57 protein-coding genes, 2 tRNA genes and 1 pseudogene (2 of these 60 cut by a window edge) are annotated in these 53,783 nt (G+C 59.0%); 32 read left to right on the plus strand and 28 right to left on the minus strand.

The window, feature by feature from the left end; genetic code table 11:
- A protein-coding gene (gene thiL, locus SYN8016DRAFT_RS13530; RefSeq protein ID WP_006854985.1) for a thiamine-phosphate kinase crosses the window boundary here: on the minus strand, nucleotides 1-490 show its 5' portion. The gene continues 491 nt to the left of window position 1, outside the view; the window shows 490 of its 981 coding nt (coding positions 1-490); it begins with the start codon at nucleotides 488-490; the stop codon falls past the left edge of the window.
- A 7-nt stretch (nucleotides 491-497) separates the two neighbouring features.
- A complete protein-coding gene (locus tag SYN8016DRAFT_RS13535; protein ID WP_006854986.1) occupies nucleotides 498-1,571 on the minus strand; it encodes a peptidylprolyl isomerase in 1,074 nt (357 codons plus the stop codon).
- A 65-nt stretch (nucleotides 1,572-1,636) separates the two neighbouring features.
- Here SYN8016DRAFT_RS13535 and efp point away from each other — a divergent pair, with 65 nt between their 5' ends.
- Together efp and accB are read left to right on the plus strand one after the other, a co-directional pair.
- Nucleotides 1,637-2,200 (plus strand): elongation factor P, encoded by a 564-nt coding sequence (gene efp, locus SYN8016DRAFT_RS13540; RefSeq protein WP_006854987.1) that lies wholly within the window; start codon nucleotides 1,637-1,639, stop codon nucleotides 2,198-2,200.
- A gap of 2 nt (nucleotides 2,201-2,202) precedes the next feature.
- A complete protein-coding gene (gene accB / locus SYN8016DRAFT_RS13545; protein WP_006854988.1) occupies nucleotides 2,203-2,682 on the plus strand; it encodes an acetyl-CoA carboxylase biotin carboxyl carrier protein in 480 nt (159 codons plus the stop codon).
- Here accB and pdxA read toward each other — a convergent pair.
- Nucleotides 2,669-3,697, minus strand: coding sequence for a 4-hydroxythreonine-4-phosphate dehydrogenase PdxA (gene pdxA / locus SYN8016DRAFT_RS13550; RefSeq protein ID WP_006854989.1), 1,029 nt, complete (start codon nucleotides 3,695-3,697; stop codon nucleotides 2,669-2,671). The genes accB and pdxA overlap by 14 nt on opposite strands.
- On the opposite strand from pdxA, the gene SYN8016DRAFT_RS13555 reads away from it, so the two are divergent.
- Nucleotides 3,696-3,890: a hypothetical protein gene (locus SYN8016DRAFT_RS13555; RefSeq protein ID WP_038014960.1), complete on the plus strand. Its 195-nt coding sequence runs from the start codon at nucleotides 3,696-3,698 to the stop codon at nucleotides 3,888-3,890. The two genes, pdxA and SYN8016DRAFT_RS13555, sit on opposite strands and share 2 nt — an antisense overlap.
- Here SYN8016DRAFT_RS13555 and SYN8016DRAFT_RS13560 read toward each other — a convergent pair.
- Nucleotides 3,853-4,782 (minus strand): SDR family oxidoreductase, encoded by a 930-nt coding sequence (locus SYN8016DRAFT_RS13560; protein ID WP_006854990.1) that lies wholly within the window; start codon nucleotides 4,780-4,782, stop codon nucleotides 3,853-3,855. The two genes, SYN8016DRAFT_RS13555 and SYN8016DRAFT_RS13560, sit on opposite strands and share 38 nt — an antisense overlap.
- 72 nt (nucleotides 4,783-4,854) lie before the next feature.
- Between SYN8016DRAFT_RS13560 and SYN8016DRAFT_RS13565 the strand changes: the two genes are divergently transcribed.
- Nucleotides 4,855-5,046, plus strand: a complete 192-nt coding sequence (locus tag SYN8016DRAFT_RS13565; protein ID WP_038014963.1) for a hypothetical protein — start codon at nucleotides 4,855-4,857, stop codon at nucleotides 5,044-5,046.
- Here the strand turns inward: SYN8016DRAFT_RS13565 and SYN8016DRAFT_RS13570 are convergent, their stop codons facing one another.
- Entirely contained in the window at nucleotides 5,047-5,478 is a 432-nt protein-coding gene (locus tag SYN8016DRAFT_RS13570; RefSeq protein WP_006854991.1) for an HNH endonuclease, read from the minus strand.
- Nucleotides 5,479-5,759: 281 nt separating this feature from the next.
- On the opposite strand from SYN8016DRAFT_RS13570, the gene SYN8016DRAFT_RS13575 reads away from it, so the two are divergent.
- A complete protein-coding gene (locus SYN8016DRAFT_RS13575; RefSeq protein ID WP_038014986.1) occupies nucleotides 5,760-7,268 on the plus strand; it encodes a DEAD/DEAH box helicase in 1,509 nt (502 codons plus the stop codon).
- Here the strand turns inward: SYN8016DRAFT_RS13575 and SYN8016DRAFT_RS13580 are convergent.
- The 3 genes from SYN8016DRAFT_RS13580 to SYN8016DRAFT_RS13590 form a co-directional block, all read right to left on the minus strand.
- Complete coding sequence (locus SYN8016DRAFT_RS13580; protein ID WP_006854993.1) at nucleotides 7,223-7,609, minus strand: hypothetical protein; 387 nt, start codon at nucleotides 7,607-7,609, stop codon at nucleotides 7,223-7,225. The two genes, SYN8016DRAFT_RS13575 and SYN8016DRAFT_RS13580, sit on opposite strands and share 46 nt — an antisense overlap.
- An 11-nt stretch (nucleotides 7,610-7,620) precedes the next feature.
- On the minus strand, nucleotides 7,621-8,076 hold the full coding sequence (locus SYN8016DRAFT_RS13585; RefSeq protein ID WP_006854994.1) for a DUF6554 family protein: 456 nt from the start codon (nucleotides 8,074-8,076) through the stop codon (nucleotides 7,621-7,623).
- A gap of 62 nt (nucleotides 8,077-8,138) precedes the next feature.
- Nucleotides 8,139-8,654, minus strand: coding sequence for an AbrB family transcriptional regulator (locus SYN8016DRAFT_RS13590; protein ID WP_006854995.1), 516 nt, complete (start codon nucleotides 8,652-8,654; stop codon nucleotides 8,139-8,141).
- 84 nt (nucleotides 8,655-8,738) lie between these two features.
- Between SYN8016DRAFT_RS13590 and SYN8016DRAFT_RS13595 the strand changes: the two genes are divergently transcribed.
- From SYN8016DRAFT_RS13595 to SYN8016DRAFT_RS13605, 3 genes are all read left to right on the plus strand, one after another.
- Nucleotides 8,739-9,029, plus strand: coding sequence for a hypothetical protein (locus SYN8016DRAFT_RS13595; RefSeq protein WP_006854996.1), 291 nt, complete (start codon nucleotides 8,739-8,741; stop codon nucleotides 9,027-9,029).
- A gap of 38 nt (nucleotides 9,030-9,067) precedes the next feature.
- A complete protein-coding gene (locus SYN8016DRAFT_RS15885) occupies nucleotides 9,068-9,271 on the plus strand; it encodes a hypothetical protein (protein ID WP_006854997.1) in 204 nt (67 codons plus the stop codon).
- An 87-nt stretch (nucleotides 9,272-9,358) separates the two neighbouring features.
- Nucleotides 9,359-9,553: a hypothetical protein gene (locus tag SYN8016DRAFT_RS13605; protein ID WP_006854998.1), complete on the plus strand. Its 195-nt coding sequence runs from the start codon at nucleotides 9,359-9,361 to the stop codon at nucleotides 9,551-9,553.
- Nucleotides 9,554-9,556: 3 nt separating this feature from the next.
- Here the strand turns inward: SYN8016DRAFT_RS13605 and SYN8016DRAFT_RS13610 are convergent.
- Nucleotides 9,557-9,628 (minus strand) — tRNA-Gly (locus SYN8016DRAFT_RS13610).
- A gap of 51 nt (nucleotides 9,629-9,679) precedes the next feature.
- Complete coding sequence (locus SYN8016DRAFT_RS13615) at nucleotides 9,680-10,834, minus strand: alanine--glyoxylate aminotransferase family protein (protein ID WP_038014988.1); 1,155 nt, start codon at nucleotides 10,832-10,834, stop codon at nucleotides 9,680-9,682.
- Nucleotides 10,835-10,888: 54 nt separating this feature from the next.
- Between SYN8016DRAFT_RS13615 and cbiD the strand changes: the two genes are divergently transcribed.
- The 5 genes from cbiD to mrdA all read left to right on the plus strand — a co-directional run bounded on the left by cbiD (nucleotide 10,889) and on the right by mrdA (nucleotide 16,611).
- Nucleotides 10,889-12,079: a cobalt-precorrin-5B (C(1))-methyltransferase CbiD gene (gene cbiD / locus SYN8016DRAFT_RS13620; RefSeq protein ID WP_050802764.1), complete on the plus strand. Its 1,191-nt coding sequence runs from the start codon at nucleotides 10,889-10,891 to the stop codon at nucleotides 12,077-12,079.
- A 48-nt stretch (nucleotides 12,080-12,127) separates the two neighbouring features.
- Nucleotides 12,128-13,714, plus strand: coding sequence for a glutamine-hydrolyzing GMP synthase (guaA, locus tag SYN8016DRAFT_RS13625; protein ID WP_006855001.1), 1,587 nt, complete (start codon nucleotides 12,128-12,130; stop codon nucleotides 13,712-13,714).
- 64 nt (nucleotides 13,715-13,778) lie between these two features.
- Nucleotides 13,779-14,390 (plus strand): hypothetical protein, encoded by a 612-nt coding sequence (locus tag SYN8016DRAFT_RS13630; RefSeq protein WP_038014995.1) that lies wholly within the window; start codon nucleotides 13,779-13,781, stop codon nucleotides 14,388-14,390.
- 14 nt (nucleotides 14,391-14,404) lie between these two features.
- Nucleotides 14,405-14,800: a hypothetical protein gene (locus tag SYN8016DRAFT_RS13635; RefSeq protein WP_006855003.1), complete on the plus strand. Its 396-nt coding sequence runs from the start codon at nucleotides 14,405-14,407 to the stop codon at nucleotides 14,798-14,800.
- Nucleotides 14,801-14,805: 5 nt separating this feature from the next.
- On the plus strand, nucleotides 14,806-16,611 hold the full coding sequence (gene mrdA, locus SYN8016DRAFT_RS13640) for a penicillin-binding protein 2 (protein WP_006855004.1): 1,806 nt from the start codon (nucleotides 14,806-14,808) through the stop codon (nucleotides 16,609-16,611).
- Nucleotide 16,612: 1 nt separating this feature from the next.
- Here the strand turns inward: mrdA and SYN8016DRAFT_RS13645 are convergent, their stop codons facing one another.
- From SYN8016DRAFT_RS13645 to SYN8016DRAFT_RS13660, 4 genes are all read right to left on the minus strand, one after another.
- The gene (locus tag SYN8016DRAFT_RS13645) at nucleotides 16,613-17,758 is read right to left on the minus strand and encodes a glycosyltransferase family 1 protein (RefSeq protein WP_038014997.1); all 1,146 of its coding nucleotides are present in this window, start codon (nucleotides 17,756-17,758) and stop codon (nucleotides 16,613-16,615) included.
- A 13-nt stretch (nucleotides 17,759-17,771) separates the two neighbouring features.
- Nucleotides 17,772-18,968 (minus strand): NAD-dependent epimerase/dehydratase family protein, encoded by a 1,197-nt coding sequence (locus tag SYN8016DRAFT_RS13650; RefSeq protein WP_006855006.1) that lies wholly within the window; start codon nucleotides 18,966-18,968, stop codon nucleotides 17,772-17,774.
- 58 nt (nucleotides 18,969-19,026) lie between these two features.
- The gene (gene psb34 / locus SYN8016DRAFT_RS13655; protein WP_006855007.1) at nucleotides 19,027-19,194 is read right to left on the minus strand and encodes a photosystem II assembly protein Psb34; all 168 of its coding nucleotides are present in this window, start codon (nucleotides 19,192-19,194) and stop codon (nucleotides 19,027-19,029) included.
- A 157-nt stretch (nucleotides 19,195-19,351) separates the two neighbouring features.
- Nucleotides 19,352-20,164 carry a thiazole synthase gene (locus SYN8016DRAFT_RS13660; RefSeq protein ID WP_006855008.1) on the minus strand — a complete coding sequence of 271 codons (813 nt, stop codon included), beginning with the start codon at nucleotides 20,162-20,164 and terminating at the stop codon, nucleotides 19,352-19,354.
- A 93-nt stretch (nucleotides 20,165-20,257) separates the two neighbouring features.
- Between SYN8016DRAFT_RS13660 and SYN8016DRAFT_RS13665 the strand changes: the two genes are divergently transcribed.
- Complete coding sequence (locus tag SYN8016DRAFT_RS13665; protein ID WP_006855009.1) at nucleotides 20,258-20,779, plus strand: hypothetical protein; 522 nt, start codon at nucleotides 20,258-20,260, stop codon at nucleotides 20,777-20,779.
- Here the strand turns inward: SYN8016DRAFT_RS13665 and SYN8016DRAFT_RS13670 are convergent.
- From SYN8016DRAFT_RS13670 to rpmI, 3 genes are all read right to left on the minus strand, one after another.
- Entirely contained in the window at nucleotides 20,747-21,322 is a 576-nt protein-coding gene (locus SYN8016DRAFT_RS13670) for a tetratricopeptide repeat protein (RefSeq protein WP_006855010.1), read from the minus strand. The genes SYN8016DRAFT_RS13665 and SYN8016DRAFT_RS13670 overlap by 33 nt on opposite strands.
- Before the next feature lie 36 nt (nucleotides 21,323-21,358).
- Nucleotides 21,359-21,706 (minus strand): 50S ribosomal protein L20, encoded by a 348-nt coding sequence (rplT, locus tag SYN8016DRAFT_RS13675; RefSeq protein WP_006855011.1) that lies wholly within the window; start codon nucleotides 21,704-21,706, stop codon nucleotides 21,359-21,361.
- Nucleotides 21,707-21,778: 72 nt separating this feature from the next.
- On the minus strand, nucleotides 21,779-21,976 hold the full coding sequence (gene rpmI, locus SYN8016DRAFT_RS13680) for a 50S ribosomal protein L35 (RefSeq protein WP_006855012.1): 198 nt from the start codon (nucleotides 21,974-21,976) through the stop codon (nucleotides 21,779-21,781).
- 76 nt (nucleotides 21,977-22,052) lie between these two features.
- Here rpmI and SYN8016DRAFT_RS13685 point away from each other — a divergent pair, with 76 nt between their 5' ends.
- Both SYN8016DRAFT_RS13685 and SYN8016DRAFT_RS13690 read left to right on the plus strand, forming a co-directional pair.
- A complete protein-coding gene (locus tag SYN8016DRAFT_RS13685) occupies nucleotides 22,053-23,666 on the plus strand; it encodes a SpoIID/LytB domain-containing protein (protein WP_006855013.1) in 1,614 nt (537 codons plus the stop codon).
- Nucleotides 23,667-23,672: 6 nt separating this feature from the next.
- Nucleotides 23,673-25,103, plus strand: a complete 1,431-nt coding sequence (locus SYN8016DRAFT_RS13690; protein WP_006855014.1) for a glycosyltransferase family 2 protein — start codon at nucleotides 23,673-23,675, stop codon at nucleotides 25,101-25,103.
- A gap of 11 nt (nucleotides 25,104-25,114) precedes the next feature.
- On the opposite strand, the gene SYN8016DRAFT_RS13695 is transcribed toward SYN8016DRAFT_RS13690, so the two are convergent.
- The 5 genes from SYN8016DRAFT_RS13695 to tig form a co-directional block, all read right to left on the minus strand.
- A complete protein-coding gene (locus SYN8016DRAFT_RS13695; RefSeq protein WP_006855015.1) occupies nucleotides 25,115-27,073 on the minus strand; it encodes a DNA polymerase III subunit gamma/tau in 1,959 nt (652 codons plus the stop codon).
- A gap of 23 nt (nucleotides 27,074-27,096) precedes the next feature.
- A complete protein-coding gene (locus SYN8016DRAFT_RS13700) occupies nucleotides 27,097-27,792 on the minus strand; it encodes a lecithin retinol acyltransferase family protein (RefSeq protein WP_006855016.1) in 696 nt (231 codons plus the stop codon).
- Between the two features lie 12 nt (nucleotides 27,793-27,804).
- Nucleotides 27,805-29,160, minus strand: coding sequence for an ATP-dependent protease ATP-binding subunit ClpX (clpX, locus tag SYN8016DRAFT_RS13705; protein WP_006855017.1), 1,356 nt, complete (start codon nucleotides 29,158-29,160; stop codon nucleotides 27,805-27,807).
- Nucleotides 29,161-29,248: 88 nt separating this feature from the next.
- Nucleotides 29,249-29,938 (minus strand): ATP-dependent Clp endopeptidase proteolytic subunit ClpP, encoded by a 690-nt coding sequence (clpP, locus tag SYN8016DRAFT_RS13710; RefSeq protein WP_006855018.1) that lies wholly within the window; start codon nucleotides 29,936-29,938, stop codon nucleotides 29,249-29,251.
- Nucleotides 29,939-29,984: 46 nt separating this feature from the next.
- Nucleotides 29,985-31,334 (minus strand): trigger factor, encoded by a 1,350-nt coding sequence (gene tig / locus SYN8016DRAFT_RS13715; protein ID WP_006855019.1) that lies wholly within the window; start codon nucleotides 31,332-31,334, stop codon nucleotides 29,985-29,987.
- 185 nt (nucleotides 31,335-31,519) lie between these two features.
- Between tig and SYN8016DRAFT_RS13720 the strand changes: the two genes are divergently transcribed.
- From SYN8016DRAFT_RS13720 to SYN8016DRAFT_RS13730, 3 genes are read left to right on the plus strand one after another with little or no spacing between them, the layout of a single operon-like run.
- Nucleotides 31,520-32,551: an aspartate-semialdehyde dehydrogenase gene (locus SYN8016DRAFT_RS13720; protein WP_038014966.1), complete on the plus strand. Its 1,032-nt coding sequence runs from the start codon at nucleotides 31,520-31,522 to the stop codon at nucleotides 32,549-32,551.
- 5 nt (nucleotides 32,552-32,556) lie between these two features.
- On the plus strand, nucleotides 32,557-33,465 hold the full coding sequence (gene dapA / locus SYN8016DRAFT_RS13725; protein WP_006855021.1) for a 4-hydroxy-tetrahydrodipicolinate synthase: 909 nt from the start codon (nucleotides 32,557-32,559) through the stop codon (nucleotides 33,463-33,465).
- A gap of 58 nt (nucleotides 33,466-33,523) precedes the next feature.
- Nucleotides 33,524-35,572, plus strand: coding sequence for a ribonuclease J (locus SYN8016DRAFT_RS13730; RefSeq protein ID WP_006855022.1), 2,049 nt, complete (start codon nucleotides 33,524-33,526; stop codon nucleotides 35,570-35,572).
- On the opposite strand, the gene SYN8016DRAFT_RS13735 is transcribed toward SYN8016DRAFT_RS13730, so the two are convergent.
- Together SYN8016DRAFT_RS13735 and tilS are read right to left on the minus strand one after the other, a co-directional pair.
- Complete coding sequence (locus tag SYN8016DRAFT_RS13735; protein WP_006855023.1) at nucleotides 35,558-36,397, minus strand: hypothetical protein; 840 nt, start codon at nucleotides 36,395-36,397, stop codon at nucleotides 35,558-35,560. The two genes, SYN8016DRAFT_RS13730 and SYN8016DRAFT_RS13735, sit on opposite strands and share 15 nt — an antisense overlap.
- 9 nt (nucleotides 36,398-36,406) lie before the next feature.
- Nucleotides 36,407-37,402, minus strand: coding sequence for a tRNA lysidine(34) synthetase TilS (gene tilS / locus SYN8016DRAFT_RS13740; RefSeq protein WP_006855024.1), 996 nt, complete (start codon nucleotides 37,400-37,402; stop codon nucleotides 36,407-36,409).
- Nucleotides 37,403-37,501: 99 nt separating this feature from the next.
- Between tilS and SYN8016DRAFT_RS13745 the strand changes: the two genes are divergently transcribed.
- The 3 genes from SYN8016DRAFT_RS13745 to uvrB all read left to right on the plus strand — a co-directional run bounded on the left by SYN8016DRAFT_RS13745 (nucleotide 37,502) and on the right by uvrB (nucleotide 40,998).
- Nucleotides 37,502-38,275 (plus strand): DUF561 domain-containing protein, encoded by a 774-nt coding sequence (locus SYN8016DRAFT_RS13745; RefSeq protein WP_038015002.1) that lies wholly within the window; start codon nucleotides 37,502-37,504, stop codon nucleotides 38,273-38,275.
- 147 nt (nucleotides 38,276-38,422) lie between these two features.
- Nucleotides 38,423-38,845, plus strand: coding sequence for a phage holin family protein (locus SYN8016DRAFT_RS13750; protein WP_006855026.1), 423 nt, complete (start codon nucleotides 38,423-38,425; stop codon nucleotides 38,843-38,845).
- A 113-nt stretch (nucleotides 38,846-38,958) separates the two neighbouring features.
- Complete coding sequence (gene uvrB / locus SYN8016DRAFT_RS13755; RefSeq protein ID WP_006855027.1) at nucleotides 38,959-40,998, plus strand: excinuclease ABC subunit UvrB; 2,040 nt, start codon at nucleotides 38,959-38,961, stop codon at nucleotides 40,996-40,998.
- Here uvrB and SYN8016DRAFT_RS13760 read toward each other — a convergent pair whose 3' ends face one another.
- A complete protein-coding gene (locus SYN8016DRAFT_RS13760; protein ID WP_006855028.1) occupies nucleotides 40,999-42,801 on the minus strand; it encodes an aspartate kinase in 1,803 nt (600 codons plus the stop codon).
- 49 nt (nucleotides 42,802-42,850) lie between these two features.
- Entirely contained in the window at nucleotides 42,851-43,831 is a 981-nt protein-coding gene (gene holA / locus SYN8016DRAFT_RS13765; protein WP_006855029.1) for a DNA polymerase III subunit delta, read from the minus strand.
- Between the two features lie 96 nt (nucleotides 43,832-43,927).
- On the opposite strand from holA, the gene SYN8016DRAFT_RS13770 reads away from it, so the two are divergent.
- Nucleotides 43,928-44,527 (plus strand): precorrin-8X methylmutase, encoded by a 600-nt coding sequence (locus SYN8016DRAFT_RS13770; protein ID WP_050802762.1) that lies wholly within the window; start codon nucleotides 43,928-43,930, stop codon nucleotides 44,525-44,527.
- On the opposite strand, the pseudogene mutS reads toward SYN8016DRAFT_RS13770, so the two are convergent.
- A pseudogene (gene mutS / locus SYN8016DRAFT_RS13775) lies at nucleotides 44,512-47,231 on the minus strand (DNA mismatch repair protein MutS). The gene SYN8016DRAFT_RS13770 and the pseudogene mutS overlap by 16 nt on opposite strands.
- A gap of 168 nt (nucleotides 47,232-47,399) precedes the next feature.
- Here mutS and psbZ point away from each other — a divergent pair.
- The 4 genes from psbZ to SYN8016DRAFT_RS13795 all read left to right on the plus strand — a co-directional run bounded on the left by psbZ (nucleotide 47,400) and on the right by SYN8016DRAFT_RS13795 (nucleotide 48,932).
- Entirely contained in the window at nucleotides 47,400-47,588 is a 189-nt protein-coding gene (gene psbZ, locus SYN8016DRAFT_RS13780) for a photosystem II reaction center protein PsbZ (protein WP_006855033.1), read from the plus strand.
- 62 nt (nucleotides 47,589-47,650) lie between these two features.
- The gene (gene ribH, locus SYN8016DRAFT_RS13785) at nucleotides 47,651-48,133 is read left to right on the plus strand and encodes a 6,7-dimethyl-8-ribityllumazine synthase (protein ID WP_006855034.1); all 483 of its coding nucleotides are present in this window, start codon (nucleotides 47,651-47,653) and stop codon (nucleotides 48,131-48,133) included.
- A gap of 63 nt (nucleotides 48,134-48,196) precedes the next feature.
- Nucleotides 48,197-48,268, plus strand: a tRNA-Gly gene (locus SYN8016DRAFT_RS13790).
- 115 nt (nucleotides 48,269-48,383) lie between these two features.
- Nucleotides 48,384-48,932 carry a VOC family protein gene (locus tag SYN8016DRAFT_RS13795; RefSeq protein WP_006855035.1) on the plus strand — a complete coding sequence of 183 codons (549 nt, stop codon included), beginning with the start codon at nucleotides 48,384-48,386 and terminating at the stop codon, nucleotides 48,930-48,932.
- Nucleotides 48,933-49,123: 191 nt separating this feature from the next.
- Here the strand turns inward: SYN8016DRAFT_RS13795 and SYN8016DRAFT_RS13800 are convergent, their stop codons facing one another.
- The gene (locus SYN8016DRAFT_RS13800; RefSeq protein WP_006855036.1) at nucleotides 49,124-49,579 is read right to left on the minus strand and encodes a GNAT family N-acetyltransferase; all 456 of its coding nucleotides are present in this window, start codon (nucleotides 49,577-49,579) and stop codon (nucleotides 49,124-49,126) included.
- Between the two features lie 85 nt (nucleotides 49,580-49,664).
- Between SYN8016DRAFT_RS13800 and rfbA the strand changes: the two genes are divergently transcribed.
- The 5 genes in view from rfbA to rfbB are tightly spaced (at most 21 nt apart) and all read left to right on the plus strand, a layout consistent with a single transcriptional unit that may run on beyond the window.
- Nucleotides 49,665-50,606, plus strand: coding sequence for a glucose-1-phosphate thymidylyltransferase RfbA (gene rfbA / locus SYN8016DRAFT_RS13805; protein WP_006855037.1), 942 nt, complete (start codon nucleotides 49,665-49,667; stop codon nucleotides 50,604-50,606).
- Nucleotides 50,596-51,213, plus strand: a complete 618-nt coding sequence (gene rfbC / locus SYN8016DRAFT_RS13810; RefSeq protein WP_006855038.1) for a dTDP-4-dehydrorhamnose 3,5-epimerase — start codon at nucleotides 50,596-50,598, stop codon at nucleotides 51,211-51,213. The genes rfbA and rfbC overlap by 11 nt, the downstream gene beginning before the upstream one ends.
- Nucleotides 51,214-51,234: 21 nt before the next feature.
- The gene (gene rfbD, locus SYN8016DRAFT_RS13815) at nucleotides 51,235-52,155 is read left to right on the plus strand and encodes a dTDP-4-dehydrorhamnose reductase (protein WP_006855039.1); all 921 of its coding nucleotides are present in this window, start codon (nucleotides 51,235-51,237) and stop codon (nucleotides 52,153-52,155) included.
- Entirely contained in the window at nucleotides 52,142-53,497 is a 1,356-nt protein-coding gene (locus SYN8016DRAFT_RS13820; RefSeq protein ID WP_006855040.1) for a sugar transferase, read from the plus strand. Before rfbD ends, SYN8016DRAFT_RS13820 begins: the two co-directional genes overlap by 14 nt.
- A protein-coding gene (gene rfbB, locus SYN8016DRAFT_RS13825) for a dTDP-glucose 4,6-dehydratase (RefSeq protein WP_006855041.1) crosses the window boundary here: on the plus strand, nucleotides 53,494-53,783 show its 5' portion. 787 nt of this gene lie beyond the right edge of the window; only the first 290 of its 1,077 coding nucleotides appear in the window; its start codon is at nucleotides 53,494-53,496; the stop codon falls past the right edge of the window. The genes SYN8016DRAFT_RS13820 and rfbB overlap by 4 nt, the downstream gene beginning before the upstream one ends.

The following is a 53,783-nucleotide window of genomic DNA, read 5'->3' on the forward strand; positions in this document are numbered from 1 at the left end:
GTCCATGGGGGCCGCTGCTCATCAGCAGATCACCCGGTTGGGCCTCTGCTCGATGCAGTCGCAACGGTCCGACCCGTGCAAAGGCACTGATGGAGAGCAGTCGTTGGTTGCCGGTGCTGCAGTCACCTCCCAGCAGAGTTCCACCAAAGTGCTCGAGAGCTTCTGAGATGCCTTGATACACCTGTTCGACCCACCACCAGGATGTGGTTCCTGGGGCTACCAAGCCCACCGTGATCCCCTCCACCTGCTCGGAGCCGCTGGCCGCTAGATCAGACAGGTTGGCGACAACGGCACGCCAACCCACATCGGCGGGGGCGGTGGTGGCATCGCTGAAATGAACACCTTCCACCATGACGTCGGTGTTCACGAGCAGAGCCCTGGAATCAGGTGGAAGCAAGGCTGTGTCGTCGTTGAGCTGGCCGGGGGGAGCAAAGCCGGCTAGACGGTCCAGCAGCTCCGCTTCTCCGAGTTCGGCCAGCGTGATGCTCACGGCAGCATCAGGCGTGATCTTGTAGGCGATCGGCGCCTTCGATCACTTGGATGCGTTTAATTCCATCGTCAACGCCCAGCTCTTCGAGAACGTCAAAGCCATCCACCACGTAGCCAAAGGCGGCATTGCGCCCGTCTACGAGGTTGAGGCCAGCAGGCGTGAGTTCTGCTTCGTAAAGGAACAGGAAGAATTGCGATGACCCATCATCAAGGGCCTGGTCGGAATGGGCCCAGCCCAGAGTCCCGAGGGTGGAAAAAGGAAGCACGGCTGCTGCTTTAAACAGACCAACGTCCTCGAAGGTTTCGTTGTAGAGGGTGTCGGTTTCGCCTGGAACGCGAATCTCTAGGGGAACGTGGCGTTCCTCTTTGGTTTTTGGGTCGACGTAGCCGATGTCTGGACCTTCCGGGTCTCCGGTTTGAAGGATGTAGAAATCTTCAGCGCGGTTGAAAGGGAGACCGTCATAGAAGCCCTTCAGGCTGAGATCGATAAAAGCGCCTGCTGTGAGAGGGGCGTTGTAGCCGTCCACAACGGCTGTGAGGTTTCCCTGGGTGGTTTCGATCACCACGGTTGCCCGCCCAGCAAGCCTTGGTAGGGCATCGAATTCGGAGGGGATGTCAGGAAGACGATCGTCGATCAGCAGGGCTTCGAGATCACCGACTCGGCTCAGAGTGTCGCGACGGATCTGGATGAATCCATCTCTGTCATTGGCATCTGTTTCGTCTTGAAGCTTGACCAGGTCAGCGCGCACCTCATTGAGGAGCAACTCAGCCTGACTGCGTTGCTCCGCAGGAACGGCTTCAAGAATGCTGTTGCCTCTGGTGGCCACCAGTTTCTGCGTGCGGCTCACCGTGCGTCCCAAAGCACTCCAGCGCTTCGCACGTAAATCGTTACTCGTGGATTCCAGCCGATGTTGAAGCTCGCGGAGATCCTCTTGATTCATCGGCAACGAATCGCGCAGGATCGCCGCAGGATCCTGTACGGCATTGCCTTGAGGGAGATCTGCCCATACCGGTTTGGCAAGCCAGAGGCCAAAGGCGGCTAGCCAGGCAAGAAGCAGAGCGGTCAGACGGCGGTGAGCCAAGGAGAACCCCAGGTGCTATCAGGACTTTGGCACAGCCGTATGATCCACTGAACCGTTCAGCGGGAATGATCTCCAGCAACGACTTTCGCACCGGCACCACGATCGAGCTGGACGGAGCTGTCTGGCGCGTTGTCGAATTTCTGCACGTCAAGCCAGGCAAGGGATCTGCGTTTGTACGGACCAAGCTCAAGGCTGTCCAAAGCGGCAGTGTGGTGGAGAAAACTTTTCGGGCTGGAGAGATGCTTCCCCAGGCTGTGCTCGAGAAGTCGAAGCTTCAACACACCTACATGGAAGGCGAAGATTTTGTCTTCATGGACATGTCCTCCTATGAAGAGACGCGCCTAACCGCCAAACAGATCGGAGAGAGTCGTAAATATCTCAAGGAGGGTATGGAGGTGAATGTCGTCACCTGGAATGACAAGCCATTAGAGGTTGAATTGCCGAATTCGGTTGTGTTGGAGATCGCTCAGACCGACCCCGGTGTGAAGGGAGACACGGCAACCGGCGGGACGAAACCTGCCATCTTGGAAACCGGTGCTCAGGTGATGGTTCCCCTGTTTTTATCGATCGGCGAAAAAATTAAGGTTGATACTCGCAACGACACCTATCTGGGACGGGAGAACGGTTAATCATGCAGCTCGACCACGATCAGCTTCACACCCTGCTTGCCGCTCTCGTCGAGAGCGATATCCAGGAATTCCGCCTCGAGGGAGACGACTTCCGTTTGGAAGTGCGTCGCAACCTTCCTGTCACCACGGTGGCTGCACCCTTGGCGCCCGTGGCGTCTGTACCGGTTGCGCCCCCCCAGGACAGTCCTGCTGTTGAGTTACCCGCAGGAACCCCGCCGCCGCCGGCTGGATCTCGTTCAGACCTGTTGGAGGTGACGGCGCCCATGGTGGGCACCTTCTACCGAGCTCCGGCGCCAGGAGAACCTTCTTTCGTTGAGATCGGAACCCGCATCGGTGTAGGCCAAACGATCTGCATCCTTGAGGCCATGAAGCTGATGAACGAGCTCGAATCTGAGCTGGCTGGTGAGGTGGTTGAAATCCTGGTGGAGAACGGCACCCCTGTGGAATTTGGTCAGGTGTTGATGCGCGTTAAACCCGGCTGAGGTCCCAGGCGGCCCGAATCGCTGCCACCATGCTTGTCGATCTCGCCACCCCTTGTCCTGCGATGTCGAAGCCGGTCCCATGATCTGGCGAGGTGCGCAAGAACGACAGTCCCAGAGTGGTGTTGACGGCCTCATCGAAGGCCATCAGCTTCATGGGGATCAAGCCTTGGTCGTGATATAGCGCAAGGATCCCATCGGGTGATTCAGGTTGGCCTCCCCGCTGCCAGGCCATGGCTGCGCTCAGCCAGCAGGTGTCGGGAGGCAGCGGTCCGCTCAAATGGATGTGGGGATGGTTCTGCTGCCACTGGTGGAGTGCTGGGATCAGCCAGGTTGTTTCTTCGCTGCCAAGGCGGCCCTGTTCTCCAGCGTGGGGATTGAGGCCAGCGACGAGTAGGCGTGGGTTGGGATTGAACCTCAGGCAGAACGCGCTCAGCACGTCCAGCTTGCGGAGTACGAGCTCGGGAGTGAGTGCAGCGGGAACGTGTTGAAGGGGAATATGCGTTGTGGCGAGAAGGGTGTTCAGCCGCCAGCCATGGTTGGGTGAGACGGCTGTGAACAGCATCGAAGCTTGCGGTGCGCCGTCGAGTTCTGCCAGGCGTTCTGTTTGGCCCGGATAGTCATGTCCTGCGGCATGCCAGGCATGTTTCGCAATGGGTGCTGTGACCAGAGCTCTTCTGTGCTCCTGTTTCACACGCGAGACGGCATGGCTCAGCCAGCGAAAACTGGCTGCCCCGCTTTCAGGGCTCGCTGCCCCAGGGGTGATCTCGTCATGGATCGGAAGGTCGTCCATGTCGAGATCGCTGGGGTCGATCAGGAGGGGGCACTGTTGGGTTTTCAGCCTGGCGTACGTTTGCTCCAAACTTTTTCGGCAACCCACAACGAGGGGGTTCAGTTCCTCGGGCAGTCGTGGATCGGCGAGGGCTTTCAAGGTCACCTCCATGCCGATTCCAGCAGGATCACCGAGAGCAATCACCAGGCGGTCGGTAGCGTCAGGGGAGGGTTGAGAGAAGGACATGCTGCGCTGGTTGCTCCTGGGGTTATTGCTTTATGGGTTGGGAACGGCGTTGCGGAAGGGTTGGATTGAAGTGCAATGGCAGCGGTTGTTCGAGGATGCGGGACTCACGGAAACCGATTCAGACAAGCCGATTCCGTTGCACGAATTGCCGATGCTTAAGGCTCCACCTCGGGTTCAGGATTCATCGCGTTGAAGCCTTCCGCATCGAAACAATCCTTGAGCCCGCAGGAAAAATCGGGATGCAAAAAGGTGTACCCCAGCTCGTCTCGCAAGAGCGCATTGCTCACTTTGCGGTTGTCTGCCCAGAACGAGAGTGCCATGGGGCTCATGCTGGCTTGGGCTTCCCTGAAGGGGATCGCTGCTGGGAGGGTGCATCCCAAGAGTTCAGCGGCAAACCGTTGAAGCTCGAGCCGGGAGGCGGGTCTGTTGTCGCTGATGTTCACCACCGTTGGTCGCTGTCCTGCTGCGGCGCGATGCATGAGATGCCAGCAGGCTCCTGCGAGGTCATCCACATGGATTCGGCAGAACATCTGCCCTGGTTGATCCACAGGCGTCAGGTTGCCTGAGCGGATGGCAGCTAGGGGGGAGCGGCCAGGCCCATAGATCCCTGGTAGGCGCAGGATCTGGACTGGCAGGCCGCTGTTGCGCCAAAGCTGCTCACACTCCAACCGTTTTTGGCTGCGGAGTTGAGTGGGTTGGGGCTCGTGGGTTTCATCCACCCAGTTGCCATGGCTATTCCCATAGACGCCTGTGGTGGAGAAATAGCCCACCCATTGCAGGGGCAGCTGCTGCAGCTGCTCTCCTAGGCACGACAGCACGGGATCCGTTCCCTCTTTGCTGGGTGGGATGGTGCTGATCAGATGGGTGACGGAGGCGAGCGCGTCGTGGCTTGGCACGATCCCCTGGGCGCTGTCGAAGGCCAGATCATCGCTGCTGGATTCTGGGCGGCGGCGCGTGCAGATCACTCTCGTTCCAAGCGCTTTGGACAACTGGGCCAGATGGCCCCCGCTGAATCCAGCGCCGAGGATGCACAACGTGGCATCCGGTGGGAGTGGAACACAACGGTTGACAAGAGCGTTCAGCATCAGTACAAACGTATTAATTGCAGTTTCGTTGTGGCTGATTCTTCCTTTTCACTGGTCCCCTCACGGGATTCCATGCTGCCTCAGGGTCGGCTGTCGCGTCGTGATCGTGCCCAGGCCCAAGACACTCCAAGGCTTCGCACGGTTTCAGCGCTTTTGGCAGCGGCTCTGGTGACGGGCGCCTTCTTGCTGGCTCCAGATCGGCCTGAACAAAGCGCCTCGATCTGTGAGCAGTATCACTCGGAGGCGGCCTGTCGGGTGTGGTGATCAGGCCGTACGAAGCCCCCAGTTCTGTTCGTCATCCCCATGGGGGTGGGAGCCTTTTGGCCGTTCAGAATGGGGTGGTTGGTTGTGTTCAGGCTGAGCCCATTGCAGCAATTTCATGGCGAGGCTCAGATCGCTATCAATCCAGGCACGAATCGCCATGGCGCGGCGCGGATCATAAAAGCGTTGACGCCGGTACCAATCAAAAACATCGGCGTCAGATTTCTGTCCGTTGCACGACAGGCAAGCTGGAACACAATTTTCAGTCACGCTCATCCCCCCCCGGCTCAGGGGGAACACATGGTCGATGGATTCAGAAGGTTTGCCGCAATAAATGCAACGGTTGCTGGTGTGGAGATGGATCGATTGACGCCAGCGTCGATTGCGCAGCTTGGGACAGAGATCCTCTAGGAAAACCGCATCCCGGCTGTGCATCCCGATACCTCAGCTACGGGGAGTCTGACGTGAGGGCAGGGTTCGTCAACGTGTCGAACGCTGCATTTTCAAGGTCATGCAGTTTTTGATTGATCGATAGATCAGTGAATAGACCAGTCAGGCTTGTGTGGGCTAGGGCACTTCAGAGCTGTTGAGAGGATTAGCGTCTGAATCCTTGAATCTGAATCACGGCTTCATCACCATCAGCGTGCACGCTGGGATTGACTCCGTCTGGATTGGTGCAGGCTCGTTACCCCTTCGATGCGGTAACCCATGCGGAGATGCGCAGAATTCGTCCCCGGGGCGTATGGCGTGGTTCTCGGCTGGGTTGGGAATTTCCGCTTGCGGCAGCTGAGGCTCTGTTGCAACGGTTTGAACGGCGCTTCCGGGTGGATGAGGAGCTGATGCGTTGGTTGCATTGGCATCGTCATCCGCTCCCCCCTCTGCCGCCTCATCGAGAGCTGATTGCGCACGCTGATCTGGATCAACGCTTGCGTGACGGCCGCTTACCAATGCCTCATCAGCGCTCTGGTGCTCGCTGGTTGTTAGCGCGGCGCGGGGCGGTGCTGGCCGATGAGATGGGTCTCGGTAAAACCCTCACCGTGTTGCTGGCGGCGAGAGCTTTGCTGCGCGCCTTGCCGCTGCGGTTGTTGGTTGTGGCCCCTGTGGGGTTGCATTCGCATTGGCGCCGTGAGGCCGCGGCCCTTGAGCTCATGCCGGAGCTTTGTAGTTGGGCGCGCCTTCCGTCTGAGCTCCCGGAGGCGGGCACCTTGCTGCTCGTCGATGAGGCCCATTACGCCCAAACTCTGCGGGCGCAACGCACCCAGGGTTTTTTGCGTCTTGCCCGGCATCCCCGCCTGCGAGCCATTTGGATGCTCACGGGCACACCCATGAAGAACGGCCGGCCTGATCAGCTGTATCCCTTACTCGCTGCCATGGACCATCCCATTGCTCGGGATCAGCACTCCTATGAGGAATTGTTTTGTCAGGGGCATTTCCGCGAGCAGGGCGGACGGCAGCGTTGGCAAACCACAGGCGCCAGTCGATTGGACGAGCTGCGACGCTTGACCCGACCGCTGGTTTTGCATCGTCGAAAGCAGCAGGTTTTGGACCTCCCCCCCAAACAGAGGATGTTTGAAGGGATCGATCTCGACGCTGAGGAGCTCAAGGGTTTTGATTACCGCCTGCGGCTGGTCATCGATGACTATCGCCAGCGGGTGGCGGAGGGATTGGTGCGGTCTGATGCCGAATCCTTGGCGGTCCTGACAGCTTTGCGGCAAATTGCAGCCGAATTCAAGTTGCCGGCTGCGCAACAGTTGATTCAGCGTTTGCGCCAGCAGCACAAGCCGATCGTCTTGTTCAGCAGCTTTGTGGATCCGTTGCTGCTGCTCCACGAACGCCTGGGAGGCGTTTTGCTGACAGGCCGGCAGAAACCTGAGCAGCGGCAGTTGGCTGTCGACCGCTTTCAAGCTGGGGAGACCGACTTACTCCTGGCCACCTTTGCTGCCGGTGGGCTTGGGTTTACGCTCCACCGCGCTCAGCATGTGGTGCTCTTGGAACGGCCTTGGACGCCTGGAGACATCGATCAGGCGGAAGATCGTTGCCATCGCATTGGTAAAGAAGGAGGCCTGATCAGCCATTGGCTTCAGCTTGGCCTTGCCGATCAGCTTGTGGACGCTTTGGTGGCTAGCAAAGCGGAACGGATTAAACTGCTGCTGGGTCCGCGTCGCGTCACGCTCGAGCGTCAGCCGTTGCCCACGATGCTGTCCCGTTGTTTGCAGGATTTATGACGCACATTCAGTTCATGCACCACCATCGGATCCGTGGATCGCTTGCTTTGGCGCAGTAGCGCCATGGCTTGGGTCACATCTGCGCAGGCTTGGTCGGTCTTGCCCATCAAGGTAAGCAACAGCGAGCGATCGGCGAGCGCGGCTGGTTTGTCTGCATGCGCGTCCACAACTTCGTTGCAGCGTTGGAGTGCTTGATCGAGCTTGTTCAGATCAAGATCTGACATGCAATCGGCAATGGATGTTTCAGCGGAAACGCTGGAGGGCTTCGGTTCGGATCGGCTGCGGCAGCCCAAACCTGTGAGAAGCAAACCGCCAATCATCAGGATGGGAATGAATCGCATGGAAGGGAAAGTCAATAGCTGTAGCGGTCGTCCTCGCTCCAGTCGGAGGAGGTTGTGTTGGACGAGCTTGAGGTGTTAGACGAGCTTGATGGAGCTGCAGGATTGATCGTGCTGTCGATGGTGCTTTGCAGGCCATTCGAACCTTTGGATGAACCGAAGAGATCGCCGAGATATTTGCCGCAATCTGGGTAGCTACCCGGTTCTTTCACCACAGCTTCTGTGATCATCACCGCCGCATGTTCTGGTGATGTCTTGAACATTCCGCTTTTTTGGCGTTTGATCAGGGCATAAGCCGCTTCCCAGCTCACTTTGTGATCATTTCCATTGCTGCGCATGAAGCAGTAAATCTGAGCTCCTTTCGCGGCCGAATCAACGGAGCTGGAGGCGCTAGGTGGAGCGATGAAAGTCAGTCCTGCCAGTCCAGCCACGGGCAGTAAAAGGGCAAGGCGCTGGCGCAGACGAACCATGGCAGAACCAATGAAGCGATCAGGCCAAAGTATCGATTGAAAGCGTTCTGTCTAGGTCTCCGTCAGGAATCACCAAGCCCAAGCGGAGTGAGCAATTTCACAACAACAGGGATGACCAGCAAGACTGTGATTAGGCGAACGGCATGCAGTGCCGCAACGGCTGCTCCAACGCCGTAGTCAGCCCCCACCAGGCTCATGCCGCTGATGCCTCCAGGTGCTGCACCCAGAAGGGTGACAAGAGGATCAACGCCCAGCAGCCTGCTGCTCCACAGCCCCACCACAATGCCGGTGAGCACGAGGGTGAGCGTGATCAAAACGGCAGGCTTCCACAACTGCTGCAGTTGATCGAGTGAGGCTTTAGTCAGGCCTGTACCGATCACGGTGCCAATGGCAATCTCAAGACAGGTCTTGGTGCCTGCTGGCCATTGGGCGACCTCGAGACGCCCACTCATGCTCACCATGGCTGCTCCGATCAGTGCGCCTGCCAGTGGAGCAGCAGGAATTCCGGTGCGAGTGGCCAGCAACCCCATGCTCGTTCCGGCCAAGAGGTAGAGGAGCACCGTTGTGAGTGGGGGCATGAACACCACGCTGCAGATTGATCCTTAGTCTGGTTCGCACGGTTGTGATGTGCTGTTATCGGGGCACAACTGTTTGTTGGGGCGATGACCCAGTCCGTTTCCTTCCGCATTACCCGGACCGCTGAGGACGTGGCGCAGACTCTGAACGCTTTATCGCAACGGCTGATCAAGCTCGAGAATCGGCTTGAGAGCTTGGAGTTGCAGCTGGAACGCCAGTCCTCTGAGGCCAACGCCATGCCCAAAGACGAGTTGGAACGTCTTGATGGGGTGGATCGCTTGCTAACCGACTGCCGAGATCTCTTGCTGCGTTCTGAACCTCAATGGGTGGATCACCCCAACCCTGTTATGTGCTCGGAGCAAGACTTGGCTGCCTAACGCCTTTCGTGGGTGGCACAATTTGAAGAAAGCCACCTATGGCTCATCCATCGGTCAATTCTGCAGCGACTTGTCAAGTCCTGCCGCGCAACCATCAAAGTTTTTTTGAAGGTGGTCACCAGCTCGAAAAGTTGGAATTCGCTCTTGCTGTTGCAATCACCCGTGGTGATGACAGCAGATGTGAGTTGCTTCGAGGTCAGATTGCAGAACTTGGAGGCAACATCGAGGAGCCTGGTACTTGAGTTGCGATTGATGTTGGATTCATTCGTTAGACTATTGTCACTAAAGTGAAGTTAGTGTTGACTTCGGTCCTCGATAGAACTCCAACGATGGTGCAATCTGCTCCCAATCAAAAACAGGAGCATCTTGCTAAAGCTGATGTGTTATTTCAGCAAGCACAATCTGCAGCTGAAGCCGGCGATGTTTCGTCTTCAGGGTCCCTAATTTTGAAAGCGCTAGAACAGGAGCGGCGTGCTGGCACCGTCGGACCTCAAGTGATGCAGTTGATTAAACCAAGATCTTGACAAAGCGGGTGACCGGATTCGAACCGGCGACGTCCAGCTTGGGAAGCTGACATTCTACCGCTGAATTACACCCGCATAGGCGTGATTCTATCTCACGCCCGTAGCTGTAGCTAATGAATTATTCCTCTAATTATTGCTTAAAACGGCAGATGCGGCAGTAAGTCCAGCACCCATCTGGCCCTTATGCAAGCCGAGGGAATGCAACACGGCTTCAATGGCAGCGACGGCCGTCAAGACATCTCGATCGCATACAAATCCGAGATGGCCAATGCGAAAAACTTTTCCTTTGAGGTGGTCTTGACCGCCAGCTAACAGGATGTCGAAGCGATCTTTGATGGTTTTACGCAGCAATTCCGCATCCATTCCTTCAGGTGCGACTGCCGTAATGGCCGGACTTCCATGGCCTTCGGCTGCAAACAGTGCCAAGCCGATCGCTTTCATGGCCGCTTGTGCTGCATCGCGGTGACGCGCATGGCGGGCAAAAATTGCTTCTAGACCTTCTGCCTGCATCATCTCCAGGGCAGCATCAAGAGCGAAGTACAAATTCACGGCCGGCGTGAACGGATTGCTGTTTTTCGCGGCCGTTTTTCGATAGGGACCCAAATCCAAATAGAACTTGGGCAGATCCGAGCGCTCGTAGGCCGTCCAAGCCCGCTCACTCATGGCGACGAAGCTGAGTCCTGGAGGCATCATGTAGCCCTTTTGGGATCCAGATGCGACCACATCCAGCTTCCAGTCATCCATGGGCACGTTGGTTGCGCCGAGGCTGGTGACGCAGTCGGCGATGGTCAGCGCTGTGCCATGGGCTTGGACATGGCGGCTGATCGTTTCAAGATCGTTGATCACCCCTGTGGAGGTTTCTGAATGGGTCAAGATCACCGCGCGGATCGTTTTGTCGCTGTCGGCTTCTAACGCGGTCCGGAAGTTGTCTGGGTCGAGGGGTTGTCCCCAGTCCGCCTTGATGACGTCCACCTCAAGGCCGTAGGCACGCGCCACCTTCACCCAGCGCTCGCCGAACTTGCCGTTGTCGCCACAGATCACCCGATCTCCGCGGCTGAGCGTGTTGATGATTCCAGCTTCCATCGCCGCTGTGCCGCTACCGGTGATCACCAGCACGTCGTTGTTGGTCTGATGCAGCCAGCGCAGTTGAGCCGTTGTCCGTTCCACCACCGCTTGAAACTCACCGCTGCGGTGCCCGATGGGATGGCGTCCCATCGCTTTCAGAACCGTTTCTGGCACCGGGGTGGGTCCGGGGATCATCAGGGTGAGCTTGTCCTGCACGTCCGGAAGAGCGCCAATCGTCCATTCTAAAAAACGATCCGCTTGCAATTCGGTATCACCCAATCCCTCACAGATCTCCCCTCAGGGCTGACTCTCCCCGTCTGGGTTGCCGCTGCAGCTCGCGCGGCTACGCAGGTGTTGTGTGGGCAGACGTTTGAAAATCCACAATCGCTGCAGATTCCAGGTCGCGATCAGGCCCTAGGCGTGCCCGTGCAATCGGCAGCACCCTTGCATGGGGGTGAGCAAGCGTTGGCGATCAGCCGCTGCGATCCAGGTCCAGGTCTTGATCTCACGCGGGATTTAGAAATTTGGGTTCAGGCGCGTTGGAGTCAATCGCAAACAGGTTGCTTAGAGACAGGTTGGTTAGAGATCGTGCCGGGGGAGGGGATTGGCCGAAAGGGGCGTGAAGGTGATCTTTGCGCTTCTGACTTTGCTCGCCGTTTGTTGGAGGCAAATCTGCGAGACCTGGTGTCTCCTGGTCAATGTCTGCAGTTGGAAGTTGTGTTTCCGCGTGGCCGCGAGCTGGCCCAGCGCACCAGTAATGCGGCGTTTGGCGTGGTGGATGGTTTGGCCTTGATTGGCACGCAAGCGGAGGTGCAGTCGAGTGCATCGCCCGATCAGCTGCGCGCCAGCCTTGATGCTCTTCAGTTGATTGCGGGAGCTTCCGACTTCTGCGGATCGCTCACCCTGGTGATTGGGGAAAATGGGCTTGATCTCGCCCATCAGCTGGGTCTTGCCGATCAACAGCCTTTGCTGAAGGCAGGGAACTGGATTGGGCCATTGCTTGTGGCGAGTGCGGAAGCGGGGGTGAGCAACCTGCTGTTGCTGGGTTATCACGGAAAGCTGGTCAAATTGGCTGGCGGGATTTTTCACACTCACCACCATTTGGCGGATGGTCGTTTAGAGGTTCTTGCGGCGATTGCCCTGCAGCAGGGACTCGGTGTGGATCTGATCAAAGAGCTGCTGGGTTGTGCGTCGATGGAATCGGCGCTTCAACAGCTCGAGAAGCGAGATTGCGCCGAGGCGGATCGGGTTTGGCAAGCGATTGCACAGGCGGTTGAAGGGCGAAGCGAGGCCTATCTAAAGCGTTATGGCGCCTGGCCTATGCGGGTCGGTGCGGCGCTCTTTGATCGCCAACGCCAGTTGCGTTGGACTGGCTTGACAGGGCACTCCCTTCTCGCGCGTTGCGGACTGGGCATTCATCTGCAAGGGGGAGAGGCCGGTTTTGATCCTTCTCTACGCTGAGGGAACTGAAGGTTTGGAAGGCCGTTCTTTTGACGGTCCTAGAGCGGTATGTCATCAGTCCAGAGCGAAGGTCAGCGCAAACCGGCCATCGTCATTCTTGATTTCGGTTCTCAGTACTCGGAACTGATTGCACGCCGCGTTCGTGAGACGGAGGTCTTCTCCGTGGTGTTGGGCTACAGCACCAGCGCTGAAGAATTACGGGCTTTGTCTCCTCGTGGAATCATCCTCAGCGGAGGCCCGAGTTCGGTCTATGCCGATGAAGCTCCCCTCTGTGATCCAGCGATTTGGGATCTGGGCATCCCGGTGCTGGGGGTCTGCTACGGCATGCAGTTGATGGTTCAGCAGCTTGGTGGTCAGGTGGTGGCGGCCACGGGTAAGGCCGAATACGGCAAGGCTCCGCTCGTGGTGAATGACCCAACGGAACTTCTCACGAATGTGGAGAGTGGATCCACGATGTGGATGAGTCACGGTGATTCCGTAGAGGCCTTGCCAGATGGCTTTGTGCGTTTAGCGCAAACAGCGAATACGCCTGAGGCCGCGATTGCGAACCACAGTCGACGTTTATATGGCGTTCAATTTCACCCTGAAGTGGTTCATTCCACCGGTGGAATGGTGATGATTCGCAATTTTGTGTATCACATCTGCGGCTGCGACCCGGATTGGACCACGGAGGCTTTTATCGATGAAGCGGTTGCCAATGTGCGTGAGCAGGTTGGCAAAAAGCGCGTGCTGCTTGCCTTGTCAGGCGGTGTGGATTCTTCAACCCTTGCTTTTTTATTGAAGAAAGCGATTGGAGATCAACTCACCTGCATGTTTATTGATCAAGGCTTCATGCGCAAAGGCGAGCCTGAATTCTTGATGGAGTTTTTTGATCGCAAATTCAATATTCATGTGGAGTACATCAATGCTCGCGATCGGTTTATTAAGAAGCTTGATGGCATTACAGACCCAGAGGAGAAGCGCAAAATCATCGGTACGGAATTCATCCGTGTGTTTGAAGAGGAGAGCAAGCGCCTTGGCCCCTTCGATTACCTCGCCCAGGGCACGCTGTATCCGGATGTGATTGAGAGTGCTGGCACCAACGTGGATCCCAAAACCGGAGAGCGTGTGGCGGTGAAGATCAAGAGCCATCACAACGTGGGAGGGCTTCCTAAGGATTTGCGCTTCAAGTTGGTGGAGCCCCTACGCAAACTCTTCAAGGATGAAGTTCGCAAGGTGGGCCGCACACTCGGGTTGCCCGAGGAGATCGTCAGTCGTCATCCTTTCCCTGGACCTGGACTGGCGATTCGCATCTTGGGCGAAGTGACGGAGGAAAGGCTTGATTGTTTGCGTGATGCCGATCTGATTGTGCGCGAGGAGGTGAATGCGGCGGGGCTGTATCACGAGATTTGGCAAGCGTTTGCCGTGCTTCTTCCCGTGCGCTCCGTGGGTGTGATGGGCGATAAGCGCACCTATGCCTGGCCAATCGTGCTGCGCTGTGTGTCGAGTGAGGACGGCATGACCGCTGATTGGTCAAGGCTTCCCTATGACCTGATGGAAACGATTTCCAATCGGATCGTGAATGAGGTGAAAGGAGTGAATCGTGTGGTGATGGACATCACCAGCAAGCCGCCAGGAACGATTGAGTGGGAATGAGGCTGTTTAAGGGGCTGGTGAACAGGCCTCAGCGTCGATAACCTTGGCGCCCGGCATCAATCCCTTGACCGCTGCTCAAGAGCAGGACCTCCAGCTTCAGCGCCGTCTTCAGCAAGACAGCATCCTGTTGGCAGGGAAAACGATCTACATCAATCCTTTCTTGTATTGGCGTCGCTTCGACAGCAATACGGATCGTTGGTTGCGCGAACCGGGCCAGCTCCCGGAAGAGCAGATTGCTGTGAATCGCAGTCGCTTCTATCCAGAGCTCGACTGGACCTCGCTGAACAATTCCGATCGGGAGATCAAGGACGGAGCCGTGGAGATGTTCCTCAAAAGTTTGGAACTGATTGGGACGTTTCACCCCGAGCTGAGTTCCGGTCATCTGCTCGAGGTGGAGCGCAAGATGGCGATCACCAAAAAGCGGTCGTTCGAGCGTTGGGTCGAGAAGTCGTATCGGAGACGCGCCAAGCAGGAAACCTGGGAGCGTCGTCGCTTCGTTCGTGACCGTTTTTGGCGCTCGTGGGGGGAATGGCTTTCCTTAGAAGCCACCCATCACGCCTTGGCTCCTGCGGTGGCGTTGTTGGTGATCACAGGCGTGGGTGGCTGGTGGCTTGGGTCGTCTAATTCAAGTTGTCCGACACTTTTGCCTCCTCCGGAGCAGACTGGAGTGCGCTGAGTTCGGGTCTGCTCATGGCTGACAACCAACCGTTTGACTCCCTGAGATTGGCATTGATGCAGGACGTGCTGCCTGTGGGGCTTGCTTTGGTGGAGCGGGCTCGCGCTGGGGGTCCTGCCAAGGTGGTGGAGTCGTTCACTTCAGGGGCGCCAGATCCGTTGCGCGAGTTGCGCGATGAAGGTGAAACGGCCGCGAAGGGTGTACGGGAACGACTGGATCAAGTGAGTCCTGGGCTCGGTAATCCGGTGATGCCTGTGCAAGTGGCTGTGGAGGAGCCCTCAGATGAAGTGGTCGACGTTTTGGAAGAAGGCAGGTCACCGAAAGAGGAAGAACAGCAGTTGCATGAGGTTCTGGCAAGGATTACGCAGCGGCTGCAGGCCTTGGAAGCTCAGCTCGAGCAAGAGAGCTAAGGGGCATGACGCGCTCTGCTTCTCCCCAAAGGGACGCTCAGCGTCAAAGTGGATTGCGCCAGCAGCCCCTGGTCTTGTTCGGATTGGTGCTGTTGTTTTGCAGCGCCATGGTTGCTCGCTTGGTCTGGCTCCAGGTGTTGGAGGGCCCCCGCTACAGGCAGTTGGCGGATGAAAATCGCATTCGCTTGGTACCCAGATCGCCAACGCGTGGCCGTCTTCTTGATCGCAAAGGGCGGGTTTTGGCCTCCAGCAAGCTCACCTATTCGCTGTATGTGGAGCCGCGCTTGGTGGATGATGCGGCCTGGCCGGCCTTGCGCGACCGGCTTGCCAGTCTTCTCGATCTCAACCCATCCACCCTGGATCGTCGGCGCCAGTCGGGCCCAGACCGCAATGGTTACCGCATCAATTTGGCCAGTGAACTCAGCCCTGAGCAGGTGCTGCGTTTCCGGGAGCAATCCCTCGGCCTGAAGGGAGCTCAAGTGGACGTGGACATTCTTCGCGCCTATCCCCACGGAACGCTGGCAGCCCATACCCTCGGCTACACCCAGCCGATCACGGAGGAGGAGTACACCGCCCTGGCTGATCGGGGCTACAAAATTCGCGATCGGATTGGTCGCATCGGCGTTGAGGCGGCCTACGAGTCCCATTTACGGGGCGAATGGGGCGGTCAAATGCTTGAAGTGAATGCCATGGGTGAGGTGCAAAGGCACTTAGGCGATCGTCCCTCCGTGGCGGGCAAAGACCTCACCCTCACGCTCGATCTTGATCTTCAGAAGGTGGCTGAACAGGTTTTGGCTGATAAGCCTGGCGGCGCAATCGTGGCCATGGACCCTCGCAACGGAGCGATCTTGGCGCTTGCGAGCAAGCCGAATTTTGACCCCAATTTTTTCTCGAAACTGGTTACCACGCAGAAGGAGTACGACGCGCTGTTCTCCAATCCCAAAAAGCCGCTGTTGAGCCGTGCCATGAATGCCTATGACCCTGGCAGCACGTGGAAGCCTGTGACAGCGATGGCAGGAATGGCGTCAGGCAAATTTCCAGCTGAGGTCAAGTTGAACACCACCGCTTGCATCACCTACGGCGGTCACTGTTTCCCTGATCACAATGGCGCTGGCTTTGGCCGGATTGGCTACGCCGATGCCCTGCGCTTCTCCAGCAACACGTTTTTCTATCAAGTGGGTGTGGGTTCTGGTTCGCTTGCTCTCAAGAAGGCGGCCACCCAGCTTGGCTTTGGGCGCAAGACGGGGATTGAGATTGGTTGGGAGGAAAATGTGGGTCTCGTGGGAGATGAAGCCTGGGCGAAGGAGGGCCGCGGCTGGGCGGAGCCTGGGTCCACGCCTTGGATTCCAGAGGACATGGCTTCTGCGTCGATTGGCCAGTCCGTGGTGCAGATCACCCCACTTCAACTGGCACGGGCTTACTGCGTGTTTGCCAATGGTGGCTGGCTCGTCACCCCCCATCTGGCCGATCAAGGTTTGGATTGGACGGCTCCATCGCGGCGTACCAAGGTGCCGATCAAGCCAGCAACCCTGGCCAAGATCCGTCAAGGTTTGCGCAAGGTGGTGGAGGACGGCACCGGCTACGGCCTGAATGGGGAGGGCATTCCTCCTGCGGCCGGTAAGACCGGTACGGCGGAGGACAGCACGGGCGGTCCAGATCATGCCTGGTTTGCCAGTTATGCCCCTTACCCGAACGGCGAGATTGTCGTGGTGGCCTTCGCTCAAAACACCCCGGGTGGTGGTTCAGTGCATGCGCTGCCGATGGCCAAAAAAGTGATTGAGGTCTGGAACCGCAACCGTAAGCAGACTTGATTTACGCCGCTGAGGAGATCTCTGAGGAGAGCACTTGGCGGTAGTAGCCGCGTAATTGTTCTGTGGCTCCGGCCCAGCCCCAGCGCTCAGCTTCCGAGCGGGCGGCATTGCGGAGGGTTTGACGTTCGAGATCATTGCCGAGCAGCTTGCGGGTGGCTTCGATCAAGCTCCCCGCCCCTGCATCGGCCCCGTCTGGTTCATAAAGACAGCCGTTCACGCCGTCGCTGATGATGTCTGGAATGCCGCCGCGATTGGCTCCCACCACCGGACAGCCGGCGGCCATTGCTTCAAGCAACACAAGGCCCAGGGTTTCGGTGCTGGAGGGAAAGAGGAAGGCATCACCGCTGGCATAGGCCCCCGCAAGTTCTTCTCCAGCCAGATAGCCCACAAAGGTGGTGGCCGTTCCTTCGAAATGCTTCTCCAACTGTTGCCTGTGGGGTCCGTCGCCGACGAGCGCCAGTCGGGTATCGGGCAAGGCTTCGAGCACGGGGCGGATCCGTTCGATCTGTTTTTCTGCCGAGAGCCGCCCGACGTACAGCAGCAGTGAGCCGCGGTCGTCGTATGCACCGAGCAAGCGTTGACGGAGTTCTTGGCTACGCAGTTCGGGCCGGAACAGCTCCGTATCCACGCCTCGCTGCCAGAGGGCGGTGTGTTGGATGCCCTTGTCACTGAGCTCTTGCACCATCGCGGTGGAGGTGCAGAGATTGAGCACGGCTTGGCTATGCGCTGCTTTCAGCAGCTCCCAAAGCAACGGTTCGAGCATGCCCATGCCGTAGTGCTCGAGATATTTCGGCAGATGGGTGTGATAGCTGGCGATGAGGGGGATGGATTTGCTCTTGGCGAGCCAGATGCCTCCCAAACCCAAAACCGCTGGATTGACGACGTGGATCAGGTCTGGCTGGAAGGCATCGATGGCTTCGGAGACCGCAGGCCGCGGCAAGGCCAGCTTCAGCTCTGGGTAGAGCGGCAAGGGCATGGCGGGAACGCCCACCACCTTGGCTCCCATGTAGTTGCTGGGTGCACCTTCCGGACAAAACACCACCACCTCATCTCCGGCATCGACCAGATGCTTCACCGTTTTGGTGAGCCGGGTGACGATGCCGTCGACTTTGGGGAGGAAAGTTTCGGTAAAGAAGGCGATTCTCAAGGGTTCGTCCCGATCAGGAGGCGTTGCCAATGGCTTGGGCTTGGGTTTTGGTCCAGGCCGATGTGCAGAGGATGCGATTCCGGTCGCAGCGATCCGCATAGCGAGTGGCGATTTCCACCACCTCCTTCAAGAGGCCGTCATCCAAGGTGGTGGGTTTGAGCCCCAGTTCGATGAAACAGCGGTTGTCCACGATCAGATCGTTTTCAACGGCTTCGTTGCGTGGATTCGGGAGATTGTTGACCTGAGCGCCTGTTAAGGCAGCCACCTTCTTGGCCAATTCGCCCACTTGGTGGCTCTCGGTCATTTGATTGAAGATCTTGACCCGTTCGCCTTTCTCAGGCCGATTTTCGAGTGCGAGCTGGACGCAACGCACCGAGTCACGGATGTGGATGAAGGCGCGGGTTTGACCGCCGGTGCCATGCACGGTGAGGGGGTATCCGATCGCGGCTTGCATCAGGAAGCGGTTCAGCACCGTTCCGTAGTCACCGTCGTAATCAAAGCGGTTGGTGAGCCGTGGATCACGATCCGTGGCCTCCGTGTTGGTGCCCCAAACAATCCCTTGGTGAAGGTCCGTAATTCTGACCTTGTCGTTCTTGTTGTAGTAGAGGAACAGCAGCTGATCGAGCGTCTTGGTCATGTGATAGACGCTGCCAGGACTGGCTGGATGAAGAATTTCCTCTTCAAAACGGCTGCCATCAGGCTGGGGCACTTCCACCTTGAGGTAGCCCTCAGGAATGGTGGCGCCACGGTGGGAGCCATAGCCATACACCCCCATCGTGCCCAGGTGCACCACGTGGATGTCTTGGCCCGATTCCACGATCGCGGCCAGCAGGTTGTGAGTGCCGTTCACGTTGTTGTCAACGGTGTAGCGCTTGGTGGCGCTGCTCTTCATCGAGTAGGGAGCGGCGCGCTGCTCGGCGAAGTGCACCACGGAGTCGGGCTTTTCTTCGATGATGAGGTCGAGGAGCCGTTGGTACTCGTGGGCGATATCCATATGGATGAATCGCATGGGCTTGCCGCCAATGCTTTCCCAGACGTTGAGGCGTTCACCGATGCTCACGATCGGCGTTAACGACTCCACCTCAAGGTCGATATCGATCTTGCGACGGCTGAGGTTGTCCACAATCACAACATCGTGATTTTGGTCCGCCAAATTCACCGCACAAGGCCAGCCGCAGAAGCCGTCACCACCTAAAACGAGAACTTTCACCCCAAACTCCTGCTGAAGCGAGCAAGCCGCTGATTTCTGGCAAGCTACTACAGGCTTTTTAGCTGACGGCTACGGACAGAGCCATGAGGGCGATCACAAGCACTGCGCCGGAGATGATCAGCAGCCGAGAGCCGTTGCTGAGAGAGGCTCCGTCGCTGATCACTTCCATGCGAGGTTCCTTCGCGAAGGCGTTGAGGCGACCGCCATCTTCTTGTGTGACCTGCATGGATTGAGCTGCAACTGAACGGGACCTTATGGAGTTGATGGTGGGTGCGCTTTGATTCGCCATGCTCCTTCATGGCCTGAGATGTGCTGTTACATCCAGGCGGTTTATGCGGCGCTGTACAAGGCGCTGTACGAGGCGGTGAGTGCATTGTGCGTGGCTAGCTGTTGATGCGTCCGCTGGTGGGGGAGCTCGGAGAGGCTTCGGCACGGGTTGGTAACCGGCCAGCCAGCAAGGATTGGCGTCCTGCCTGCACGGCAGAAGCCATCGCTTCTGCCATCAGGGGCGGTTGTCCCGCGAGGGCGATGGCGCTGTTGATGAGAACGGCATCGGCGCCCATCTCCATCGCTTGAGCTGCATCACTGGGCACGCCGATTCCCGCATCAACCACCACCGGCACCTTGGCGCTCTCAATGATCAGGCGGATATTGGCGGCATTGCGCAAGCCCTGACCTGATCCGATGGGGGATCCCAAAGGCATCACGGTGGCGCAGCCCACGTCTTCTAAACGCTTGGCCAAGAGGGGGTCGGCATTGATGTAGGGCAGCACGGTGAAGTTCTCCTTCACCAGCATTTCTGCTGCTTCCAAGGTTCCAAAGGGGTCGGGCAGTAAATGACGACTGTCTGGGATGACCTCCAATTTCACAAAATTGTTGTTTTCCTGACCCGCCAGCTTGGCGAGCTCCCTGCCAAGCCGGGCCACCCGCACGGCTTCTTCGGCGTTGGTGCACCCCGCCGTATTGGGAAGCATCCAGATGCGTGACCAGTCAATGGCTTCCATGAGGCCTGCATGCCCCTCAGCGACCGCCTGAACGCGCCGAACGGCAACCGTGACCATCTCACAGCCTGAGCGCTCCAGGCTGAGCTGCATGGCCTCCAGGTTTGGGTATTTGCCTGTCCCGGTGATCAGTCTGCTGTTGAAGCTGCGCCCTCCGATATGGAGTGCTTCGTCGTGAGAGTGGGTCGGATCCATTGTGGTCAGTTGCGGTTTGGTTGGAGAACCGGATCGTGATGCGGTCAAGCAGGCCGCAACCGCCCTACCCTGCGCCAATCATCTATTGGTTGCATGCCAGTTCCACCCGTCATAGACATACCGGTTGAGATTCAGGCACCGTTTGAGTCTTCCCAATCGTTTGATAGTTCACAACTAGCCATACCTCTTGAATTTGAGGGATCTGTTGAGAGTTTTGATCCTGTCGCGCGTGCTGCTGATCTCGCTGCAACCCTGCCACGCCAATGGTGCGGAAATTACACCTCCTTTGAGTCGAATTCCACTGTGGATGTGGAATTAACCCTGACCCGCTTGAAGCCCATGGGGCAGATGGTGGATTTGCGTGGAGAGATGCGCATCGGCGCGATCTCTACGCCTGTTCAGGGCAATCTCAATGCGAAATCTGATCAGCTTGACCTTTTGCCCTTGTCTCCTGATCTCACCAATGACCTGGAAATTGGTGGAAGGTTTTTAGGGTTGCAAGCCTTTTCTTTGGCTGGGTGGGATGCTCCAAGACTGACGAACCCTGGAGGACGTCTGGACCTGTCGCGTAGCTGTGCTGTTTCAGAATCCGCGCCCATCCGGGCCCTTTGGTGAAGCTTTATTGGAGTTCTTCCCATTCGCGGCAGCGCGTTCCAAGCGATTTAACCGCTTACGCGCTGTTTTGTTTTTAGGGTCAAGAACAAGTGCTTGGCGATACAGCTCACAGGCTTCTTCGTTTTCTAGGAGTCTCTCTTGGGCAAAAGCGAGATTATTGATGGCCACTGGGTAATCCTCTTTGGCTCGGAGAGCTGCCTTGTAATGGCGTACGGCGGTCGTGAAATCCTTCTCTGCAGCTAAGGCATAGCCCAGAGCATTCTCAATCAGAGCGCGCGCTTCATCGGGCTCGTCATTGAGCCTTTTCACGGCCTGGCGCAAGGTCACAATCGCCTGCGGATACAGGCGCTTGCGCAATTGAACGGACGCCAGCTCATAGAGAGCGCCTGCGTCTTTGGAGGACGCAACCTTCTCTTGCTCCATCTTGAGCAAGCTTTGTTCGTCGCGGCGAACCCGTAAAAATTGGCGACCGCCGACAACAGCGACGATCGCCAAGAGGCCAATCAGGCCCAATAAATAGGTCTGAGGCAGCAAGGAATTCATGTCAGACCCAAGAAACGTCCCGTCGGGGACTGATCATTAACCCTGAGTGGCATTCACAACGTTGGCGAAACTCGCAGGATCGACAACAGCCATCTGGGCCAACATTTTGCGGTTGATCCGCACATCAGCTTTCTTGAGACCGCCAATCAAACGGCTGTAGCTCACGCCATTCATGCGTGCTGCTGCATTGATCCGTGCAATCCAGAGACGGCGGAAATCACGCTTGCGACGACGACGGTCGCGGTAGGCATTGCAAAGCGCCTTCATGACGCGTTGATTTGCCGTACGGAAGAGTGTTCCGTTGCTGCCGCGGAAACCACGGGCTAAACGGAGGATTTTATTGCGGCGTTTACGGGCAACATTGCCTCTCTTGACGCGAGCCATGAATCAGATGTGGAGAAGTTGAAGGAAGAATGTCCTGCGTGGATGACCACCTGGCAGGACTCAGGACTGAGCTCAGGCGTAGGGCATCATCAGCGTGACGCGTTCCTCGTCGGTGCGATCCACCACAGCCTTGGTCTTCAAATGACGCTTCTGTTTCGGCGATTTGTGATCGAGAAGGTGATTATGAAAGGCGCGGCGACGCATGAACTTGCCAGTGCCTGTTGCTTTGAACCGCTTGGCGGCTGCTTTGCGGGTCTTGAGCTTGGGCATGGGTCTGGCTGCACGCGGCATAAGCGACAACCATAGAACGTTGCCTTCCTGAAAGCCAATCAATTCAAGCCGCGTCATGCTGAATCCAGTTGCAGCGGACGTGTTCTTGACTCCTCCCTTTGGCTGGCTGAAGCGCCGGGTCGTTGTTCCGTTGGCGTTGGTGAGTGCGATCGCTTGCAGCTGCCGCGCGCAAGAAGCGACGATCGAACCGGGCCCTCCTGCTGTTGTGACCCATCGATCGGTTCCTTTGCCGCCGAAAGCCCATGAAGCGCCCTTATGGGTGGCCCTGGACGATCACCTCGGCCGCGGCACCACCACGCAACGGTCCGGGCCTTTGCTCACCTTGAAGAGTGCTGGCGAGCAGTCCCTGCGCTTGCGGGATGGCTCTGGAGCTGAGGTTGCCGAGGGAAGGGCGCTGCGTCTCAGCTGGCGACTGGCTCCTCTGGCTGTTCCTGTGGAGGTGGCCCGCAAGATTGCCGGTCCCTACGCCAGTTTTGAATCAGCGGAACGGATTGCGAGCCGATGGCGTGATCAAGGCGTGCTCGCCCGTGTTGCCCATCCCAGCAACTGGGAGGTGTGGATACCGATGGATGCTGAGCCTCTGGATGGGGTCCCTGTGCGGACCTTGATGCGCACGCTCACAACGGAGATGAAAGCCGTCTTGGAGGGCCCCTCGGGTGGTCGCACCCTCCAGGGTCCGCTGATGCTGGAGGCTCCGAACGGTCTGCTCTGGCAGGGAGGCGTTCTGCGCGGTCCGTTTCGTCTGCAGCCGGATGCCTATGGCAGTTGGACGTTGTTGGAACAAGTTCCGCTTGAGCGTTATTTAGAGGGGGTGGTTCCCCACGAAATTGGCGCTGGATCGCCGACGGCGGCGTTAGAGGCGCAGGCGGTCTTGGCGCGCACCTGGGCCTTGGCGAATAGTCATCGGTTTGCGATCGATGGCTATCACCTTTGCAGTGATACGCAGTGCCAGGTGTACAGCGATCCCCGCCACGCCAGCGCTGCGGTGCGCCAGGCGATTCGTGCGACCTCTGGGCAGGTGTTGGCGTGGAACGGCGAGCCGATTCAAGCTTGGTATCACGCCAGTAACGGTGGGGTGATGGCTGGAGCAGAAGAGGCTTGGGCGATGGACTCCCTTCCTTACGTAAAGGCCCGTGCGGATGGATCAGCGGGATGGATCAAGGGCTTGGCGTTGCCGCTTAAGGACCCCACCTCTGTGAGTGGCTTGCTCTCTCGCGGCGATGGTGTCTATGGCAGGAATCACCCTCGTTTTCGTTGGTCGCGTATCTATAGCGCTGCCCAGGTTGCCCAGGCTCTACGGGCGGCTGGCCTGCCTGCTGGGGTCCCCAGTGCTCTCAACGTGCAGACGAGAGGAGCGAGTGGACGGGTGCTGGCCCTTGACATCGAGATGACGGGGAACGGGGAGCCGGTGATGCTGCGGCTGGATGGCATCCGTCGCACCTTGCGCCGCCTCCCCAGCACCTTGTTTGTGATTGAGACCCTTGGGCCCGATCGATGGCGTTTTAAGGGTGGAGGATTTGGCCATGGAGTGGGCCTCTCGCAAGCCGGTGCCATTGATCTGGCGGCTCGAGGTTGGAGCTTTGAGCGGATTCTTAGCCACTACTACCCAGGAACAACATTGACCACGGTCCAACCGTCTTCTAGTTCCATACCCGGTAAGGCCCCTTAAAGTCCCATGACTTCGAACGGTGACAGGGTGTTGGCCGCAGGGACAGGCGATCGCCGACGCGGCAAGACAGCCTTGTTTGTGGTGGCTTGTGGTTGCGCGGGAGCAGCACCCCATTGGCTCGATCCCTCCAGGAGTCTCATCCCTTCGCTCACGCTGGCGCTCGTGCTCGGTGGGTACTCCCTCAGCACGACGCTACGAGGCTCTGATGAGAGCGCGAGTCCCGCGAGCAGCGAGCCTGCCACCGATGCCACCGATGCCACCGATGCCACCGATGGGGATGGGACCTCTCTCACGGAGACAGCCCTGGCTGCGGAGCCCGCGGTCGTCGAGAGCTTGGCCTCTTGGCCCAACGTGGACGTGGTGGTGGCGGCCAGGGATGAGGAAGCTGTGGTGGCTCGTCTCATGGAGCGCCTCGGAGCACTTCGCTATCCAGCTGACCAACTCACGACCTGGATCGTTGATGACGGCAGCGAAGACAAAACGCCAGATCTTCTGGATGAACTGAAGCCTCAATATCCCAACCTGAATGTGATTCGCAGGCAGCGCAATGCAGGCGGAGGCAAGTCAGGTGCGTTGAATGCGGCGTTGGCTCAAAGCAGTGGGGAGTGGATTCTCGTGCTGGATGCCGATGGTCAAATCAGTGACGACCAGCTCGAACGGTTGATTCCGATCGCCGTGATGGGTGATTGGTCTGGCGTGCAGATGCGCAAAGCGGTGACGAACGCCGATACCAACCTGCTGACGCGGGTCCAGGCCGTGGAGATGGCCTTTGATGCGCTGATTCAGCAGGGGCGCCTATTGGGGGGAGGGGTGTCTGAACTGCGAGGGAACGGGCAGTTGCTGCGGCGTGATGTGTTGGAAGCCTGCGGAGGATTCAATGAGGACACGGTCACGGACGACCTCGACCTGAGTTTTCGTTTTTTGCTCCAAGGTGCTCGCACAACCTTGCTTTGGAATCCACCGGTGCGAGAAGAGGCGGTGGAGACGATTTCGGCGCTTTGGAAGCAACGACAACGATGGGCAGAAGGAGGTTTGCAGCGCTTTTTTGATTACTGGCCGGGGCTGCTATCCAATCGCTTAACGGTTGGCCAGAGACGTGACCTGGCTTGTTTTTTCTTGCTTCAGTACGCCCTGCCTGTGCTCTCCTTTGCCGATCTGGTCACCAGTGTGTTCACGCGATCCTCACCGGTGTACTGGCCCTTGTCGATTGTGGCGTTTGGCGTGTCAGGCGTGGCGTATTGGAGGGGGTGCCGCCGCTTCAGTGAAGGCCCTGCCTTGCCTCAACCCAATCCGTTTTCGTTGCTGTTGGGAATTGCCTATCTGAGCCATTGGTTCTTTGTCATTCCCTGGGTCACGCTGCGAATGGCGGTGCTTCCCAAGCGCTTGGTCTGGGCAAAAACCACCCACCGTGGCCATGAGGAGACGGTCAAAGCCTGAGCGCTGATTCCTCAAACGTTTTCGTCATGGTCCAGTTCCACATCCAGGACCTGACCGTTAAAAAAGTCGGCAAAGCGCTTCACCTTTTCATCCATGATTGAAGGGGGATTCACGTCCGCAGGTGAAGGCGGGGTGGGCGAGCCCATGGATTGGGAACCGGGCCCAGGGACCTCTGTTGAAAGGATGCTGGGAGCTGCTGAGCTTGCCGCTGTGGTTGTCGTTGAGGTTGCCGTTGACGATCTTGCCGGTGGTGAGCTGGTTGTGGCCTCTGCGACCGGAGTGATGGGCGGTGCTTGCACAGCTGGCATCACGACGGGCGATGGAGATGCTGGTGTTGGTTGAGACGGCTTTGGTTGAGGAGGGGTTGTTTGAGACGGTGTTGCTGGTGCGGCGGAGGGCGTCGAGGCCATCGGGGCTGCACCGCCATGGTTTTCCAAGACCAGTTGCCGATTCCCGCCAATCGAACGTTTGATCGCTTGTTCCAGCAAGCTGGCCCGGCTTTGCACCATGCCCATCCAATTTCCAGCCACCTGCACCACAGCGCGATGGGGATCGAGACGGACGAGTTGCGCCTGCTGTGACAGCAGCATCCGGGTGGAGGGGAGCTCGAGACTGGCGAGAATCTGTTGCCACAGTTCAGGCAGATTGTGACTGTCAGGGGCTGGCTCTGGCTCTGATGGGGGCGCTGAGGCTGGCGTAGGAGCAGGCTCTGAGCTGACGACCGGTTGGGGGCTTGTATTGGGAAGACTGATGGGTGGTGCTGGTGCTTCAGTGGCTGGAGCTGTGCTGGCCACCGGAGGAGTGCTGACGACGGAAGTGCTGCTTGTTGGCCTGCTCACCGCCGCGGCAGTCGGGGCTTTGGTAATGGGGAGCTCGGCGTCAGCCAGGAGGCCTAGGAGCAACACTTCCAGCCACAGCCTTGGTTGCACGCTTTGACGCAGTTGCTGTTCGCTGCCCTTGAGTTGGGCTTGCCAATGCAGGAGTCGCTGCCGGCCTAGGCGTTGTGCGAGGGCAGGCAACTGCTCTCGAAATTGTGGGGAGACCCCGGTGAGCTCTGGACGGTCCGGGGCGACAGCCATCAACACCAGGTCGCGCAAAATGCCCGCCAACCCCTGCAGGACAGCCCCTGGATCCCGGCCACGATCCAGTAGGCGTCTGCTTGCCTCCAGCAGCGTGAGGGGTTCTCCCTCCGCCAGCGCTTCGGTCAGGTTGAGAAGCTCTTGCTCTGGCACGGCTCCCAACAGGTCCCAGACCGCATCCGCCTTGATCGGTCCCGGCAGGAGGCTGAGCTGATCGAGAAGGCTTTCTGCGTCTCGTAGGCCTCCTTGGGCGCGCTGGGCCACCACATGCAGCGCCTCTGGTTGGATCGGAATCGACTCCTGTTCGGCAATCCAGGCCAGATGTTGATGCAAGGCCTCGAGGGGAATGCGCCTGAAGTCAAAGCGTTGGCAGCGACTCAGGATCGTGGGCAAGACGCGTTGGGGATCGGTCGTGGCCAACACGAACACCACCTGCGGTGGTGGCTCTTCCAGGGTTTTAAGCAGCGCATTAAACGCGGCTGTGGAGAGCATGTGGCACTCATCCACCACATACACCTTCCAGCGCGCTTGCACAGGGGCGAACCTGGAGCGTTCGATCAGATCGCGAATGTTGTCGACACCGGTGTTGGAGGCGGCATCGATCTCGATCACATCGAGCGCCGTGCCACGCGCAATCGTTGTGCAGAGCTCACACGTCCCGCAGGGCTGGGGTGTTGGGCCGTCGTGGCTCAGACAGTTGAGTGAGCGCGCCAGGATCCTGGCGCTGGAGGTTTTGCCGGTTCCGCGTGGGCCGCTGAATAAGTAGGCCGGGGCAATGCGTCCGGAGGTGAGGGCATGGCCGAGTGTGGCGGCAATCGCCTCCTGGCCCACCAGCTGGTCAAAACGTTGAGGACGGTATTTGTGATGCAGCGGCTGATAGGCCTGACTCATGCACTACCCGCAAGACGTTGAGGCTACTCAGCTTGATCGCTGATGGAAGGCCCATGTTGCTCGTTGAGCAAATCGCTAATCCGTTGTTCGAGTTCTTCCACGGCTGCGAGTTCATCGGCGAGGGTTTGGCCAGCTTTGAGGAGCCTTTGGCCCTGTCCTCCATAGCGATCGCTGGCGCCGTTGTTAGGGCCGCCGCGGATCCATCCCTCGGCTTGCTCAAGCGTGCCTTCTAGTTGGTTGAGCAAGCGTTGACGGAGCTTTTTCAACTGCACCAGGCCGCGGCGAGCACGATCTCGGGATTGTTCATTCACCAACCCTCGCTTCAGGAGCAACCGGAGTCCGGTGAGCAGGGCTGCGGGCATGAGCTGGCCTATGGCCAAAGCCCCGAGGCTGGTGGTGTGCAGGAAGCTTTCCACTTGCCCGCTTTGATGCCGGCCTGTTTTGCACCAGCTAGCGAAATGCTCGCAGTTGTTGAACAGCAGGTTGTAACGCTGTTCGCCGATGCGGCTCATCGCTCGCCGCAGCGTGACGCCTGGTGGAGATGGATGCTCATGCTCGACAACGCTGGTCTCTAAGCCGCGTTTGAACTCCTCCAACGGACTGCGCAGAATTTCTCGCCCTTCGAGGTAATGGGCGATGGTGCCATCGCCGAGATCGATGCCGTGATGCAGAAACAGACCATGCTGGCGCGGGACTGAGAGGTGGTCAGCGGCAGCCATTCAGGGTGACGTTCAAGCCGACTCTTTGTGTTGCTTGGTGCCGGGGAGGGGAAGAACTTTGCCACCGGTGTGTTCTTCGACCATGGCTTTGGTGATCGTGAAGGCAGTCACGGTTTGATCGGAGGGCAGCTCGTACATAAGGTCCAGCATCAACTCCTCCACGATCCCGCGCAGGGCGCGGGCACCCGTTTTGCGCCGGTGGGCTTCTTTGGCGATTGCCTCAACGGCCTGGGATTCGAAGTCCAGTTGCACGTTGTCCATGCTCAAGAGCGTGCTGAATTGCTTCACCAGGGCATCGCGTGGCTCGGTGAGGATCGATTCAAGTGCGTGCTCGTCAAGGGGTTCGAGCACAGCGTTCACCGGCATGCGGCCAATGAACTCGGGGATGAGGCCGTACTTAACCAGGTCATCGGGTTCGAGATGACGCAGCACCTGGGCCGCTTGGATATCGCGGGTGGCGCGGTTGCGACCCCGACCATCATTCGGCACAAAGCCGATGGCATTGCGGCCCATGCGCTTCTGCACCACGTCATCCAGGCCGACGAAGGCTCCACCACAAATGAACAGGATTTGGCTCGTATCGATTTGGATGCAGTCCTGGTAGGGATGCTTGCGTCCGCCTTGAGGGGGCACGTTGGCCACGGTGCCTTCCAGCATTTTCAGAAGGGCCTGTTGAACACCTTCCCCAGACACATCGCGCGTGATCGAGGGGTTTTCGCTTTTGCGAGCGATTTTGTCGATTTCATCGATGTAGATGATCCCTCGCTGGGCCTGCTCCACATCCATATCGGCTTTCTGCAGCAGCCTCAGCAGGATGTTTTCAACGTCTTCACCGACGTAGCCAGCCTCTGTGAGGGTTGTGGCATCGGCAACGGCAAAGGGCACATCTAGCATTTCTGCCAGGGTCTGGGCCAGCAGGGTTTTGCCGCAGCCGGTGGGGCCGATGAGCAGGATGTTGCTCTTATGCAGACGGGTGGCGGTTTGGGCGGCTTCGCCTTGCCCATCGCCCTGCCAGGCCAGGCGTTTGTAGTGGTTGTAGACGGCGACAGACATCACCTTTTTGGCCGCCTCCTGACCAACGACTTGTTCGTCGAGGAAGCCTTTGATCTCTTGGGGTTTGGGGATCGTGGCCAGGGTTGGAGCCGGTTTACTGGTTTTGCGCGTGCCGCCTGCAGCCGTTTTCTTAGAGGGTTCGGCGCCGTGGCGGGGATTGCCCTGGGCGTCGATCAGCTCTTCATCAAGAATCTCGTTGCAGAGATCGATGCATTCATCACAGATATAAACGCCAGGACCCGCGATTAGTTTGCGCACCTGCTCCTGGGACTTTCCGCAGAAAGAGCACTTCAGATGGGCGTCAAATTTGGCCATCGGGCTCTGGACACATCAAACGAAAAGACAGAACCGGTCGGAGTGGGATCGGACTGGATACGTAGGATCGTGGGGAAAGTGGGCTGTGTCAGCCCCCCGTAATGATTCCTTCGCCTCCGAGGTTGTCCACAACGCGATCGATCAAGCCGTATTCAACCGCTTCTGCTGGAGAAAGGAAGTAGTCCCGTTCAGTGTCTTCGGTGATTTTCGCGAGCGGCTGGCCGGTATGGTCCGCCATCAGGCCGTTCAGGGTTTCCTTAAGAAATAAAATTTCTTGCGCCATGATCTCGATGTCCACGGCCTGACCTTGAGCACCACCCAAGGGTTGGTGAATCATGATCCTGGCGTTGGGAAGGGCTAGGCGCTTGCCTTTGCAGCCTCCGCTCAGCAGAAACGCTCCCATGGAGGCGGCGAGTCCGTAGCAGATGGTGACCACGTCTGGCGCTACTTGCTGCATGGTGTCGTAGATCGCCAACCCTGCAGTGATCGAGCCACCAGGTGAATTGATGTACACCTGAATATCTTTTTCAGGATCTTCCGCTTCTAGAAAAAGAAGTTGAGCCACCAGAGCATCCGCTACCTGGTCGTTCACGTCGGTTCCGAGAAAGATGATTCTCTCCCTGAGTAGACGGGAATAAATATCAAAGGAGCGTTCACCCCGCCCGGACTGCTCCACCACCGTGGGAACCCCAGGAGAGGCCAACGGGGTGTGAGCTGAAACGGGAAGGGTTCCTCGCCAGCGGTTTTCGATCGGGTGGTGGCTGCGGGCGTTGATCACGCGGCGGCGGGCAGGAGGACAGATGAATGCAATCTATGGGCGCCGATTAGGCATCGGTGGCGCTTGGCTTGTCCTTTTCAGGTGCCTTTTCGCTCACGGTGCTGTTTTCTTCCAGCCAGCCAAGGAGTTTTTCTTGAAGAAGATCCTCGATCACGGCTTGACGGAGACGGTTGGGGTCGATGTCGCGCTCACCGGACAGTTGGGCGGTGACCTCCTTCACTTTGGCGTCAATCTCTGGATCCTCGAGCTTGAGGCTTTCCGCTTCTGCCAGGGCCGAGAGGGCAAGACTGCGGCGCAAGCGCTCCTCCGCCTCTGGGCGTGAGGTTTCCATCAAGTTGCGGACGAGGTCAGGAGTGAACAGGGATTTCACGTCCATGCCCTGTTGGGAGAACTGCGCTGCGGTTTGTTCCACCAGGTTGCGCACCTCCTGTTGCACCAGGGTTTCGGGCAGTTCCACCTCGAGTTGCTCGACAAGAGCAGCGAGCAGGGCGTCGCGTCGATTACTGGTCGTACGCCGCTCAGCGTCGTCCTTTAAACGCTTTTCGAGGTCAGAGCGGAGCTCGGCCAAGGTTTCCTGCTCGCTGGCCTGTTTCGCGAAGTCGTCATCCAGGTCGGGCAGTTCCCTGGTCTTGAGATCCTTCAGTTCGATTTCGAAGCTGGCCTTGCGTCCGCGCGCATCCTCCTTGGGGTAGTCATCAGGAAAATTGCAGGCCACGGTTTTGCTGTCACCCACCTTCATGCCCACAACGCCTTCGATGAAGCCGGGGATCATGCGGCCGTGCTCGAGATCCACATCCATCGACTCGGAGCTGCCGCCTTCAATCTCGCTGCCGTCGTCGCTGTAGGTGCCTTTAAAACCCACCACAGCGATGTCGCCCTCTGCAGCCTTGCGGCCCTCTACTGGCACCACAGTGGCGAGCTGTCGACGCGACTGCTCGAGCATTTCATCTACTTTTGACGCATCGAAGCTGACGCTTTCCGCTTCCGCTTTCAGTCCCTTGGTGGTTTTCAGGGTTGGAGTGGGAGCAACATCGGCTTCAAAGGTGACCGACAGGGGCTTTCCAGGCTCAAAGGACTCCAGCAAGGCTTCGTAGCCGCCATCAACTTCGGGTTGGCCAAGGGCTTCAATCGTTTCCTGCTTGATGGTGTCCCGCCAGATCCCGTCCACGAGGTTTTCGAGCGCTGTGGCGCGAATGCGCAGTCCGCCCAGTTGTTGCACGAGAACGGAGCGAGGCACCTTGCCTTTGCGGAATCCAGGCAGATTCACGCTGCGGCTCAGCTGTGAGATCGCCGCTTCGTAACTGGCCTTGCAGCGTTCGGCAGGAATCGCTACCTCAACGGCCAGACGGCTGCCTGGGCGGGCTGTGGAGGTGACCTTCAGGCTGGCGGCACTCATCGGCGAGGTTTAAGAGCAGACCCAACACCTTAATTAAGTGCGAGACCTTTGCCATCCGCGTAAGGTGGTTGGATCGCTATAGCAACTCCCTGAGACGTCACGACGTCATTACAAGGTCAGGGATCGATGCATTGAGTGGCATGTAGCCACGGCTAACACCAGATTTCGTTCCAGTTTTCATTCGTTTGATTTCCGCCGCGCCATTTCCCAACCGACCACTCACCGTTGCGGTGCTGGGTGCCAGTGGTGCCGTGGGTCAAGAGCTTCTTCAGCTTCTTGAAGAACGGAATTTTCCGGTCTCTGAACTGCGTCTTCTAGCGTCCGCTCGCTCTGCTGGCAGTCGCTGCTCGTGGAAGGGGCAGGAGCTTGTGGTCCAAGAGACCACAGCCCAAGCCTTCGAGGGCGTTGATTTGGTGCTTGCCTCGGCAGGCGGCTCGGTGTCTAAGGCTTGGCGCGAGGCCATCGTGGCGTCGGGAGCCGTGATGGTGGACAACTCGAGCGCGTTTCGGATGGAAGACGGCGTGCCTCTTGTGGTTCCCGAGGTGAATCCAAGTGCAGCGCATCAGCATCAAGGCGTGATCGCGAATCCCAACTGCACCACCATTCTGTTGAGCTTGGCGTTGGCGCCGCTGGCGTCGCGCCGACCCCTGCGTCGCGTGGTGGTGAGCACCTATCAATCGGCGAGTGGTGCCGGTGCCCGGGCCATGGATGAGCTTCGCGATCTCTCCCGGGTGGTACTGGATGGAGGCACCCCTACCAGTGAGGTGTTGCCCCATTCGCTTGCGTTCAATCTTTTTCTGCACAACTCCCCTCTGCAGTCCAATGGCTACTGCGAAGAGGAGCTGAAGATGGTGAATGAAACCCGCAAGATCATGGGGATCCCTGATTTGCGCTTTACAGCGACGTGCGTGCGGGTCCCTGTGTTGCGCGCTCACTCAGAAGCGGTCAATGTGGAATTCCATGAGCCGTTCTCTGTAGAGGAGGCCCGTTCACTGCTGGCTTCTGCCCCTGGTGTTGAGTTACTCGACGATTCCGCCCACAACCGCTTCCCCATGCCCACCGATGTAACCGGTCGAGACCCGGTGATGGTGGGGCGGATTCGTCAGGACATCAGTGAGCCGAACGCGCTCGAGTTTTGGCTATGTGGTGATCAGATTCGTAAAGGTGCCGCTCTGAACGCCATTCAAATCGCCGAATTGCTTCTTCCTTCTGTTTGACCTGTATGAGCACTGCTGCTGAACTTTCTCCCACTCCATTTGGCCGACTGTTGACGGCCATGGTGACCCCTTTCGATGCTGAGGGACGCGTGGATTTGGCCTTGGCAGGTCGCTTGGCTCGTCACCTTGTTGAGGAAGGTTCAGAGGGACTTGTGGTTTGTGGCACCACGGGTGAATCGCCAACCCTGAGCTGGCAGGAGCAAGTGAAGATGCTGGAGGCGGTTCGTCAAGCCGTTGGACCTGGCGTGAAGGTGCTTGCAGGCACGGGCAGTAACAGCACCAGTGAAGCGGTGAAGGCCACGCGAGAAGCGGCCGAGGCTGGCGCTGACGGTGCTCTCGTGGTTGTGCCCTACTACAACAAGCCTCCCCAAGATGGCTTGGAAGCGCATTTTCGAGCGATTGCGACGGCGGCTCCCGAGCTACCGCTGATGCTTTACAACGTGCCTGGACGGACTGGAACGAGCCTGGCTCCAGCGACGGCCGCTCAATTGATGGACTGCGCCAATGTGGTGAGCTTCAAGGCAGCCAGCGGTTCGATTGAAGAAATCACCGAGCTGCGCTTGGCCTGTGGACCTCGCCTCGCCGTCTATAGCGGTGATGACGGCTTGCTCTTGCCGATGTTGTCCGCTGGTGCTGTCGGCGTGGTGAGTGTGGCCAGCCATGTTGTTGGCAAGCGTTTACGCCACATGATTGATGCCTTTCTCAGCGGTCAGAACGCTGTTGCCCTTGGTCAACACGAGCAGTTAACGCCGCTCTTCCAGGCCCTCTTTGCCACCTCCAACCCCATCCCTGTGAAAGCTGCACTCGAGCTGAGTGGATGGCCCGTCGGTGCTCCTCGTCTTCCCTTACTCCCCCTTAATTCAGCCATGCGCGATTCCTTAGCCGACCTTCTCACTGCCCTGCGTCAGACCTGACGCTCCGGCTGCCAATTCAGATTTTTCTCTTTTTTAAATTCCTTCGCGAGATCTATTGATGACATCCACTCTCTCTAAAACCAAGCAGGCCTGTCTCCGTGTGATTCCACTCGGTGGCTTGCATGAAATAGGCAAGAACACCTGCGTGTTCGAGTACGGCGATGACCTGATGCTGGTGGATGCCGGCTTGGCATTCCCCAGTGATGGCATGCATGGGGTGAATGTGGTGATGCCTGACACCAGCTTCCTGCGTGAAAACCAGAGCCGGATTCGGGGCATGATCGTGACCCACGGCCACGAAGATCACATCGGTGGCATCGCGCACCATCTCAAGAATTTCGATATCCCAGTGATTTATGGGCCGCGTCTGGCCCTATCCATGCTCACGGGAAAAATGGATGAGGCCGGTGTGACCGATCGCACCACCCTTCAAACGGTGGGTCCCAGAGACGTCGTGAAGGTGGGTCAGCACTTTTCGGTGGAGTTCATTCGCAACACCCACTCGATGGCCGACAGCTTTTCGCTGGCGATCACCACTCCGGTGGGCACTGTGATTTTCACCGGTGATTTCAAGTTTGATCACACCCCTGTGGATGGCGAGCACTTCGACTTGGCCCGGCTAGCCCATTACGGCGATCAGGGTGTGCTTTGTCTGTTTAGTGATTCCACCAATGCGGAGGTTCCTGGCTACTGCCCTCCTGAACGATCGGTGTTCCCCAACCTGGATCGCCACATCGCGGAAGCGGAAGGACGGGTGATCATCACCACGTTCGCCAGCTCGATTCATCGGGTGTCGATGATTCTTGAGCTGGCGCTCAAAAACGGCCGCAAGGTGGGTCTGCTTGGGCGCTCCATGCTCAACGTGATCGCGAAAGCCCGTGAACTCGGCTACATGCGTGCCCCGGACGAGCTGTTTGTGCCGATCAAACAGATCAACGATGTTCCTGATCGCGAGACGCTGTTGCTGATGACCGGAAGCCAGGGTGAGCCCCTTGCTGCTTTGAGCCGGATTTCACGGGGTGATCACCCTCAAGTGAAGGTGAAGACCTCAGACACGATCATCTTTTCTGCGAGCCCGATCCCGGGCAACACCATCTCCGTGGTGAACACGATCGATAAGTTGATGATCTTGGGCGCCAAGGTGGTTTATGGCAAAGGCGAAGGCATTCATGTGTCAGGCCATGGCTTCCAGGAAGATCAGAAGCTGATGTTGGCGCTCACCCGCCCGAAATATTTCGTGCCTGTGCATGGTGAGCACCGGATGTTGGTGAAGCATGCCCGCACTGGCCATTCCATGGGTGTGCCAGAAGACAACACGCTGATCATCAACAACGGAGATGTCGTTGAGCTCACTCCTGACTCCATGCGCAAAGGCGATCCTGTGAAAGCAGGCATCGAGCTGCTCGATCAGTCCCGCAATGGCATCGTTGATGCGCGCGTGCTGAAGGAGCGTCAACAGCTTGCCGTGGATGGCATCGTGACGATCCTGGCGGCGATCAGTACCGATGGGGCGATGGTGGCTCCGCCGCGGGTCAATTTGCGTGGTGTCGTGACCACCGCGGATGCGCGCAAGATGTCGCTGTGGACGGAACGCGAAATCAAGTGGGTGCTTGAAAATCGCTGGAAGCAGCTCTGCCGCAATGTGGAAGGCTCTTCTCCTGAAGTGGATTGGATGGGCGTGCAGCGCGAAGTGGAAGTGGGCCTAGGTCGGCGCATGCGCCGTGAGATGCAAGTGGAGCCCTTGATTCTTTGTCTGGTTCAGCCCGCACCTGGTGGCACACCGGTGTACAAGGGCCGCGCTGATGCAGAGCCTGACACCCGTCCGTCATCCCGCGGGCGCGGTGGTCGTCATGGTGGTCCCGGCCGCGACAGTGGCAATGGCCATGTTCGGCGTGATCGCAATGCGGCACCGGCTCGGGTTGTGCCCTCCCGTGTGATTGGAACACCAGCCCCTGCAGCGGCAGGGTCAGCTCCAGCAGCAGCGACGCCAGCACCGGCTCCAGCTCCCGCGAAAGAGCCTGTTGCGGCGGCAGTGGTTGTGACCAGTGCTCCAGAGCCGGAGATGCCAGCTGGACGCACCCGTCGTCGTCGTTCAGCGGCGGCTTAGGGAACGCCAGGCCATTGCCAATCGCTTCTGCAAGGGGAGCGATGTTGGCTGGTCGTCATCAGCGGCTTGTGCTGATGACGACCCAAGTTGGCGACTTTGCTTTAGGTGCACGCGCAGCAGTCCGGCCTCCAGGCGCTTTGGGTTGGAATCAAAGGCTCCTGCAAGCGATGCAGTTAAAGCCTGCGCTGGAGCTTCTTCCAAGCTCACTGGCTGTTCAGATCGCTCTTGGGTGCTGTCCAGCTCCCTTGGCTGCGGCGCGTTTGTTTTCGTAGCCGTCTTCGTATTGGTCTTCAGCCAGGGCATGGCCGTTTCGACTGGTTGAGCTGCTGGCGATTCAGCTGCTGGCTTCTCTGCTGCTGCGCGTTGATCTCCCGCCGCGGGCGTTGAGCTGGTGTTCAAAAAGGGATCACGGATGAGAGCGTCGCTGGCTGGCTGGCTTGATTGGTTTTGAAAGGGCACGGATGCCGGTTCTTCTGCAGCAGCAGGCGCCGACACAGCGACATCAATGACAGGTGATCGCTCCAGGGATTCGTTGAGACCTTGTTGAGCAAGTTCGCGCAGTGTGTCTGGCGGTTCGCTGGCGAGCACAAGCCGGTAAAACTCTGCGCTCTGGCCCACATCATCCTTTCCATAAAGGTGGATGTGGCCTAGCAACAGGGCCACAAAGGCTCTCCAGGCCAGGGTTGCGTCCCGTTCCGCCCCTGAGGCGGGAAGCGGCTCCAGTTTCCCCAGCAAGGGACGCGCCAAGTCGTCGGCTTTGTCGAACTCACTGGCGCTGTAGGCCTGCTCAGCGGCGACGTATTGCTCCTGAAAATCAGCGTCCAAACGAGGTTGTTATGGCTTGTTCACCAGTTGTACCGAGTCGCGGGTCCATTGCAGAGTCTTGTGCCCTGGCAAAGAGCGGCTCCCGGGGGGGCGGCCAGGGCCAATGGCCCAACTCAGGGTGTCGAGTTGGCTGGCGGAGAGGCTGCCAACGCCTTGTTGTTGCAACCAATGATGGAGCAAGAGCCGACGGCTGGCTTCTGGCAAAACCTTGAGTGCGTTGCGTTTCAGGCCGCATTCACAACGCAGCTGTTCAAGGGCCAATGTGGCGAGGGTGCGTTGGCTGTCCTCCACTTGCGAGACCCGCTCGCTGAGCTCGGCCATCCGTTGACTGCAGCCGGGATGCAACTCTTCCAAGACAGGTAGTACCTCGTTGCGAATGCGGTTACGGCTGAAGGCCGGATTGGTATTTGACGGATCCAGCCAAATGGGCAATTGCAAGTCCTCACAGATTTGGGCGGTGTCGTTTCGGCTGAAGCTCAGCAGGGGACGCACCAGCCGTGGGCCGCTGGGGTCGTTGATCTGAAGGGGCCTGATGGCCCGCAAGCTGCCAAGGCCGGCGAGATCGGTGCCTCGTGCCAACTGCAGCAGCAAGGTTTCAGCCCGGTCGCTCGCCGTGTGAGCGGTCAGAACCGTGAGGCAGCACAGCTGTTGGCTCAGGGCGGCAAGTTCTTGGTAACGCCAAGAGCGGGCGCTGGCCTCTGTTTGCGTGTTGTTCTTTTTGTTGCGGCTGATCTGAAGATCCAGCTCCTGGCCGTGGCACCACGCCTTGAGTTCGGAGGCCATGGTTGCTGATTGATCGTGCCAACCATGGTCGCCGTGCCATAGCTGCAGGTGCCAATGGTGCAGATGCCGAAGCCCCAGGAGCAGGCCGAGTAAGGCCATCGAGTCCTGACCACCGGAGAGGGCAATCAGCAAAGTTGTCCCATCTGGCAGCAGCGTTGGCTGCCTCAGCAGTTGGCGGTGAAGCGTGTCGTGCCAAGCCAACCAGGATGAGCAGGCAGCCATGGTGTGGCCAGCGCGTGAAACAACTGAGAATTGATCTTGCCCGTTCTCAGGCGGGATCACACGCGCGGTGTGAGAATGAAGCAACCTGATTTCGCTGGGATGTCCCGCCTTTCTCTGCTGCCCGCTGAGCTCCGCCGCAGCCTGGAGCAGCGTTGCGCACTCAAGGTGATTGCCGGTTTGATGAACTTCGATCCCGCCAAAGTGGCGATGGTGGCGGCTGCCGCTGGTCGTGGTGGTGCCGATTTGATTGATGTGGCCTGTGATGCGGAGCTGGTCAAGTTGGCGATCGAGGCCTCTGCTGGCGTGTCTGTGTGTGTGTCTGCGGTGGATCCCGAGCTGTTTCCTGCCGCTGTGGCTGCTGGTGCGGCCATGGTGGAGATTGGCAATTACGACGCCTTCTATCCCCAAGGCCGCATCTTTGATGCCGCTGAAGTGCTGGCGATCACCCGCCGAACCCGCGAGCTGCTTCCCGACGTGGTGATGAGCGTGACCGTGCCCCATGTGCTGCCGCTGGATCAGCAAGAGCAGTTGGCTGTGGATTTGGTGGCAGCTGGTGCTGATCTGATCCAAACAGAGGGCGGCACCAGCGCCAAGCCGTTCAGCGCTGGCAGTCTTGGTTTGATTGAGAAAGCAGCTCCCACCTTGGCCGCCTCCCACAGCATTAGTGCTGCCTTGCATCAGGCCGAGTGCGCTGTGCCCGTGCTCTGCGCCTCTGGATTGTCTGCCGTCACCGTGCCGATGGCCATTGCTTCCGGTGCTTCTGGCGTGGGAGTGGGCTCGGCCGTGAATCGCCTCAACGATGAGCTGGCGATGACCGCGGTGGTGCGCGGGCTCCGCGAGGCTTTGGCTCGTCCAGTGATCAGCCGCGTCTGATTGCGGTTGCATCCGTTTCATCCATCCAGCGATCTGGTTCTTGGCAGCGATGTCTTGGCAGCGGTGCCCCTGCTGCCTGGACCAGGAGTTTTTTTGGGCAGGTTCTCCAAAGATTCCTAGCTTGCGATCAGAGCTGCTTGGACTGTGATGGGAACGCTTGGCTGGTTGCTGCAATGGCCGATTCGGGCCCTCGTATTGCTTGTCGTGGCAGCGCTTCCGCTCGGAGTGGAACTGGCCAGCTTCGGGACGGCCCTATGGGCAGCGGTGTTGATTGGCTTGTTGGGCACGCTGCTGATCCTGCCGCTCAAAGTGGTGATGGGCCCGGTTTGGGCCATTACCTCGCTCGGTGGGTTGATTTCGCCGGTGTCGTTCCTGTTCAACTGGATCATTACGGTCGTCCTGTTTGGTTTGGCCGCTTGGCTGATACAGGGCTTTCGCCTTAAAAACGGGCTGATCAGTGCGATCCTTGGCGCGGTTGTCTACAGCGTGATCAGTGCTGTGGTGTTGCGTGCCCTTGGCATCGCTGATGTGGACTTCACCAGGGCCGCCTTGATCGGATCGTCGGCCTGATCCATCGGCTGGTTTGTGGTCCTCTGGTTGGTTTCAGCTGCGGCCGATACTCCGTTCGCTGATCAATCGCCGTAGCCTGATCAGCCTTCCTTCAGGCTTCACGCCACCGGACCATGCCCGCCTACGAGCTATCGGCGCCCTACACCCCCAAGGGAGATCAACCCACGGCGATCGCCAAATTGGTGGAGGGTGTCAATGGTGGCGAGCGCTATCAAACGCTTTTGGGTGCGACAGGTACGGGCAAGACGTTCACGATGGCCAACGTGATCGCCCAAACCGGACGTCCGGCCTTGGTGTTGGCCCACAACAAAACGTTGGCGGCCCAGCTTTGCAATGAGCTCCGGGAGTTCTTTCCGCACAATGCTGTGGAATATTTTATCTCCTATTATGACTACTACCAACCGGAAGCCTATGTTCCGGTGAGTGATACTTATATCGCTAAAACAGCATCGATTAACGAAGAAATCGACATGCTGCGTCACTCTGCGACGCGGTCTCTATTTGAACGTCGCGACGTGATTGTGGTGGCTTCGATTAGTTGTATTTACGGGCTAGGAATTCCAAGCGAATATCTCAAGGCGGCGGTGCCGTTCAAGGTGGGAGAAAACCTAGATCTGAGGGGATCGCTGCGCGATTTAGTGAACAACCAGTACAGCCGCAACGACACGGAAGCTGGCCGTGGACGTTTTCGCGTGAAAGGAGATGTGCTTGAAATCGGACCGGCCTATGACGACCGCTTGGTGCGGATTGAATTGTTTGGTGATGAGGTAGAGGCGATTCGCTATGTGGACCCCACCACCGGTGAAATTCTTCAAAGCTTGGAGGCCATTAGCATTTATCCGGCTAAACACTTTGTGACACCAAAAGAGCGTCTGAATGATGCTGTGAAGGCGATTCGTGGTGAGCTCAAAGAGCGGCTGGAGTTTCTCAATGGAGAAGGCAAGTTGCTCGAGGCTCAACGCCTAGAACAACGCGCCACCTACGACCTGGAGATGTTGCAACAAATCGGGTACTGCAATGGAGTGGAGAACTATGCCCGTCATTTGGCTGGTCGTGAGCCTGGATCCGCACCCGAATGCCTGATTGATTACTTCCCAGACGATTGGTTGTTGATCGTGGATGAAAGCCACGTGACTTGCTCCCAACTTCTTGCCATGTACAACGGCGACCAGGCCCGCAAAAAGGTGCTGATTGACCACGGCTTCCGTTTGCCGAGTGCGGCGGACAATCGGCCCCTGAAATCGGAGGAGTTTTGGGGCAAAGCCAAGCAGACCGTATTCGTGAGTGCCACCCCGGGAAACTGGGAGATGGAGGTCAGTGATGGCCAAGTTGCTGAACAGGTGATCCGCCCTACGGGTGTGCTGGACCCGATCGTGGAGGTGCGGCCTACGACTGGACAAGTGGATGACTTGCTCGGTGAGATTCGTGAGCGTGCGTCTAAGAAGCAGCGGGTGCTGGTGACCACGCTCACCAAGCGGATGGCGGAAGACCTGACGGATTACTTGGCTGAAAATAAAGTTCGCGTGCGCTATTTGCACTCCGAGATTCACTCGATTGAACGGATCGAGATCATTCAGGATCTACGCCTCGGTGAATACGACGTGCTCGTTGGCGTGAACTTGCTCCGGGAAGGATTGGATCTCCCCGAAGTGTCACTGGTGGCGATTCTTGATGCGGATAAGGAAGGTTTCCTGCGGGCTCAGCGCTCCCTGATTCAGACGATCGGCCGTGCAGCACGGCATGTGGAAGGCAAAGCCTTGCTTTACGCCGAGAACATGACCGACTCCATGGCCAAGGCGATTGAAGAAACCGAGCGCCGCCGCACCATTCAGCACACTTACAACGAAAAGCACGGGATTACCCCCACCGCTGCAGGCAAGAAAGCCAGCAATTCCATTCTCAGTTTTCTGGAGTTGTCACGCAAGCTCAAAGCTGATGGCCCTGATGCGGACTTAGTCAAGGTGGCTGGAAAGGCGGTTCAAGCCTTAGAGGAAGACAGCGATGGCTTGGCTCTCGATGCTCTGCCTGAGCTGATCGATCAACTCGAGCTGAAGATGAAGGAGTCAGCCAAGAAGCTCGACTTCGAGGAAGCGGCTAACCTGCGGGATCGGATCAAGAAGTTGCGCCAGAAGTTGGTGGGGAGCAGCAGATGATCAGGCTTCAAGCGGAGACTCTGTGCCCTGCGCTTGATGGCATTCAGTTCCGCCGAGTTGGAAGCCGGCATGCACGGCTTCGAGGGCTTTGATGCCATCGGCTTCGGCAACCACGCAACTGGTACGGATTTCGCTGGTGGCGATCAATTCAATGTTCACGCCCGCTTCGGCAAGGAAGCGGAACATGCGTCCTGCCGTTCCTGCGGTGGCAGGCATCCCAGCACCAATCGCGCTGACGCGGGCTATAGCAGGACCATCTTCGAGAACGGCACCGGGCCATTGGGCCAGGAGCGGTGCGAGCGCTTGATCAGAGGCTGCCCGGTCTTCCCGTTTCACGATGAAGCTGATGTCACGGCTGCCATCGCTGTGCTGCCGTTCGGATTGGACGATCGCATCAAGGCTGATGCCGGCATCCGCGAGCGCTGAACAGAGGGATCCTGCCATTCCTGGTCGGTCCGGCACGTGGCGCACGCTCAGTTGCGCCTGATCGCGATCCAGGGCGACGCCCCTCACCTCGGGTTCTCCTTCCCCGCTGACAGGAGGGTTGATGTGTTGCTGCTCGGTGCTGAGTTCAAAGGCCTGTTGCGCAGCTTGCAAGGCTTTGCTTCCCATCGAGGCATCCACTACGCAGCTCACCTTTACCTCGCTGGTGGCGATCAAACGCAGGTTGATGCCCTCCCTCGAGAGCGTGTCGAATAAGCCAGCGGCAATGCCAGGGCGGCCCATGATTCCAGCGCCCCTGATGCTCAGCTTGCTCATGCCTCCGTTAGAGCTGAGGTTGCCGCCTAGGCTGTCCACCAGCGTGGTGCAGATGCTGCGGGCCTGGTCGAGATCGGCGTCCGCCACGGTGAAGGTGATGTCGTTGCTGCTGCCCTCATGGGTGGCCTGAATGATCAGATCCACGTTCACTCCGCCTGCAGACAGGCTTTCGAACAGGCGGGCAGCCACCCCTGGCTGATCAGGAACGTGGGAAAGGGCCAGCACGGCTTGATCTTCGAGGAGCTCCACGCCGTCCACAGGACGACCCAGTTCCAACCCTTCGCGGCCGATTGGTCGGGCATTGCGACTGGTGAGCGTGGTGCCTGGTGCATCACTCCAGCTGGAGCGCACCACCATCTTCACGCCGTAGTTGCGGGCGATCTCCACGGCACGGGGGTGGAGCACCGCCGCCCCCAGGCTGGCGAGTTCGAGCATTTCATCGCAGCTCACTTGCGGCATCAGTTGGGCATTGGCCACCTTGCGCGGATCGGTGGTCAGCACCCCTGGTACATCGGTGAAGATCTCGCAGGCATCGGCACCCAGGGCTGCCGCTAAGGCAACAGCTGAGGTGTCGGATCCTCCTCTCCCGAGGGTGGTGATTTCGGCGGTGCCGCCCCGGCTGAGGCTGGTGCCTTGGAAGCCAGCAACGACCACCACTTGCCCTTCGGCAAGCCGGTCGCGCAGCCGGTCGGTGCGCACATCGAGGATGCGGGCCCGGCCATGGGCGGATTCGGTCACGATCCCCACTTGGGCTCCAGTCATCGAAACCGCTGGCACGCCCAATTCATGGAGGGCCATCGAGAGCAGGGCGATCGAGACCTGTTCGCCGGTGGAGAGCAACATGTCCATCTCCCGCTGCGGGGGGGCGGCACTGATCGCTTTGGCCTTGGCGGTGAGCTCGTCGGTGGTGTGGCCCATGGCCGACACCACAATCACCAGATCATTGCCCTCTTCTTTGCAGTCGGCGATGCGCCGGGCGACGGCCTGCAGGCGTTCCACGCTGCCGACGGACGTGCCGCCGAACTTCTGCACCAGCAGGGCCATCAACGCCGTCCAATTGGACTTTGATTATTTCAGCTCATCTGAGTTGGGCTCAGCCGAGGAGGCCATCGCGAAAAGCATCACCAGGTTGTGCGCCGCGTTTGAGGGCTGCTTCCACGTTCAGCAAGCGACCCAGCAAGCTCAGGCAGCGCTGCGAGCTGCGGCCTTGCAATTGCTTGCGCATCACGTAGATCCGCTTTGGATTGCCGATGCCGGCGGCTTTGGCAATCACGGCTACATCACGCTCTCCCTGTTGTTCCAGCAGCAACACCCAAAGCCAGCCACGAATTTGTCCGGTGAGGGTGGCAACGATGCGCAGGGCGGGTTCACCCGCATCGATCAGGGCGTCCAGGAGCCCGATGGCACCGCCGGCATCGCCTTCCAGTAAGGCATCGCCTACGGCTAAGGCATTGGTGGCTTGGCCTTCAATCAGGCTCTGCACGGCTTCAGCGCTGATGCGCTCATGCCCATGGCTTTCGGCGTGGAGCGCCAGTTTTTGAATCTCCATGCTGAGGCGTGCGCTGTCATTGCCGATGGCATCAACGAGGGCGGACACGGCCGCCGCTTCCATGCTCACGTTGAGATCCGCGGCTGTGCGCTCCACCAGTTGGCGTTGGCCGGCCCCATCCCAGATCGCTGGGAGTTGAAATGTTTGTTCGCTGGCGAGCCCCTGCTTGATCCGTTTCTGCAGAGCCTTCGTGGTGCGTAACCGTCCGTCTGGCTTGGCTGGGTTGGTGAGCACCAGCTGGGTGCTGTCTGGGATCAGCTCGAGGGCCGCTTCAAAGCGATCGGCCAGTTCGCTTGGACAGGCATTGCAGAAGGGTGAGCGTTGCAGCAACACCACGCGCATGCCTGCGCCAAAGGGGGGAGTTCGGGCTTCTTCAAGGGCCTGTTGCGCTTGGCCGGCTTCGCTGCCATCGAGGCGGCTGAGGTTGATGCTGCTCCAGGTGGGGTCAATCGCCTCCTCGATCAGGGCTGTAACGGCACGGTCGCGGGCCGCACTGTCGTCACCCCAGAGCAGATGGATTGGCATGGAGAGGCGGGGAGCTCGAGGGCGGCGTTGGGTCGATGATGCCGGAGTTGCGTCTGGATTTCTCTGAACCGCGATCATCCAATCTTTACTGAAAGCATTCGCCGTATTCGGGCCCTGCTGGGAGAGACCGGACTGGACCCCCTGCCGCAAGACGTGCTGGAACGGCTGGTGCACAGCAGTGGGGATCCCTCCCTGGCGGCCCTCCTGCAGTTCAGCCCCGGTGCCTGCGAGGCAGGACGGCAGGCTCTGCAGCGAGGTGCCGTGATCCTCACGGACACGGCGATGGCGGCTGCGGCGGTGAGGCCGATGGCGGCACGGACCGCGGGCAATCAGGTGCGCTGCCTGCTCGATTGGGCCCCGTCTCAGTCACCGCAGGGATCCACCCGCTCGGCGGCGGCGATGGCCCGCGCTTGGCCGGAGCTGATTCAGGCCGCTGAGGTGGCAGGTCAGCCCTTGCCGCTGGTGCTCATTGGCAGTGCTCCAACGGCCTTGGAGCAACTCCTGGATCAACTGGACGCGGGAGCAGCCGCTCCCAGCCTGGTGATTGGAATGCCGGTGGGGTTTGTGGGTGTTCCGGAGAGCAAGCGCCGCTTGGCGCAGACCTCCCTGGAGCAGATCCGCTTGGACGGCACCCGGGGCGGGGCAGGCCTGGTGGCCGCAGCCGTGAATGCGTTGCTGCGTCAGGTGGCGAGTTGATCCAACACCTGGCGTGCACGCTGCACCACGGAGGCTGGTACTCCGGCTAAGCGGGCAGCTTCGATGCCGTAGCTGCGGCTGGCGCCACCAGCCGCGACGCGATGCAGGAACACCAGATCGCTGCCGGTTTCTTCCACCAGCACCTGGCAGTTGGCCACGTTGGTGCGTTCCCCGGCCAGGGCATTCAGCTCGTGATAGTGGGTGGCAAACACCGTGCGGGCCTGGAGATCGCCGGCCAGATGTTCGCTGACGGCCCAGGCGATCGAGAGTCCATCAAAGGTGGCGGTCCCCCGACCGATTTCGTCGAGAAGGACGAGCGAGCGCTCGCTGGCGTGATGCAGGATGTTGGCGGTTTCCGCCATCTCCACCATGAAGGTGGACTGGCCAGCGGCGAGGTCATCCACAGCGCCAACGCGCGTGAAGATGCGATCGGCGATTCCGATCCGTGCCGCCTGGGCCGGGACCCAACTGCCGATCTGGGCCAACAGCTGGATCAGGCCGATCTGGCGCAAGTAGCAGCTCTTGCCGCTGGCATTGGGTCCGGTGAGGACCACTAAATCAATGCCTGTTCCTAAGTCGCTGTCGTTCGGGGTGAAGGCGTCTTCCACCAGCAATTGTTCGACCACCGGATGACGGCCCTGTTCGATCACCAGGCTGCGATCCGCTGTGATCTCAGGAGCACACCAGCCTCCCGTGGCAGCGACCTCCGCCAGGCTGGTGAGCGCATCCAGGCCTGCGATCGCCCGTGCGGACCGGCGGATTGCTTCTGCGTGATCGCCGATTTGCCCTCGCAATTCACAGAACAGTTCGTATTCGCGTTGGGCGGCACGGGCACGCATCTGAAAGATCTGCCCCTCCCTTGCTTTGAGGTCGGGGGTGATGAAGCGTTCCTCATTCGCCAGGGTTTGGCGGCGGATCCAGTGGTCTGGCACGGCGCCTGAGCGGGCCCGACTCACCGATAGGAAGTAGCCAAAGGTGCGGTGATATTGCAGTTTGAGGTTGCTGTTGTTGCTGCGCTGACGTTCGAGTTGCTCCTGTTCCGCGAGCCAGCTCTCCTGGTCATCGAGCTGATTGCGCAAGCCATCTAAGAGGGGATCGACCCCGTCGTGGATCAGTCCTCCCTCGCTGAGACTCAGGGGGGGCTCTCGATCAGTTGATGGCGGATGCTCGCTCCGAGCGCCGCAAGGGCTGGATCCGGTTCCAGCACGTCTGAGAGCCAAGCGGGGCCGCCGTCGAGCTGACTGGTGATCAGGTTCGCGAGCTGGGGGAGGCGCTCTAAGCCGTCGGCGATCGCCACGAGGTCTCGGGCACCGGCATGGCCTGCACCGGCGCGTCCGGCCAGTCGTTCCAGGTCACCCATGGGCCGCAACAAGCGTCGCAAGGCTTGCCTTAACGGCCGCATGCCCACCAATTGGCTCACGCTTGCCTGACGGGTCTGAATGCTGGAGGGGTCCATCAGTGGGGCCTCAATCCAGCGGCGCAGGCAACGCGCGCCCATGGCGGTGAGGGTGCGATCGATCGCCCAGAGCAGCGAGCCCTGGAATTGGTTGTCTCGCTGGGTGGCGGTGAGTTCGAGGTTGCGACGGGTTTGGGCATCCAGCACCAGCGCGTCTCCCGGGAAGCAGGTGATCGGTCGCTCTAAGGGTGGAGGTGTGATGCCGTCCTCATCTAAGGGGCAGGTCTCGCCCAAATAGGCGAGCAGTCCGCCGGCGGCGCGCATGGCGAGGGGAACGTTTTGCAGCCCTAAACCGTCGAGGGTTTGCAACCGGAACCGTTCCAAGAGCAGCGCTTCTGCTTCCGGTTGGCTGAAGGGTGTGTTGCCGAGTGTGCAGCGTTGCACGCGTTCTGGACACCAGCTGGGTGCAGAACTGTCTTGGCTGTGGTGGATCAGTTCCGCTGGGTCGAGCCGCGCCAGTTCTTGATGCAGCGCAGCGCTGTTGTCCTGTTCGCGGACTAAGAACTCGCCCGTGCTCACATCGGCGCAGGCCAGCCCCCAGCGAAAGGGCTGCCGGCCTTGCGCAGGCTCAACCACCACTGCCGCCAGCCAGTTGTTGCGGCGAGCGCTGAGCAGGCCTTCCTCCAGAACGGTGCCTGGGGTCAGCACCCTGGTGATGTCACGGCGCAGCAAGGTTCCTTTGGCAGACCCACTGGCAGGGCCCGCTTCCAGTTGGTCGCACAGCGCCACGCTGAGGCCGCGGCGAATCAGTTCTGAGCAGTACCTCTCGGCGGCGTGATGGGGAATGCCAGCCATGGGCACGCGACCGATTTGTTTCCCTGCCTCCTTTCCTGTGAGGGTGAGCTCGAGCAGGCGCGAGAGCTGGATGGCATCTTCAAAAAAGCACTCAAAGAAATCGCCGAGCCGATAGAGCAACACCCGCTCGGGATGGGCGGCTTTGAGTTCCACGTAGTGGCGGAGCATCGGGGTGAGTTGCTCCGGGGTGACCTGGCTGTGGTGCGACCAGGGCGGCAGATCGTCGTCGGAGTGTGCGGCCTCGCTTTGGCTGTTCGCTGAGGGCTCGGAATGCTGTTGTTGATCTTGGCGCTGCAGTTGACTTTGAAGTTGGCGTTGACGGGGGCGCTCCTTGGCGTCTTGCGTGAGCTCGAGATCATCGAGCTGATCGGACGCATGTTGCTTGTCCTGCCCCTTGATGGGCGCCGATCTGGCCGGTTCCGCATCCCCAAAAAGGTTGCCCTGCAGGGCCAAGTCCGGTTGGGGCACGGGTGGCGTAGCGATCAGCGGATCGTAAGACTCACAGCCCCAAAAGATGTGGCCTGTAGATCACCACAAGCTGTGAAGGTTGATTCCAAGGTGGGCCAGGGTTCCTGGTGCATGTGAGAATCTTTGGCACCGACCCGGCGTCGACCAAACTCCATGCAGATCCTCAACACCCTCACCGTGCTGGCCCTGGTGGTGATGTCGTTTGCCCTCATCGTGGCCGTTCCTGTGCTGTATGCCTCGAATGAGGACAGCGGACGTTCCAATCGCTTGATATTGCTGGGTGGGATCGCCTGGGTGGCCCTGGTGCTGCTCAACTGGGGCGTGAGCTATTTCGTGGTCTGAAGACCACTTCGGAGCGGGTCACGTCTTGATGGGAGCATGGACACACTTGCTCCTTCCTTTTCATGGCCACGTTTGAAGGACGTTTCACTGATTTAGGCCAGGTTCGTATCGCCGTTGTGGTGGCCCGTTTCAACGATTTGGTGACGGCAAAGCTTCTCAGTGGTTGCTTGGATTGCCTTTCCCGTCATGGCGTTGATACGACGGCTGAGAGCAGTCAGTTGGACGTGGCCTGGGTGCCTGGATCGTTTGAACTGCCTCTGGTGGCCCAAAATCTGGCCCGTAGTGCCCGCTACCAGGTGGTGATCACGCTCGGCGCCGTGATTCGCGGTGACACCCCCCACTTTGATGTGGTGGTCGCGGAGGCCAGCAAGGGGATTGCGGCTGTGGCGCGTGACACCGGCGTACCTGTGATCTTTGGGGTTCTCACCACCGACACGATGCAGCAGGCCCTGGAGCGTGCGGGGATCAAGAGCAATCTTGGCTGGAGCTATGGATTGGAGGCTTTGGAGATGGCTTCATTGATGCAGGCATTGCCAGGGCATTGACCAACGGCCCCTTTGTGTTGCATGCTGCCCAGGTCGTAATGAACCCAGCGTTCAGACGGCTTTGCGGATGTAGCTCAGTGGTAGAGCATCTCCTTGCCAAGGAGAGGGTCGAGAGTTCGAATCTCTTCATCCGCTTGATTGCTTCTTGAATCCCTTCGCTGCATGAGCAGGGGATGGCTGATGAATCTGTGCTTAGAAGGTGCCTAAAGGGCGCGGCTACCTTGACGGGAGCTGTCTGACTTGGCCTTCCGTGAATTCAGCCCTACCACTGCAGCCTTCGTTCTCTCACCTCGGGTTGTATGTGAAAAGCCTGCCTGTGATGGAGCGCTTTTATTGCGATGTTCTTGGGTTTTACGTCACGGATCGCCTGGGGAATGGTGATCAGGAAATGCTGTTCCTTTCCCGTTCCTTGCTGGAGCACCATCAAGTTGTGCTCGCTCCGGGTCGTGCTGAAACCAGTGCCTCAACGATCAACCAGATCTCGTTCGAAATTGAGACTCTGCCCAAGCTCATCGACGCCTTTCAAGCGCTCACGGACTACGGCGTCGCCGGCATGCAGGCCATGAACCATGGCGGGAGTTGGTCGTTGTATGTCCCTGACCCTGAAGGCAACACGATTGAGCTGTTTGTGCGAACTGATTGGTATGTTCCTCCCCATGCCACAACAGATCTCGATCTCGGTCAGTCGGAAGCGCTGATCCGTGAGCAGACGGAGCGCCTAGCGAAGCAAACACCAGGTTCCCAGACCTGGCAGGAGTGGCGTCAAGACTTTCAAAAGCGTATGAACCTTGAGGTTTGAAGTGTTCTCCATTCTTAGGAGAGTTGCTTGGCTTAATGATTGAGAGGCTTCTTGATCGAAGCATGCAGTCGAGTGACGAATTGGCGCGACGTTTAATCTCTTTTCGAAGATTGGGCGGTTGCTAATAAAATTGTTTGTCTTGATTTCGCTCTTGCTATTTGTTTTTTAGGCAAAGAGTTGATTGGTCGGGCTTATTGCTTTCGAATCAGCAATTGCTGAGGGCTGGCAGGTTCAAACCCCAGTTGTTGGTAAAACCCGGAACTGTTGGTGGTCATCAAATACACCCGTTCGACGTTTTGAATCGCTTTAGCGCTGAGCAGGGCCTCCACCACCCTCCTGCCGAGACCGCGGCCTTGAAGGTCTCCGGCAACGACCACATCCCAAAGCACGGCCCGATGGATTCCATCGCTGGTGGCCCGACCGAACCCCACCATTCGCTTGCCGCGCCAGAGGCTCACCGCAACGGTGCTGCCCGCGAGCATCCGTTTGAGATCAGCTGTGCTGCGCTGTTCGGCCCAGAACGCATGCTTGTGCAGCAGGCGCCGCAGTTTGAGCAGGCCGCGGCTTGGCTTGAGACCAGGGCCGAGTCCAAACCAGCGCAGGCCTGGGGCACCGGGAGCATGTTCCACCAACTGGATCCGGGCCATAGCACTGCAGATTGCCCCCCATCATCCGCCTTGGGGTTCGCTGCAGCCCCGTGTTGGAATAACAGCAGTGGTCACGATCAGATCCATGCCGCGCAAGGGAATCATTCTTGCGGGAGGCAGCGGCACAAGACTGGCCCCCCTGACCTCGGCGGTCAGCAAACAGTTGCTCCCGGTGTATGACAAGCCGATGATTCACTATCCGCTGAGCACCTTGATGCTGAGCGGAATCCGTGAGGTGCTGATCATCACCACCCCCCATGATCAAGCTGCGTTTGAGCGGTTGTTGGGGGATGGTTCCGCCTGGGGAATGACGATTCGCTATGCCATTCAGGCCAGTCCGGATGGCCTGGCCCAGGCGTTTTTGATCGGGGCTGAATTTTTGGCAGGCGCCCCTGCGGCCCTGGTGCTGGGGGACAACCTCTTCCATGGCCATGAATTGATCCCCCAGCTGCAGTCCGCCGCCGTCCAGGCCAGCGGAGGCACCGTGTTTGCTTACCCCGTTAGTGATCCAGAGCGCTATGGCGTGGTGGAGTTTGATGCCAACGGTTGTGCCTTGCGCATTGAAGAAAAGCCGAAACAACCGCGCAGTCGTTATGCCGTGACCGGGCTCTATTTCTATGACGCTTCCGTGGTGGATCGGGCCCGGTTGGTTCAACCTTCAGCGCGCGGGGAGCTGGAGATCACCAGCCTGAATCAGATGTACCTCGAGGATGGACTTCTCAATGTGGAGTTGATGGGTCGCGGGATGGCTTGGCTTGATACAGGAACGTTTGATTCCTTGCAGGAAGCAGGCTCTTACATCCGTACCCTCGAGCAGCGCCAGGGCTTGAAAGTGGGATGTCCGGAGGAGGTGGCCTGGCGGCAGGGCTGGATTGATGCGGCCCAGCTCGAACGCTTGGCACAACCGCTCATGAAGAGTGGCTATGGCGCCTATTTGCTGCAAATGCTGCAGGAGGCCACAGGAGAACACGTTGTGTTGCAGCGCAATTTGGAGCAAAGGATGGGTCAGGAGCAGCATGCGGGTTGATCGGTTAACGGGGCTCAACGGCAAGGAGCTCGATGGGCCGTTGCTGATCACGCCCCAGGTGTTTGGTGATGATCGGGGCTTCTTCTTTGAGAGCTGGAACGAGCAGCGCTTTCGCGATGCGCTAGTGGATGCAGGCACGCCTTTTGAGGAAGCGGATGCCATCCGTTTCCGTCAGGACAATCACTCCAGCTCTTGCAAAGGGGTTTTGCGTGGTTTGCATTACCAGCTTCCGCCCGAGCCCCAGGGCAAGCTCGTGCGTTGCAGTCTTGGGGCCATTTTTGATGTAGCGGTTGATCTGCGCGCTCACTCTCCGACCTATGGCCAGTGGGTCTCTGCTGAGCTGAGTGCTGCCAATCAGCAGCAACTGTGGGTGCCAGTGGGGTTTGCCCATGGGTTTCTCACCCTCAGCGACAGGGCTGAGGTGCAATACAAGGCCAGTGGGTTTTGGAATCGTGCGTGCGAACGGAGCTTGTCTTGGGCTGATCTCAGCCTCAACGTGGCCTGGCCACTGGATCAGATCGGTGTAAAAACGCCCTTGCTGGCAGAGAAGGATGCGGCAGCGCCCGGTTTGGCAGAGCTTGCGTCGTCTGGTGAGGTGTTTGGGTGAGCTTGCGATGAGGAGGTCAGGATGAAAGTGTTGTTGACCGGCTCCACTGGCCAGCTGGGGCAGGTGCTGCGGCGTTCCCTCCCTCAGGTCATCAAGGACGCGCCGCTTGAGCTGATCGCCACCAGTCGCCAGGGGGGGGAGGGAATGATTGCTCTCGATCTTGGTGATGGGGAAGCCTGCCGGGCGGCCGTGATGGAGCACAGGCCCGACTGGGTGCTCAATGCTGGGGCTTATACCGCTGTGGATCGCGCCGAAACCGACTCTGAACTGGCCCATCGCGTGAATGGGGCAGCTCCGCGCGCCTTCGCTGAGGCTTTGTCGAGGACTGGTGGCCGCTTGCTGCAGGTCAGCACTGACTTTGTGTTTAGCGGTGATCAGGGCCATCCCTATCAACCGGAGCAGGCCCGTGCGCCCCTGGGGGTGTATGGAGCATCGAAGGCCTTAGGTGAGCAGGCTGTTGAAGAGCTGCTCGGTTTCGGTGCTGATGGGCATGGCGCGATCCTGCGCACCAGCTGGGTGTACGGCGCCGTTGGCAAAAACTTCCTGCTCACGATGCTGCGCCTCCATCGCGAGCAGGCCAGCCAGGGGGAGTCGTTGGCGGTGGTGGCGGATCAGGTGGGTTGCCCCACCTCCACCCTCGGTTTGGCGGCTGCCTGTGGGGCTTTGATCGAGCGTGATTTGAGTGGTGTGCTGCATTGGAGCGATGCGGGTGCCGCGAGCTGGTACGACTTCGCGGTGGCGATTGGTGAGCTGGCCCAGGCCGAGGGCTTGCTGGAGCAGCCTGCGCCGGTCCGTCCCCTCAGCACCAAGGACTACCCCACGCCTGCCCGTCGACCGGCCTACTCCCTGTTGGATTGCAGCAGCAGCCGCGTGCAACTTGGCCTCACTCCCCAACATTGGCGGGCGGCATTGCAAGAGGTGATCAGCAATGTTGGGGCCTGATCCACGCACTACGTTGGTTTGGGCCTTGCTGCTCGATTGGCTGGGGCAGCTTCTGATCCTCGCGCTGATTGTTTGGATTCCTCCGGCCTTGGATTGGTCGATTGGTGGCACGCAGCTGGCGGGTCAGTACCCCTGGATCCTTTTTTGCGTTCTGCTCTATCCCCTGTTGGGCTGGTTGTTCGGCAGCTACACCGTGCTGCATTGGCGTCGCTTGCCGATGCTGGTCTTGATTCAGCGTTTGTTGTTAACGGCCGCGGCCACCCTGGCGGCTGTGGCGATCGCGCGCTGGTTGATCAATCCCGGAGAAGAGGTGTGGTTGGTGTATCGCCGCGTGCAGGTGGTTTGGCTTGTCTCGCTCAGCGGCTGGTCTCTTCTGGTTCGCCTTGGTTTGCGTCAAGGGATGCTGTTGCCCGATACCCCGCGGTTGCTGTTGCTGGCGGGCGACGAGGAACGGGATCGGGTGCTTCAGGCCTGGCGGCGGGTGCCCCAGAGGGAACGGTTGCGCCCGATTCAGCCCCAACAGCTGGAGGCTGAACTCAGCCGCTTGGACGTGGCCATGGTCTTAACCCTCTCGCCCAAGATTCACCGTGATCCGGCCCTGCGCTCCGTGTTCCAACACCTGGAAACGGCTGATCCGCGCTGGATCCGGGTGGTGTCACCGGAGCGTTTATTTGAAGCCATGCAGGAACGCTTGCCGCCGGCCCTGCTTGCGGAGCAGGGCTTGAACTACGACGATCTTCCTTGGGCTGTCACGTTCAGCATTCAGGCCCAGCTCAAACGGGCGGCCGATTTTTTGGTGGCAGCGTTGCTGCTGCTGCTCACCTCGCCGCTGATCGCGTTGGCGGCGTTGCTGATCTGGTGGGACGACCGTGGACCGATTTTTTACGTTCAAGAGCGCAGTGGCTGGCTTGGCCGTCCCTTCACGGTGCTGAAGCTGCGCACCATGGCCGTGCAGTCGCCTGGGTCCCCTGCTACCTGGACGCAGCTTGGTGATCGCCGCATTACTCGGGTGGGGGGGTGGTTGCGCCGGGTGCGTTTGGATGAGTTGCCTCAGTTGCTCAATGTGCTCAACGGTGAGATGAGCTTGATCGGCCCAAGGCCTGAGCGCCCCGAGCTTGAGGAGGAGCTGGAACAACACATCCCCCACTACCGCAAACGGCATTGGATGCGGCCAGGGTTAAGTGGCTGGGCTCAGGTCTGCGCTCCCTATGCCAGCAGTATCGAAGATTCCGATCTCAAGCTCTCTTATGACCTTTATTACTTACGGCACTTCAGCACTTGGTTGGATTTGATGATTTTGTTCCGAACGATCAAAACGGTTCTCAAGGCGGGAGGGCGATGAGTATGCAACGGGTTTTGGTCACCGGTGGTGCTGGTTTTATTGGCGGGGCGGTGGTGCGCCGGTTGCTTTCCGAGAGCAAGGCTGTGGTGTTCAACCTCGACAAAGTGGGTTACGCCAGCGATTGCAGTGGCATCGAGGCCACCCTTCAGGGTTTGGGCTCGGATGCCAGGGATCGCTATCGCTTCATGCGCGTGGATCTGGCCGATGGGGAAGCCACAGCGGCTGCGTTTCGGGAGGCAGATCCTGGCCTGGTGATGCATTTGGCGGCTGAAAGCCATGTGGACCG

Origin of the sequence: Synechococcus sp. WH 8016, assembly GCF_000230675.1 — a bacterium.
Taxonomy (GTDB): domain Bacteria; phylum Cyanobacteriota; class Cyanobacteriia; order PCC-6307; family Cyanobiaceae; genus Synechococcus_C.

Bases quoted from the DNA above. Each gene is read 5' to 3' on its own strand.
- efp (WP_006854987.1), top strand. From the start codon at position 1,637: ATGATCTCCAGCAACGACTTTCGCACCGGCACCACGATCGAGCTGGAC.
- accB (WP_006854988.1), top strand. From the start codon at position 2,203: ATGCAGCTCGACCACGATCAGCTTCACACCCTGCTTGCCGCTCTCGTC.
- SYN8016DRAFT_RS13555 (WP_038014960.1), top strand. From the start codon at position 3,696: ATGCTGCGCTGGTTGCTCCTGGGGTTATTGCTTTATGGGTTGGGAACG.
- pdxA (WP_006854989.1), bottom strand. From the start codon at position 3,697: ATGTCCTTCTCTCAACCCTCCCCTGACGCTACCGACCGCCTGGTGATT.
- SYN8016DRAFT_RS13560 (WP_006854990.1), bottom strand. From the start codon at position 4,782: ATGCTGAACGCTCTTGTCAACCGTTGTGTTCCACTCCCACCGGATGCC.
- SYN8016DRAFT_RS13565 (WP_038014963.1), top strand. From the start codon at position 4,855: ATGCTGCCTCAGGGTCGGCTGTCGCGTCGTGATCGTGCCCAGGCCCAA.
- SYN8016DRAFT_RS13570 (WP_006854991.1), bottom strand. From the start codon at position 5,478: ATGCACAGCCGGGATGCGGTTTTCCTAGAGGATCTCTGTCCCAAGCTG.
- SYN8016DRAFT_RS13575 (WP_038014986.1), top strand. From the start codon at position 5,760: ATGCGCAGAATTCGTCCCCGGGGCGTATGGCGTGGTTCTCGGCTGGGT.
- SYN8016DRAFT_RS13580 (WP_006854993.1), bottom strand. From the start codon at position 7,609: ATGCGATTCATTCCCATCCTGATGATTGGCGGTTTGCTTCTCACAGGT.
- SYN8016DRAFT_RS13585 (WP_006854994.1), bottom strand. From the start codon at position 8,076: ATGGTTCGTCTGCGCCAGCGCCTTGCCCTTTTACTGCCCGTGGCTGGA.
- SYN8016DRAFT_RS13590 (WP_006854995.1), bottom strand. From the start codon at position 8,654: ATGCCCCCACTCACAACGGTGCTCCTCTACCTCTTGGCCGGAACGAGC.
- SYN8016DRAFT_RS13595 (WP_006854996.1), top strand. From the start codon at position 8,739: ATGACCCAGTCCGTTTCCTTCCGCATTACCCGGACCGCTGAGGACGTG.
- SYN8016DRAFT_RS15885 (WP_006854997.1), top strand. From the start codon at position 9,068: ATGGCTCATCCATCGGTCAATTCTGCAGCGACTTGTCAAGTCCTGCCG.
- SYN8016DRAFT_RS13605 (WP_006854998.1), top strand. From the start codon at position 9,359: ATGGTGCAATCTGCTCCCAATCAAAAACAGGAGCATCTTGCTAAAGCT.
- guaA (WP_006855001.1), top strand. From the start codon at position 12,128: ATGTCATCAGTCCAGAGCGAAGGTCAGCGCAAACCGGCCATCGTCATT.
- SYN8016DRAFT_RS13635 (WP_006855003.1), top strand. From the start codon at position 14,405: ATGGCTGACAACCAACCGTTTGACTCCCTGAGATTGGCATTGATGCAG.
- mrdA (WP_006855004.1), top strand. From the start codon at position 14,806: ATGACGCGCTCTGCTTCTCCCCAAAGGGACGCTCAGCGTCAAAGTGGA.
- psb34 (WP_006855007.1), bottom strand. From the start codon at position 19,194: ATGCAGGTCACACAAGAAGATGGCGGTCGCCTCAACGCCTTCGCGAAG.
- SYN8016DRAFT_RS13660 (WP_006855008.1), bottom strand. From the start codon at position 20,164: ATGGATCCGACCCACTCTCACGACGAAGCACTCCATATCGGAGGGCGC.
- SYN8016DRAFT_RS13665 (WP_006855009.1), top strand. From the start codon at position 20,258: ATGCCAGTTCCACCCGTCATAGACATACCGGTTGAGATTCAGGCACCG.
- SYN8016DRAFT_RS13670 (WP_006855010.1), bottom strand. From the start codon at position 21,322: ATGAATTCCTTGCTGCCTCAGACCTATTTATTGGGCCTGATTGGCCTC.
- rplT (WP_006855011.1), bottom strand. From the start codon at position 21,706: ATGGCTCGCGTCAAGAGAGGCAATGTTGCCCGTAAACGCCGCAATAAA.
- rpmI (WP_006855012.1), bottom strand. From the start codon at position 21,976: ATGCCCAAGCTCAAGACCCGCAAAGCAGCCGCCAAGCGGTTCAAAGCA.
- SYN8016DRAFT_RS13685 (WP_006855013.1), top strand. From the start codon at position 22,053: ATGCTGAATCCAGTTGCAGCGGACGTGTTCTTGACTCCTCCCTTTGGC.
- SYN8016DRAFT_RS13690 (WP_006855014.1), top strand. From the start codon at position 23,673: ATGACTTCGAACGGTGACAGGGTGTTGGCCGCAGGGACAGGCGATCGC.
- SYN8016DRAFT_RS13695 (WP_006855015.1), bottom strand. From the start codon at position 27,073: ATGAGTCAGGCCTATCAGCCGCTGCATCACAAATACCGTCCTCAACGT.
- SYN8016DRAFT_RS13700 (WP_006855016.1), bottom strand. From the start codon at position 27,792: ATGGCTGCCGCTGACCACCTCTCAGTCCCGCGCCAGCATGGTCTGTTT.
- clpX (WP_006855017.1), bottom strand. From the start codon at position 29,160: ATGGCCAAATTTGACGCCCATCTGAAGTGCTCTTTCTGCGGAAAGTCC.
- tig (WP_006855019.1), bottom strand. From the start codon at position 31,334: ATGAGTGCCGCCAGCCTGAAGGTCACCTCCACAGCCCGCCCAGGCAGC.
- dapA (WP_006855021.1), top strand. From the start codon at position 32,557: ATGAGCACTGCTGCTGAACTTTCTCCCACTCCATTTGGCCGACTGTTG.
- SYN8016DRAFT_RS13730 (WP_006855022.1), top strand. From the start codon at position 33,524: ATGACATCCACTCTCTCTAAAACCAAGCAGGCCTGTCTCCGTGTGATT.
- tilS (WP_006855024.1), bottom strand. From the start codon at position 37,402: ATGGCTGCCTGCTCATCCTGGTTGGCTTGGCACGACACGCTTCACCGC.
- SYN8016DRAFT_RS13745 (WP_038015002.1), top strand. From the start codon at position 37,502: ATGTCCCGCCTTTCTCTGCTGCCCGCTGAGCTCCGCCGCAGCCTGGAG.
- SYN8016DRAFT_RS13750 (WP_006855026.1), top strand. From the start codon at position 38,423: ATGGGAACGCTTGGCTGGTTGCTGCAATGGCCGATTCGGGCCCTCGTA.
- uvrB (WP_006855027.1), top strand. From the start codon at position 38,959: ATGCCCGCCTACGAGCTATCGGCGCCCTACACCCCCAAGGGAGATCAA.
- SYN8016DRAFT_RS13760 (WP_006855028.1), bottom strand. From the start codon at position 42,801: ATGGCCCTGCTGGTGCAGAAGTTCGGCGGCACGTCCGTCGGCAGCGTG.
- holA (WP_006855029.1), bottom strand. From the start codon at position 43,831: ATGCCAATCCATCTGCTCTGGGGTGACGACAGTGCGGCCCGCGACCGT.
- psbZ (WP_006855033.1), top strand. From the start codon at position 47,400: ATGCAGATCCTCAACACCCTCACCGTGCTGGCCCTGGTGGTGATGTCG.
- ribH (WP_006855034.1), top strand. From the start codon at position 47,651: ATGGCCACGTTTGAAGGACGTTTCACTGATTTAGGCCAGGTTCGTATC.
- SYN8016DRAFT_RS13800 (WP_006855036.1), bottom strand. From the start codon at position 49,579: ATGGCCCGGATCCAGTTGGTGGAACATGCTCCCGGTGCCCCAGGCCTG.
- rfbA (WP_006855037.1), top strand. From the start codon at position 49,665: ATGCCGCGCAAGGGAATCATTCTTGCGGGAGGCAGCGGCACAAGACTG.
- rfbC (WP_006855038.1), top strand. From the start codon at position 50,596: ATGCGGGTTGATCGGTTAACGGGGCTCAACGGCAAGGAGCTCGATGGG.
- rfbD (WP_006855039.1), top strand. From the start codon at position 51,235: ATGAAAGTGTTGTTGACCGGCTCCACTGGCCAGCTGGGGCAGGTGCTG.
- SYN8016DRAFT_RS13820 (WP_006855040.1), top strand. From the start codon at position 52,142: ATGTTGGGGCCTGATCCACGCACTACGTTGGTTTGGGCCTTGCTGCTC.